General features: G+C 71.2%; 48 protein-coding genes and 2 pseudogenes (1 of these 50 running past the window's edge). 22 read left to right on the top strand and 28 right to left on the bottom strand.

What is annotated here, in order from left to right; genetic code table 11:
- Both BBA86_RS02715 and nrdF read left to right on the top strand, forming a co-directional pair.
- Positions 1–223: pseudogene (locus BBA86_RS02715) on the top strand (ribonucleotide-diphosphate reductase subunit alpha); the annotation flags it as partial.
- Between the two features lie 30 nt (positions 224–253).
- The gene (nrdF, locus tag BBA86_RS02720; protein WP_018188436.1) at positions 254–1,231 is read left to right on the top strand and encodes a class 1b ribonucleoside-diphosphate reductase subunit beta; all 978 of its coding nucleotides are present in this window, start codon (positions 254–256) and stop codon (positions 1,229–1,231) included.
- Between the two features lie 159 nt (positions 1,232–1,390).
- On the opposite strand, the gene BBA86_RS02725 is transcribed toward nrdF, so the two are convergent.
- Both BBA86_RS02725 and BBA86_RS02730 read right to left on the bottom strand, forming a co-directional pair.
- Complete coding sequence (locus tag BBA86_RS02725) at positions 1,391–1,873, bottom strand: hypothetical protein (RefSeq protein WP_065570175.1); 483 nt, start codon at positions 1,871–1,873, stop codon at positions 1,391–1,393.
- On the bottom strand, positions 1,873–3,048 hold the full coding sequence (locus tag BBA86_RS02730) for a hypothetical protein (RefSeq protein ID WP_065570176.1): 1,176 nt from the start codon (positions 3,046–3,048) through the stop codon (positions 1,873–1,875). Before BBA86_RS02730 ends, BBA86_RS02725 begins: the two co-directional genes overlap by 1 nt.
- Positions 3,049–3,131: 83 nt before the next feature.
- Here BBA86_RS02730 and BBA86_RS02735 point away from each other — a divergent pair, with 83 nt between their 5' ends.
- Genes BBA86_RS02735 through BBA86_RS02745 form a run of 3 tightly spaced genes read left to right on the top strand, consistent with a single transcriptional unit; the run spans position 3,132 to position 4,464 of the window.
- A complete protein-coding gene (locus tag BBA86_RS02735) occupies positions 3,132–3,557 on the top strand; it encodes a MarR family winged helix-turn-helix transcriptional regulator (RefSeq protein WP_223247009.1) in 426 nt (141 codons plus the stop codon).
- Entirely contained in the window at positions 3,554–3,967 is a 414-nt protein-coding gene (locus BBA86_RS02740; RefSeq protein ID WP_065570177.1) for a hypothetical protein, read from the top strand. Before BBA86_RS02735 ends, BBA86_RS02740 begins: the two co-directional genes overlap by 4 nt.
- A 44-nt stretch (positions 3,968–4,011) precedes the next feature.
- Positions 4,012–4,464, top strand: coding sequence for a DUF3817 domain-containing protein (locus BBA86_RS02745; RefSeq protein ID WP_065570178.1), 453 nt, complete (start codon positions 4,012–4,014; stop codon positions 4,462–4,464).
- Positions 4,465–4,467: 3 nt separating this feature from the next.
- Here BBA86_RS02745 and BBA86_RS02750 read toward each other — a convergent pair whose 3' ends face one another.
- Positions 4,468–5,598, bottom strand: a complete 1,131-nt coding sequence (locus BBA86_RS02750; protein ID WP_065570179.1) for a class I SAM-dependent methyltransferase — start codon at positions 5,596–5,598, stop codon at positions 4,468–4,470.
- 60 nt (positions 5,599–5,658) lie between these two features.
- Between BBA86_RS02750 and BBA86_RS02755 the strand changes: the two genes are divergently transcribed.
- Positions 5,659–6,039 carry a hypothetical protein gene (locus BBA86_RS02755; protein WP_065570180.1) on the top strand — a complete coding sequence of 127 codons (381 nt, stop codon included), beginning with the start codon at positions 5,659–5,661 and terminating at the stop codon, positions 6,037–6,039.
- A 65-nt stretch (positions 6,040–6,104) separates the two neighbouring features.
- Here the strand turns inward: BBA86_RS02755 and BBA86_RS02760 are convergent, their stop codons facing one another.
- The 8 genes from BBA86_RS02760 to BBA86_RS02795 all read right to left on the bottom strand — a co-directional run bounded on the left by BBA86_RS02760 (position 6,105) and on the right by BBA86_RS02795 (position 14,681).
- Positions 6,105–7,373: a sugar ABC transporter permease gene (locus BBA86_RS02760; protein WP_065570181.1), complete on the bottom strand. Its 1,269-nt coding sequence runs from the start codon at positions 7,371–7,373 to the stop codon at positions 6,105–6,107.
- Positions 7,370–8,158: an ATP-binding cassette domain-containing protein gene (locus BBA86_RS02765; RefSeq protein ID WP_065570182.1), complete on the bottom strand. Its 789-nt coding sequence runs from the start codon at positions 8,156–8,158 to the stop codon at positions 7,370–7,372. Before BBA86_RS02765 ends, BBA86_RS02760 begins: the two co-directional genes overlap by 4 nt.
- Before the next feature lie 87 nt (positions 8,159–8,245).
- The gene (locus BBA86_RS02770; protein ID WP_065570183.1) at positions 8,246–9,334 is read right to left on the bottom strand and encodes a sugar ABC transporter substrate-binding protein; all 1,089 of its coding nucleotides are present in this window, start codon (positions 9,332–9,334) and stop codon (positions 8,246–8,248) included.
- Positions 9,335–9,493: 159 nt separating this feature from the next.
- The gene (locus BBA86_RS02775) at positions 9,494–10,681 is read right to left on the bottom strand and encodes a sugar ABC transporter permease (RefSeq protein WP_065570184.1); all 1,188 of its coding nucleotides are present in this window, start codon (positions 10,679–10,681) and stop codon (positions 9,494–9,496) included.
- Positions 10,678–11,517 carry an ATP-binding cassette domain-containing protein gene (locus BBA86_RS02780; RefSeq protein WP_065570185.1) on the bottom strand — a complete coding sequence of 280 codons (840 nt, stop codon included), beginning with the start codon at positions 11,515–11,517 and terminating at the stop codon, positions 10,678–10,680. The genes BBA86_RS02775 and BBA86_RS02780 overlap by 4 nt, the downstream gene beginning before the upstream one ends.
- 11 nt (positions 11,518–11,528) lie before the next feature.
- Positions 11,529–12,581, bottom strand: coding sequence for a sugar ABC transporter substrate-binding protein (locus BBA86_RS02785; protein ID WP_065570186.1), 1,053 nt, complete (start codon positions 12,579–12,581; stop codon positions 11,529–11,531).
- On the bottom strand, positions 12,578–13,759 hold the full coding sequence (locus BBA86_RS02790; RefSeq protein WP_223247010.1) for an ROK family transcriptional regulator: 1,182 nt from the start codon (positions 13,757–13,759) through the stop codon (positions 12,578–12,580). Before BBA86_RS02790 ends, BBA86_RS02785 begins: the two co-directional genes overlap by 4 nt.
- A gap of 58 nt (positions 13,760–13,817) precedes the next feature.
- Positions 13,818–14,681, bottom strand: coding sequence for an NYN domain-containing protein (locus BBA86_RS02795; RefSeq protein WP_065570188.1), 864 nt, complete (start codon positions 14,679–14,681; stop codon positions 13,818–13,820).
- An 82-nt stretch (positions 14,682–14,763) separates the two neighbouring features.
- Between BBA86_RS02795 and BBA86_RS02800 the strand changes: the two genes are divergently transcribed.
- Positions 14,764–15,126 carry a PLD nuclease N-terminal domain-containing protein gene (locus BBA86_RS02800; protein ID WP_065570189.1) on the top strand — a complete coding sequence of 121 codons (363 nt, stop codon included), beginning with the start codon at positions 14,764–14,766 and terminating at the stop codon, positions 15,124–15,126.
- A 7-nt stretch (positions 15,127–15,133) separates the two neighbouring features.
- On the opposite strand, the gene BBA86_RS02805 is transcribed toward BBA86_RS02800, so the two are convergent.
- Positions 15,134–16,114 carry a Gfo/Idh/MocA family protein gene (locus BBA86_RS02805; protein ID WP_065570190.1) on the bottom strand — a complete coding sequence of 327 codons (981 nt, stop codon included), beginning with the start codon at positions 16,112–16,114 and terminating at the stop codon, positions 15,134–15,136.
- Between the two features lie 48 nt (positions 16,115–16,162).
- Here BBA86_RS02805 and BBA86_RS02810 point away from each other — a divergent pair, with 48 nt between their 5' ends.
- On the top strand, positions 16,163–17,506 hold the full coding sequence (locus BBA86_RS02810; protein WP_065570191.1) for a M20/M25/M40 family metallo-hydrolase: 1,344 nt from the start codon (positions 16,163–16,165) through the stop codon (positions 17,504–17,506).
- 1 nt (position 17,507) lies between these two features.
- On the opposite strand, the gene hrpA is transcribed toward BBA86_RS02810, so the two are convergent.
- From hrpA to BBA86_RS02870, 12 genes are all read right to left on the bottom strand, one after another.
- Complete coding sequence (gene hrpA, locus BBA86_RS02815) at positions 17,508–21,380, bottom strand: ATP-dependent RNA helicase HrpA (protein WP_065570192.1); 3,873 nt, start codon at positions 21,378–21,380, stop codon at positions 17,508–17,510.
- Between the two features lie 61 nt (positions 21,381–21,441).
- Complete coding sequence (locus tag BBA86_RS02820; protein WP_065572150.1) at positions 21,442–22,170, bottom strand: hypothetical protein; 729 nt, start codon at positions 22,168–22,170, stop codon at positions 21,442–21,444.
- Positions 22,171–22,187: 17 nt separating this feature from the next.
- Entirely contained in the window at positions 22,188–22,730 is a 543-nt protein-coding gene (locus BBA86_RS02825) for a hypothetical protein (RefSeq protein ID WP_065570193.1), read from the bottom strand.
- Positions 22,723–23,568, bottom strand: a complete 846-nt coding sequence (locus BBA86_RS02830; protein ID WP_223247011.1) for a PP2C family protein-serine/threonine phosphatase — start codon at positions 23,566–23,568, stop codon at positions 22,723–22,725. Before BBA86_RS02830 ends, BBA86_RS02825 begins: the two co-directional genes overlap by 8 nt.
- Positions 23,569–23,570: 2 nt before the next feature.
- Entirely contained in the window at positions 23,571–24,776 is a 1,206-nt protein-coding gene (locus BBA86_RS02835) for an FHA domain-containing protein (RefSeq protein ID WP_065570195.1), read from the bottom strand.
- Positions 24,777–24,824: 48 nt separating this feature from the next.
- A complete protein-coding gene (locus BBA86_RS02840) occupies positions 24,825–27,302 on the bottom strand; it encodes a transglutaminase domain-containing protein (RefSeq protein ID WP_065570196.1) in 2,478 nt (825 codons plus the stop codon).
- The gene (locus BBA86_RS02845; protein WP_065570197.1) at positions 27,299–28,648 is read right to left on the bottom strand and encodes a DUF58 domain-containing protein; all 1,350 of its coding nucleotides are present in this window, start codon (positions 28,646–28,648) and stop codon (positions 27,299–27,301) included. The genes BBA86_RS02840 and BBA86_RS02845 overlap by 4 nt, the downstream gene beginning before the upstream one ends.
- Entirely contained in the window at positions 28,645–29,637 is a 993-nt protein-coding gene (locus BBA86_RS02850; RefSeq protein WP_065572151.1) for an AAA family ATPase, read from the bottom strand. The genes BBA86_RS02845 and BBA86_RS02850 overlap by 4 nt, the downstream gene beginning before the upstream one ends.
- A 49-nt stretch (positions 29,638–29,686) precedes the next feature.
- Positions 29,687–35,584 carry an Ig-like domain-containing protein gene (locus BBA86_RS02855; RefSeq protein WP_141677830.1) on the bottom strand — a complete coding sequence of 1,966 codons (5,898 nt, stop codon included), beginning with the start codon at positions 35,582–35,584 and terminating at the stop codon, positions 29,687–29,689.
- 30 nt (positions 35,585–35,614) lie between these two features.
- Positions 35,615–36,772, bottom strand: coding sequence for a serine/threonine-protein kinase (locus BBA86_RS02860; RefSeq protein WP_065570199.1), 1,158 nt, complete (start codon positions 36,770–36,772; stop codon positions 35,615–35,617).
- Positions 36,769–37,890 carry an FHA domain-containing protein gene (locus BBA86_RS02865; RefSeq protein WP_065572152.1) on the bottom strand — a complete coding sequence of 374 codons (1,122 nt, stop codon included), beginning with the start codon at positions 37,888–37,890 and terminating at the stop codon, positions 36,769–36,771. Before BBA86_RS02865 ends, BBA86_RS02860 begins: the two co-directional genes overlap by 4 nt.
- A 26-nt stretch (positions 37,891–37,916) precedes the next feature.
- On the bottom strand, positions 37,917–39,509 hold the full coding sequence (locus tag BBA86_RS02870) for a dolichyl-phosphate-mannose--protein mannosyltransferase (protein ID WP_065570200.1): 1,593 nt from the start codon (positions 39,507–39,509) through the stop codon (positions 37,917–37,919).
- Between the two features lie 23 nt (positions 39,510–39,532).
- Between BBA86_RS02870 and rsmI the strand changes: the two genes are divergently transcribed.
- Positions 39,533–40,363, top strand: a complete 831-nt coding sequence (gene rsmI, locus BBA86_RS02875) for a 16S rRNA (cytidine(1402)-2'-O)-methyltransferase (RefSeq protein WP_065570201.1) — start codon at positions 39,533–39,535, stop codon at positions 40,361–40,363.
- Here rsmI and BBA86_RS02880 read toward each other — a convergent pair.
- Positions 40,353–40,865: pseudogene (locus BBA86_RS02880) on the bottom strand (ABC transporter permease subunit); the annotation flags it as partial. The gene rsmI and the pseudogene BBA86_RS02880 sit on opposite strands and share 11 nt — an antisense overlap.
- An 81-nt stretch (positions 40,866–40,946) precedes the next feature.
- On the opposite strand from BBA86_RS02880, the gene BBA86_RS02885 reads away from it, so the two are divergent.
- From BBA86_RS02885 to BBA86_RS02895, 3 genes are read left to right on the top strand one after another with little or no spacing between them, the layout of a single operon-like run.
- Positions 40,947–41,960 (top strand): LacI family DNA-binding transcriptional regulator, encoded by a 1,014-nt coding sequence (locus tag BBA86_RS02885; RefSeq protein WP_065570202.1) that lies wholly within the window; start codon positions 40,947–40,949, stop codon positions 41,958–41,960.
- A gap of 49 nt (positions 41,961–42,009) precedes the next feature.
- Complete coding sequence (metG, locus tag BBA86_RS02890; RefSeq protein WP_065570203.1) at positions 42,010–43,578, top strand: methionine--tRNA ligase; 1,569 nt, start codon at positions 42,010–42,012, stop codon at positions 43,576–43,578.
- The gene (locus tag BBA86_RS02895; RefSeq protein WP_065570204.1) at positions 43,575–44,456 is read left to right on the top strand and encodes a TatD family hydrolase; all 882 of its coding nucleotides are present in this window, start codon (positions 43,575–43,577) and stop codon (positions 44,454–44,456) included. The genes metG and BBA86_RS02895 overlap by 4 nt, the downstream gene beginning before the upstream one ends.
- On the opposite strand, the gene BBA86_RS02900 is transcribed toward BBA86_RS02895, so the two are convergent.
- Positions 44,435–45,463 carry a LacI family DNA-binding transcriptional regulator gene (locus BBA86_RS02900; RefSeq protein ID WP_065570205.1) on the bottom strand — a complete coding sequence of 343 codons (1,029 nt, stop codon included), beginning with the start codon at positions 45,461–45,463 and terminating at the stop codon, positions 44,435–44,437. The two genes, BBA86_RS02895 and BBA86_RS02900, sit on opposite strands and share 22 nt — an antisense overlap.
- A complete protein-coding gene (locus BBA86_RS02905; RefSeq protein WP_065570206.1) occupies positions 45,460–46,731 on the bottom strand; it encodes a glutamyl-tRNA reductase in 1,272 nt (423 codons plus the stop codon). Before BBA86_RS02905 ends, BBA86_RS02900 begins: the two co-directional genes overlap by 4 nt.
- Before the next feature lie 59 nt (positions 46,732–46,790).
- On the opposite strand from BBA86_RS02905, the gene hemE reads away from it, so the two are divergent.
- The 10 genes from hemE to BBA86_RS02955 all read left to right on the top strand — a co-directional run bounded on the left by hemE (position 46,791) and on the right by BBA86_RS02955 (position 57,200).
- Complete coding sequence (gene hemE, locus BBA86_RS02910; RefSeq protein WP_411267694.1) at positions 46,791–47,912, top strand: uroporphyrinogen decarboxylase; 1,122 nt, start codon at positions 46,791–46,793, stop codon at positions 47,910–47,912.
- Positions 47,909–49,258 (top strand): protoporphyrinogen/coproporphyrinogen oxidase, encoded by a 1,350-nt coding sequence (locus BBA86_RS02915; protein WP_223247013.1) that lies wholly within the window; start codon positions 47,909–47,911, stop codon positions 49,256–49,258. Before hemE ends, BBA86_RS02915 begins: the two co-directional genes overlap by 4 nt.
- On the top strand, positions 49,248–49,934 hold the full coding sequence (hemQ, locus tag BBA86_RS02920) for a hydrogen peroxide-dependent heme synthase (RefSeq protein ID WP_065570208.1): 687 nt from the start codon (positions 49,248–49,250) through the stop codon (positions 49,932–49,934). Before BBA86_RS02915 ends, hemQ begins: the two co-directional genes overlap by 11 nt.
- Complete coding sequence (locus tag BBA86_RS02925) at positions 49,931–51,169, top strand: ferrochelatase (protein WP_065570209.1); 1,239 nt, start codon at positions 49,931–49,933, stop codon at positions 51,167–51,169. Before hemQ ends, BBA86_RS02925 begins: the two co-directional genes overlap by 4 nt.
- Complete coding sequence (hemC, locus tag BBA86_RS02930; RefSeq protein ID WP_411267687.1) at positions 51,112–52,080, top strand: hydroxymethylbilane synthase; 969 nt, start codon at positions 51,112–51,114, stop codon at positions 52,078–52,080. Before BBA86_RS02925 ends, hemC begins: the two co-directional genes overlap by 58 nt.
- Complete coding sequence (locus BBA86_RS02935) at positions 52,077–52,847, top strand: uroporphyrinogen-III synthase (RefSeq protein ID WP_065570211.1); 771 nt, start codon at positions 52,077–52,079, stop codon at positions 52,845–52,847. Before hemC ends, BBA86_RS02935 begins: the two co-directional genes overlap by 4 nt.
- Positions 52,844–53,839, top strand: a complete 996-nt coding sequence (hemB, locus tag BBA86_RS02940; RefSeq protein WP_065570212.1) for a porphobilinogen synthase — start codon at positions 52,844–52,846, stop codon at positions 53,837–53,839. Before BBA86_RS02935 ends, hemB begins: the two co-directional genes overlap by 4 nt.
- Positions 53,836–55,140 carry a glutamate-1-semialdehyde 2,1-aminomutase gene (gene hemL, locus BBA86_RS02945; protein WP_065570213.1) on the top strand — a complete coding sequence of 435 codons (1,305 nt, stop codon included), beginning with the start codon at positions 53,836–53,838 and terminating at the stop codon, positions 55,138–55,140. Before hemB ends, hemL begins: the two co-directional genes overlap by 4 nt.
- Before the next feature lie 152 nt (positions 55,141–55,292).
- Entirely contained in the window at positions 55,293–56,132 is an 840-nt protein-coding gene (gene rsmA / locus BBA86_RS02950; protein WP_065570214.1) for a 16S rRNA (adenine(1518)-N(6)/adenine(1519)-N(6))-dimethyltransferase RsmA, read from the top strand.
- A 153-nt stretch (positions 56,133–56,285) separates the two neighbouring features.
- Positions 56,286–57,200, top strand: a complete 915-nt coding sequence (locus BBA86_RS02955; protein ID WP_065570215.1) for a phosphodiesterase — start codon at positions 56,286–56,288, stop codon at positions 57,198–57,200.
- Here BBA86_RS02955 and BBA86_RS02960 read toward each other — a convergent pair.
- Positions 57,160–57,671: the 3' portion of a stealth conserved region 3 domain-containing protein gene (locus BBA86_RS02960; RefSeq protein WP_065570216.1), read on the bottom strand. It continues 1,057 nt past the right edge of the window; 512 of the gene's 1,569 nt are visible here — the last part of the coding sequence; its start codon lies beyond the right edge, outside the window; its stop codon occupies positions 57,160–57,162. The two genes, BBA86_RS02955 and BBA86_RS02960, sit on opposite strands and share 41 nt — an antisense overlap.

Here is a 57,671-nt window from a genome sequence, read left to right on the forward strand (position 1 = left end):
CGGCTACGAGAAGGTCATCGACACGTACGCCGCCGCCACGCAGCACGTCGACCAGGGCCTGTCGCTGACGCTGTTCTTCAAGGACACCGCCACCACCCGCGACATCAACCGGGCGCAGATCTACGCCTGGCGCAAGGGCATCAAGACGATCTACTACATCCGCCTCCGGCAGATGGCACTCGAGGGCACGGACATGGCCGAGTGCGTCTCGTGCATGCTCTGACCCGGTCCGAGATTCGATAGAGGAAAAGACATGACCCCCGAACCCCTGAAGCTCCTCGGCTCGGTCCAGGCGATCAACTGGAACCGCATCCAGGACGACAAGGACCTCGAGGTGTGGAACCGCCTCGTCAACAACTTCTGGCTCCCCGAGAAGGTGCCGCTGTCCAACGACATCCAGTCGTGGGCGACGCTCACCCCCGAAGAGCGTCAGACGACGATGCGGGTGTTCACCGGCCTGACGCTCCTGGACACCATCCAGGGCACCGTCGGCGCCGTATCGCTCATCCCCGATGCGATCACCCCGCACGAGGAGGCCGTCTACACGAACATCGCGTTCATGGAGTCGGTGCACGCGAAGAGCTACTCCTCGATCTTCTCGACGCTCGCGTCGACCCCTGAGATCGACGACGCGTTCCGCTGGTCCACCGAGAACGAGAACCTTCAGAAGAAGGCTCGCATCGTCATGGATTACTACCGCGGCGATGAGCCCCTCAAGCGCAAGGTCGCCTCGACGCTGCTCGAGTCGTTCCTCTTCTACTCGGGGTTCTACCTGCCGTTGTACTGGTCGTCGAAGGCGAAGCTGACCAACACGGCCGACATCATCCGCCTCATCATCCGCGACGAGGCCGTGCACGGCTACTACATCGGCTACAAGTTCCAGCGCGGACTCGAGACCCTCGGTCAGGCTGAGCGGGACGAGCTCAAGGACTACACGTTCTCGCTGCTCTACGAGCTCTACGACAACGAGGTGCACTACACGCAGGACCTCTACGACGGCATCGGTCAGACCGAGGACGTCAAGAAGTTCCTGCACTACAACGCGAACAAGGCGCTCATGAACCTCGGCTACGAGGCCATGTTCCCCGCCAGTGTCACGAACGTGAACCCCGCGATCCTGTCGGCTCTCTCTCCCAACGCGGACGAGAACCACGACTTCTTCAGCGGATCGGGGTCGTCGTACGTCATCGGCAAGGCCGTCGCGACCGAGGACGACGACTGGGACTTCTGAGCTCCTGACGAAGGCCCCCGGCACTGCTCGTACGAGCGGATGCCGGGGGTCTTTGTTCGTGCACGCGCCCGGTGGCGGATGCAAGGGATTCCTCGCGACACGCCGATGCGCGGGCCTGTGAGAAGGCGTGCCACGTCGCATCTATTGCATCGGCGAACGTCAGTCGACGCGGCCGCAGGGCGATACGGCGAGGATGTCGAGTGTGCTCGGTCCGTCCCCGGCCTGCTCGGTCACATCGACGGAGACGCCGGTTTCGGCCCGGTTCACTCGGACCGTGGCGACGTCCGTATCGATACCGACGGGCTCCACAGCCCAGTCCTCGCCCAGAGTCAACGGGAGATCGGTCACGACGGCCGCGGCGTCGGCCGTGCCGGGGAGCACCGCGGACCCATGGAGGGTGGCGAACGCGGTTCCTTCGGGACCGGCGGGCTCCGCCGTGCTGGTGCCGCACGGGGTCGACGTCGGGTCACCACTCGGGGTGTACGCGGCCCCGGCGGGCAGGGCGGCGACGATGTCAGCGATCGCCTCCTGCGTGTCTGCTCGTACCGACGCATACGTCGGTCCCTGCGATGACGCGCACGCCGTGAGGGAGATGAGGAGGAGACCGACGAGCACCGTTGCTGCGGCGGAGCGAGACGTCATCAGCCGGTGGCCTCTCGGGCGAGTGAGGTGAGGAGCAGACGGACGTCTGCCAGCACGGTCCCATTCGCCGACGGATCACCGCTGAACAGGCGGTTGTGAAGAGTCAGTCCGCGAGCGAGCATGCCGCCGAGTGCTGACGACTGCTCGTCGACCAGGCCGGGATCGATGATCGTGATGCCCGGGAACTCTTCTGGTCCGACCCCGTAGCCGATGTCGCCCACCTGGAATCCGGCGTAGAGGCGGTTGATGTCGTCCTCCGCCTGCGCGGCGTAGTACGCCGTGTCCGGGGATGTCGTGTAGCCGTCGGTCGCCCCGACACCGGCGGCGAGGAAGCGGGCGTCGAAATGCGCGCCGTCTTCCTCGGCGGCGCTGCCGACCTGGGATCCGGCGCTGTGCTCGTAGCTCAGAGTCGGCAGGCCGGGGAAAGCGGCGTCGATTCCCTCCACGATGCGAGCGTAGCCCGCCCCCGCCGCCGTCGCGATCGTATTGTTCTGGGGCCCCGAGGCGAGGTCGGTCGAGAGCTGGGGCATCGGAGCAGCGAGCACGGTGAACGCGAGAACCGGTGTCGACGGATCGGCGTGGTCGACCTGCCAGTCGGCGAACGCCGTCACCGGATCGGCCACCATGAAGCTCCGTATCGACGCATTGGTCCCCGGGACGACCAGAAGGATGCCGGTGGCCTTCGTCGGATCTCCTGTCATCTCGACGAGGGCGCCGCGGTCCGGAGCGAAGAGATAGAGCTTCACGGCGCCGCTGACGACCCGCGCCAGGTAGGCGCGTTCCTGCAGAAGAGGTTCGAGATCCGCTGTCGAGGTGGGAGCAGGCTCTCGTCGCGCGACTGCGGTGAGGATGGTGTCGAGCTCTCGAAGTCGCTCTCGAGCCACGAGGCGGTTGGCAGTGACACGCACGTCCGCGGGGAGGCCGTCCAGCGCACCGATCTGCTCAGGATGGAACCGGAGGAGGGTTCCGCGCGTCGCGGCGGACAGGCTCGACCACCACACCGCCGCGGCGAAGGGGCCGACGTGGCCGGCGCGGACAGGTGTCGCGGGTGAATCCGACTCCGGCGAGCCGGGAGCGGATGCGTGGTGGGCGCTCTCCGCCGATCCGACGGGAGCGAGGAACAGGAGAGCGGCAGCGGTCAGCGCGAAGGCGGGGTGGGCGAGCGCGCGCAGCATATCGCTGATGATAGAGCTCCGCGGAGAACTCATCTCCCTCTTGAATGCTGACCGCGGACGCACGTCACTCATAGACTTCTGCCGTGGCAGATACCCCCGCAGAGGACGCACCGCGCTTCAGCCCCGTCATCGCGTTGCTCGCCGTATCGGCTTCGTGGGAGGCGCAGCTGGCTGCGGAGCTCCGCGACCTCGGTATCTCGACCCGGAAATTCGGGCTGCTGGGGCACATCGGGGCGGAGCCGGGGATCTCCTTCTCCGAGCTCGCACGTCGCTCGCGCATCACCGTGCAGTCCGCTCACGCCGCCGTGCACGCTCTGGTGGACGACGGTCTCGTCGCCGACGCGACGGCCCAGGCCGGTGCGGCGAGTGACCTCAGCGTCACTGAGCGCGGGGCGCAGGTGCTGCGCGATGCACAGGACCGCCTCGAGCGCCTCGACGACGCGCTGTCGCAGTCGCATCCGCGCATCGCGGACTCCCTCGGCGGGATCCGCGCGGGTGTGATCGAGTGAGTGTCCGGCGGCGCCCCTTCCTCACGGGTCTCCGGGGTGTCGCGCGCGCCCTGCTCGCCGTCCTCCTGACTGCGGCGGGAGCCGGTCACCTGACCGTTCTGCGGCGCGGATTCCGCGTCGCGGTTCCGGATTGGTCGACGCGCCTGCTGCGGACGGACAAGGACACGATCGTGGTCGGCTCGGGCGTCGTTGAGATCATGCTGGGCATCGCCCTCCTCGCCCTGCCGCGGGAGCGACGCCGGGTCGGGATGGCCGTCGCGGCTCTGTTCGTGGCTGTGTTCCCGGGGAACATCCACCACTGGCGGTCGGGCCGGGACGTTCCCGGACTCGACTCGGACGCGAAGCGGTTCGGCAGGCTGTTCCTCCAGCCGGTGCTCGTCGCGTGGGCCGTGTGGTCGACGCGTCGCTGACGGGGATGCCCGGAGGGCCAGCATCCTTCAGGTAGGCTGAAGGAGTGTTCCGCACCCCTCTCACGATCTTCCGCATCCTCGCCATCGCCGAGGTGTTCTCCTGGACCCTGCTCATCGCGGGCCTCATCGTCCGTGCCGTGGGCGGTCCCGCGGTCGCCGTCACGATCGGCGGCGGCATCCACGGCTTCGTCTTCCTGTCCTATGGGGCGACCGCCCTCCTCGTCGCTCTCAACAATCGGTGGGGGATCGGCACGGCGGTACTGGCCGTGGGATCGGCTGTCGTCCCCTACGCGACGCTTCCGGTGGAGATGTGGTTGCGTCGAAGCGGTCGACTCGAGGGCGCGTGGCGCCTCGAGGAGACGCGCGACCGGCGGCCCGTCGACCGGTTGCTGCGCTGGTTCCTGGGGCATGCCGGCATCCTCGTCGCCCTGATCGTGGTCGCCGTCGTCGCCCTCTACGTCGTCCTGCTGATCGTCGGCCCTCCCGGAGGGCGTTGATCATCAGCGGCGGGTCGACACCGTGACGGTGAACTTCGCATCGCGCGCGACCTGACGGGTGGGCCCGACGAGGCGCTCGAGGTCGCCGCGGTACCGCATCCCGGAGTTCCAGACGCACCAGAGCTCGCCGCCCGGGCGGAGGACCCGGGCCGCATCGGCGAACAGGCGGAACGCGAGCCGCTCGGTCAGCGCCGCCCCGCTGTGGAACGGCGGATTCAGAGCGATGAACGACGCGGATGCCGCGGCCCGGCTCGCGAGCAGATCATCGCGGACCACCTCGACCCGCTCCGCGACCCCGTTCGCCGCCGCCGTCGCTCGCGCTGAGGCGACTGCAGCGGCCGACTGATCCGACGCGTACACCGCCGCGGTGGGATGCCGGAGAGCGAGATGAGCCGCAACGGCGCCGGTCCCGCACGCGAAGTCGATCAGCGGGTCGTCCGCCGTGCCCACGTCGAGGTGGGAAGGCAGATGGGTGAGGAGGAGCCGGGTGCCGTGGTCGAGGCGAGCGCCGGCGAACGCGCCGCCGAAAGCGCGGATCTCCAGCTCGCCTTCTCGTCCCTCGGCAGGCACGGGGTCGTGGCCGTCCCGGGGTTCCCGTGCGAACAGCACGCGCGACTTCTGACGGGCGTGCGACACGTCGACACGACCGAAATGCTCGCGGAGCACGTCGTTCATCGCGAGCGCCATGTGTTTGAGGCGTCCACCCGCGATCACGACGACGTCGCTGGAGGCGTGGGCGGCGACGAGACCCGCGATGTCGCGGAGTGCGTCGAGGGAGCGGGGGAGACGGAGGAGCACGACCCGAGCGTCCCGGACGGCGTCGGCGTCGAGAGCGACGACTCGGATGCGATCGCTCAGCCCGAGCTCCTGGGCGTTGCGGGAGATCGATCGTTCGCCGGCCAGTCCGTCCTGCTGGACGCGGACGCCGTGCGCGCCGTCGTGCGCGGCCGCGAGGGCGAGAGCGCCGTGGGTGTCCCCGATCGCGACGATCGATCCGGTCGGCGCCCCGGCGCGGAGGTCGGCCGATTCGTCCAGGATGAGGCGGTCCGCGGCATCCGATGCCACCAGATCGGGGCCTTCGACGTCCGGGCGACGGGAGAGCCTCTCGAAGGGGAACGCGGTGGGGCTCGTCACCTCACCAGCGTAGGCGAGGGCATCGGCTGGTTCGTAGCCTCGGCGAGGGATACTCGGAGGATGAAGACAATCGCTCGCTGGGTTCTCGCCGGCGCCATGGTGTTCGCCGGTCTCAGCCACCTGTTCTGGGCGCGCAAGGAGTTCCAGGCTCAGGTCCCCGACCTCGTGACGGACACGCTGCCGATCGATAAGGACGGCGTCGTCGTCGCCTCCGGTGCCGTCGAGATGATGCTCGGAGCGGCGCTCGTTGTGCTCCCGAAGGAGCGGCGCCGCATCGGAGTCATCCTCGCCGCCTTCTTCGTCGCGATCTTCCCCGGAAACCTCGATCAAGCCCTGAAGAAGCGCGACGGCTTCCGCCTGGACAGCGACACCGCTCGCTGGCGCCGGCTGCTGTTCCAGCCTGTGCTCGTCGCCTGGGCGTTCTGGTCGACCCGCGACTGACCCGGCCGCGAACGACGATGCCCTCGACCGGTGAACGGTCGAGGGCATCGTTTCGTGCCGAGGGGTCAGGTGCGCATACCACCCGTCCGCAGCCGTGACAGAGCGTCGACCGTGGCCGCGAGGATCAGGACGCCGCCCGTGACGATCAGGTTGAACCCGGCATCCATCTTCAACAGACCGAGGCCGTTGATGATGATCGCGATGACGAGAGCACCGATCGCGGCGTGGATGAGACGACCTCGTCCGCCGAACAGGCTCACGCCGCCGACGACCGCCGCTGCGACACCCGACAGCACGACGTCGCGTCCCACGGCACCGTCGACGGATCCGACGCGGGTCTGCGCGAACAGGAGCGAGACGACGGCGAGGCCGGATGCGGCGACGAAGCACCACCACTTCACCCACCGCACCTTGATGCCCGCGCGACGGGCTGCCTCGGCGTTGCCGCCGATGGCGTAGACGTAGCGGCCGAACCGGGTGCGGTCGAGCACGAACGTGCCGATGAAGAGGATCGTCAGCACCACCGGGACAATGATGGGGACGCCCTCGATCGGGATGATCGACTGCGAGCGGTTGAGGTTGAGCACGAACACCGCGGCACCGCCGAGGAGAGCGATCACGGCGAGCTTCGCCCACACGAGTGCGATCGGGCGGTTCGGGACGCCGGCGCGGGTGCGACGGCGACGATCCCAGAACGACAGGCCCCCCGAGATCAGGAGCATGACGACGAGCATCGCCCAGCCGGCCCAGATCGGCATGCGACCGTTCTGCAGTGCGAGCAGCTCGGGCACCTGGATCGGGTAGAGCCCGCCCGCGCCGATGATGAGGAGAGCGAGGCCCTGGTAGCCGAGGAACAGGCCGAGGGTGACGACGAACGACGGGATGCCGACCCTCGCCACCAGGAAGCCGATCAAGGCTCCCGTCGCCAACCCGATGACGAACCCGATCGCGAGGGCGAGGGGCCACGGGAACTCGAACTTGACGTTGAGCACCGCGAAGGCGGCGACGCCGACACCGCCGGTGACACCGGCCGACAGATCGATCTCGCCGAGCAGGAGGACGAAGACGAGCGCCATGCCGAGGACGACGAGCGACGCGGCCTGACTCATGAGGTTCGCGAAATTGATCGGGGTGAAGAAGTACTCGCTCAGCGAGCTGAAGAGGATGACGAGCAGGATGAGGCCGCCGACGGCGGGAAGGGCGCCCATCTCGCCGCCGCGCACGCGCTGGAGCCACGCCTTGATCTGGTCGCCGACGCCGCCTTCGACGCCGCTGCCGATGAGGTCGCTCACGACGGGATCTGGTGCCGCCGCGGTCCGGGTGCTCGTGCTCATGCGTCGCCTCCGACGGGGATGGTGGACGTGCCCACGAGCTGGACGCCCGGCGGGATCTTGGTTCCGGTGATGTAACCGACGATCTCGTCGCGGGTCGACTCGGCCGTCGGCACCTGAGCGACCATCTGGCCGAGGTACAGGACGGCGATGTCGTCCGCGACCGCGAAGACATCGGCCAGGTTGTGGCTGATGAGGACCACGGCGACGCCCTGATCGGCGAGCCGCCGGACGAGGTTCAGCACCTGCTCCGTCTGCGCGACGCCGAGGGCGGCGGTGGGCTCGTCGAGGATGACGACGCGCGCCTTCTTCAGGACCGCACGCGCGATCGCGACCGTCTGGCGCTGGCCTCCTGAGAGGCTCGACACCTTCTGTCGGACGCTCTTGACGGTGCGCACCGACAGGGAGCGCAGCGTGTCGGAGGCGTCCTTCTCCATGCGGCCTTCGTCGAAGGTGCCCCCGATGACCTCTTCGCGGCCGAGGAACATGTTCTGGACGATGTCGAGGTTGTCGCAGAGGGCGAGGTCTTGGTAGACGACCTCGATGCCCAGAGCGCCCGCTTCGCGGGGGGTTCGGAGCGACTGCTCCTGACCGTCGACGAGGATCTCGCCGGTGTCGTAGGGCTGCACGCCGGCGAGGCCCTTGATGAGTGTGGACTTTCCGGCGCCGTTGTCGCCGACGAGGGCGGTCACCATGCCCGGGTGGACCTTGAGGTCTACGCCTTTGAGGACGCTGACGGGGCCGAAGGACTTGGTGATGTGCCGGAGTTCGATGATGGGTTCGCTCATGCGGGTTCTCCTGAGAGATCGAGGGGGTCAGCGCAGACAGAGGGGAGTGGGGATGCCGCGGGGCGCGGCATCCCCACTCCCGTCAGATCACTCGACGCCGAACTCGGTGCACTTGTCGGCGAGGCTCACGCCGGCGATGTCACCCGAGCAGATGTCGGAGGCCGATGCGTCACCGGCGGCGACGACGTCCTTGACCTTGTCGGGGCCGACGAGCTGCGGCATGACCGAGATGTACGGCGTGCCGTCGTCGAGCTTCTGGTCTGCCGTCGGCTTCGAGCCCTTGAGAAGCTCGGTCGCGACCTTGATCGCGGCCTCGGCCTCGTCCTTGACGGGCTTGTAGACCGTGGCGGTCTGCCATCCGGTCAGGATGTTGCGGAGGCCCTCGACGTTGGCGTCCTGACCCGAGACGGCGACACCCTTGAGGTCGCGGTCCTGGAGCACCTTGATGACACCGTCGGCGTTGGTGTCGTTGGCGGCCCAGACTCCGTCGACCTTGCCGCCGTTGGCGGTCAGGGCCTGCTCGAAGTTGGTCTGGCTCACCGCGCCGTCCCAGGCTCCCGGCGGCTCGGCGACCGGCTTGATGCCCGCCGCCTCCATGACCTCCACGGCGCCCTTGCGGAACATCGCGGCGTTGCCGTCCTTCGGGTCTCCGCCGATATAGAAGACGGCGGCGGTCTTGGGGTCCTTGCCCGCGGCCTTCAGGCCGTCGAGCACGGTCTGGCCCTCGAGCTTGCCGACCTCGACGTTGTCGAAGGAGACGTAGTAGTCCGCGCCCTCGAAGGGGCGATCGTAGGCGATGACGGGGATGCCCTGGGACTTCGCCTTGGTGGCGACACCCGCGGCGGCACCGTTGTAGTCGACGAGCAGCATGACGCCGCAGCCCTGCGTGAGCTGCTGATCGGCGATCGTGGCGTACTTCGACGTGTCGCCACCGGCGTTCTGAATGTCGACCTCGAAGCCGGCGCTCGTGAGCCCCTCTTCCAGGTACTTGCGGTCGAAGTTCTCCCAGCGCGGCGACGATGCGGCGTCGGGGAGGATCACGCAGGCGCGGCCGGCCTCCGCGGGGGCGGCGCCACCGCTCGAACCGCCGGGTGCCGGGGTGCTGGTGCTGGAACAGCCCGCGAGCAGGAGTGCAGCGGCCCCGAGGGCTGCGGCAACGGACAGGGACTTCTTCATCGTTCGCCTTTCGACAGTGAAATCGAGCGAGCGCGACGTCGCGCTTGAGGACGATCTTGATGTGTTCACGAAATGAAGTCAAGATGTGAACATAACGCTTTCGTCACCGTCGACGGTCGTCCCGAACCCTCTCCGGAAGCGCCGGCCGGCGTGCCCCGATCAGGTCCGACCGGTGCCGAGCCGGCTGCGTCGCGTCAGGGCGTCGAGGGCGACGGCGAACACCAGGACCGCGCCGGTGACCATGAACTGGACGGCGGAGCTGAGGTTGATGAGCGTCAGGCCCGATGAGATCGCCTGGATCACGACGACGCCGAGGAGGGCCGCGAAAGCGGAGCCTCGGCCGCCGAACAGTGACGCGCCGCCGATGATCGCCGCAGCGATCGCGTTGAGGTTCGTATCGGCGGCACCGGTGCTCTGATTGGCGGCGGCCAGGCGGGCGGCGGCGAGGATGCCGCCCGTCGCGGCGAGGACCGAGCACAGCACGAAGACCGACACGACGACCCGGTTGACGCGGATGCCGGCGCGCCGAGCGGCCTCGATCGACCCGCCTACCGCGAACACCGACCGCCCCCAGCGGGTACGGGTGAGGGCGAGATGGGCGACGACGACGAGGACGACGAAGAGCACGAACATGACACCGACGCCACGTGACAGGTTGAGGTACCAGGAACCGCCGAGGAGCCCGACCAGGAGGAGTCCGCCTCGGACCAGGATGAACGCGATGCGTTCGCTTTCGAGCTCGGCGGCGGCGCGTCGGCGAGCTCGGCTCACGAGCGTGCCGGTGTAGGCGAGCGCGGTGGCCGCCGACAGCACGTAGGACGACCAGGCGGGCAGGTACATCTGCTGCGCGAACTGGACGATCCACGAATCGAACGGAAGATTGATCGACCCGGCGTCTCCGAGTACCCACAACTGCACGCCCAGCAAGCCCAGCAGCCCCGCGAGCGTCACGACGAAACTGGGGAGCCCCAGGGTGGTGCGGAGCAGCCCGTAGACCGCTCCGACGACGCAACCGGCAGTCAGCGCGGCACCGATCGCGAGTCCCAGTGGCCACTGCAGCTGCACGGCGGCGACAGTCAGGATCGCCGCTCCCACGCCCGACATCGACCCCACCGAGAGGTCGATCTCACCGATGAGCAGGACGAGCACGATGCCGAGCGAGATCGTCCCGAGCGCGGCGCACTGCATGAGCATGTCGCTGAGGTTCCGGCTGGAGAGGAACACGGGGTTGAGGGCTTGGAACACGATCGCGATGACCACCAGGGCGAGGACCACCGGCATCCGGCCGACGTCCCCGGCGCGGACGCGCGCGAGGAAGCGCGCGAGAATCCCGTCGCCGCCTGTCATCGGTCGCCCTCCAGACGGCGCCGGGCGCCGGCGAGCGGGATGACCGGAGCGCGGGGTTCCTCGGGAGGAGGCAGTGGTCGCGCGGTGTCGAGCGCGCCGGTGATGGCGGCGATGAGGACTTCGCTCGTCGCCGTCTCGGCATCGAACTCGCCGTTGTTGCGGCCCAGTCGCAACACCACGATCCGGTCGGCCACGGCGAGGACGTCGGTCAGGTTGTGGCTGATGAGGATCACGCCGTGGCCGCGATCGCGCAGCCGCTCGATGAGGTTCAAGACCTCGGCCGTCTGAGCGACGCCGAGGGCGGCGGTCGGTTCGTCGAGGATCACGATGCGCGGCTCGCCGATCAGCGACCGCGCGATCGCCACGGTCTGGCGCTGCCCGCCCGACAGCGTCGACACCGGGACGCGGACGGAGGGGATCTTCGCTGCGAGCTCGCGCAGCAGCATCCAGGTCCGCTCCTCCATGCCGACCTCGTCGAGCCGGCCGCGGTCGATCAGCTCGCGTCCCAGCCAGAGGTTGGCGACGACGTCGAGGTTCTCGCAGAGGGCGAGGTCCTGGAACACGGTCGCGATACCGAACTCCTGTGCGTCCGCCGGGCTCGAGAGCTGCACGTGCTCGCCGTCGAGCTCGATCGAGCCGGCGTCGGCGGGGTGGACTCCCGCGAGGATCTTCACGAGCGTCGACTTTCCGGCGCCGTTGTCGCCGACCAGGGCGACGACCTCGCCCTCGCGGACGCGGAAGTCGACGCCGCTGAGGGCTCTCACGGCACCGAACCGCTTGTCGATGCCGCGCATCGACAGCACGTGATCGCCGGTGCGACGGGAGGAGACGCTCACTCGGGATGCTCTCATTCCAGGCCTGCGGCAGCGCAGGCCTCGGCGTAGGGGGGCGTGCAGATGTCCTCGACGGTCCAGAACCCGTCGGCGACGACCGTCGAGGCGATGTCGTTCACCGTCACGGCGATCGGGGTCAGCAGGGTCGACGGTATGCCCTCGACGGTGGTGTCGCCTTTCGGGCGCTCCCCGGACGCGAGTTCCGTCGCAACATCGGCGGCGATCGTCGCCTGCTCGCGGATCGCCTTGTAGACGGTCATGTACTGGTCTCCCGAGACGATGCGCTGGAGCGCCGTGAGCTCGGCGTCCTGGCCGGTGACGATGGGGAACGGTGAGACGTCCGCGGCTCGCAGCGCGGCGATCGCGCCGCTCGCCGTGCCGTCGTTCGCGGCGTAGACGGCCGCGACCTCGTCGCCGTACTGGGCGAGCTGGCCGGCGACCCAGGACTGGGCCTTGTCGGGGCTCCAATCGGGGGTGTCGTACTCGGCGAGGACCCTCAGTCCCGCCTTCTCGATCACACGCCGGGCGCCTTCGCGGAACTGGGCCGCGTTGCTGTCGGTGGGGGCTCCGTGAACCATGAGGATGCCGCCGTCCATGCGCCCCTCCGCCTTCAGCCCCGCGACCAGTGCCTCGGCCTGCAGCTCCCCGACGCGTTGGTTGTCGAAGGACACGTAGTACGCCGGCTTCCCGCCGCCGATGATCATCCGGTCGTAGGAGATCACGGGGACTCCCTCCGCGGTCGCGGAAGCGAGGATGGATGCCGCGGCCCGCCCGTCGACCGGGTCGAGGACGAGCACGGATGCACCCGCCGCGAGCGCCGACTCCGCCTGCTGCTGCTGACGCGCGGCATCCTGATCGGCGTTCGTGTACAGCACCTGCGCGTCGCCGAGCTCGGCGATTCGCTTCTCGAACACCGGGCGGTCGAACGTCTCGTAACGCGCGGTCTTCTTGTCGGGCAGGAGCAGCGCGATGGTCGTCTTAGCGGGGGTGTTGTCGGGGAGGGCGCACCCCGACAGTGCGGCAGCAGAAGCCGCCGCGAGCACGACGGCGGTGAGGAGCCGCCTCATGCGGGGAGAGCGACCAGATCGGCGTCGACGGCCACGTGGTCGAGGGCCAGGGCGATCGCGCCGCGGGTCTCGGCCCATTCCGCGAAGGCGGAGGCGACGATCTCGGGGACCCCGCCGCCGAGGATCGCGCGATCCAGGGCGTGGCGCAGCGGCGCGAGGAGGATCTCGCCGGCGCGCGCCAGTTCGCCGCCCACGACGATGCGTTCCGGGTCGATGAGGTTGCACAGGCTCGCCGCCGCGATGCCGATGTGGCGGCCGGCGTCGGCGATGGTCCGCTGCGCGAGGGGGACGCCGTCGCCCGCCGCCGTCACGAGGTCGCGGAGGCGATGGATCCCGTCGGCGTCGCTGAACCCGGCGAGGAGCGCAGGTCCCGCCGCCACCGTCTCGAGGCAGCCGCGGTTGCCGCAGCGGCACAGCGACCCGTTCTCGTCGATCGTCATGTGACCGATCTGCCCCGTGCGGCCGCTCACGCCGCGGAAGAGCTCGCCGTCGACGAGCAGGCCGGCGCTGATGGAATGCCCGACGGTGACGTACACCGACGAGGATGCCCCGCGGGCCGCACCCTCGCGTGCTTCGGCGAGGGCGCCGAGGTTCGCCTCACTGTCGACGTGGACCGGGCGGCCGATACGGGCGGAGAGGCTGCGAGCGATGTCGACCCCGTCCCATCCGGGCAGAAGGCCGGGTGTGGAGATGACGGACGTACGCGGGTCCACCGGTGCCGGGAGCGCCAACCCGACGCCGAGCAGGTCCGACAGCGAACCGCCGAGCCCGTCGACCATGTCGCCCAGCAGCAGGCTGAGCCGGTCGAGTTCGGCGTCGTGTCGGTGGTCGGGTGCGAGCGGGATCGACGTCTCGGCGACGACGGAGCGGGTTGCGTCGGCGATGGCGACGTGGAGCTTGCGCGTCGAGAAATGCGCACCGGCCACCAAGCCCACCTGCCGCGCGAGCGAGACCAGAGTCGCGCGGCGCCCGCTGCGGGACGTGAAGGACGTGTGGAGCACGCCGGAGGCGGTGAGCTCCTTGACGATGTTCGACACCGTGGCGGGGGACAGTCCGGTGGCGCCGGCGAGCTCGATCTGCGTCAAGCGCCCATGCCTCTTGAGCGAATCGAGCAATCGTGCACGATTCGCCTCTCGCAGTGAGGACTGCGAGCCGGGCGGAGTTGACCGGCGAGCCACGGGGCCACCCTACCGCGCCGACGGTCGCCCCCGTCGGGATGCCGCCCGGATCGTCCTGTCAGGAGGCGTCGACGGCGCGCACGCGGACGATGTTGGTCGATTCGTCGAGTTCGGCGACCTTCGGATGCGCCTTCACGAAGTCCGAGAATGAGCGGTGACCGAGCGCCTTCTCGCTGAAGGAGGGATCCATGCGCTTGAGCAGGTTCTTGACCGCGGACAGATGCATCCACTCCTCGTCGGTGCGGACCTGCTCGAGGCGCAGCGCGCGCGAGAGGAGCTGCTCCACCGGATCGACGGCCTTACGGCGGCGGCGTCCCGCCGAGGGCGTGGTCTCCGGAGCGGGCTCGGGGTCGGGGGCCGCGACGCCCGGCAGGGCGTCGTAGGCGTCGAACTGGTCGCAGGCGGCGGCGAGGGATTTCGCCGTGGACCCGGCGACGCCGACGGCGACGACGAATCGCCCGAGGCGCTTGCATCGCTGAGCGAGCGGGACGTAGTCGCTGTCGCCGGCGACGATGACCACGTGCGTCAGATCTTCGAGTCGGAACAGATCCTCGACGGTGTCGACGGCGAGGCGGATGTCGGCGCCGTTCTTCGCATAAGCAGCTGCCGGGAACAGCTGGACCAGGTCGACGGCACGGGCGACCAGCTGCTGACGATAGAGGGAGTTCACCGGCGACGACCAGTCCGCATACGCGCGGGTGAGGACGAGGGTCCCGAAGGATGCCGCGTAGTCCATGATCGCGCCGACGTCGATCGTCGCGGCGGCCAAGCGCTCCGAGATCTCCTTCTCGTCGGGGTCCGCCGCGATCCGCTGCCGATCCCTCGAGTAGCTGTTGCGACCGTGGACCCGGTCGTACCAACTCATGACGATGTTGTCGAAATCGAGGTAGACCGCAACGCGAGGAGTGGAGGAATCCGGCATCCCCCCAGTCTTACAGCTTGTACCGGGAGCGTGGTGAGGACAGGGGTGCTCGAAGACATGGCGCTCTCATAGACTCTGGCCCATGCCGTACCTCATCTCGCTCGTCGTGCTCGCGGGCATGATCTTCGCGCTGATCGACATCATCACGCGGGACCAGAGCCTCGTGAAGCACATGCCGAAGACGGTGTGGCTGTTCGTCGTCATCGTGCTGCCGTTCCTCGGCACGGTCCTGTGGTTCGCGATCGGGCGAGAGTATCCCCAGCGCGAGGTCCGCCGCGCGCCTCAGTTCGCGCCCTGGGCGAGCGAGCCGGCAGCCGCGCCGGTGCGCACGCCGGACGCGAGGTCGACCGAGCAGCAGCTCGCCGACCTCGAGCGCGAGATCGAGGAGGAGCGTCTGCGCGCCGAGCTCGCGCGTCGGCGCCGGGATCTCGGCGACCCCGCCTGAGACGAACTCAGCCGCGCGGGTAGACGACGCCGATCTGGCGCCGGATCTCGTCGAGGGTGCCCATGATGGCGACGCTCTCCTCGATCGACAGGAGGTCGCTGTCGATGCGGCCCTCGGCGATCAGCCGTTCGGCGTAGAGCGCCTGGAACTGCATTCCCCGGCCCTCGATCTCGGTGCGGAACTCCTCGACGAGAGCGCCGTCGAGGTCGAACACGCGGAACGACGTGGGCGCGTAGAACACGCCGTCGATCTCGATGCGGCCCTTCGTGCCGACGATCTGCGCCGCGTTGGCGCCGGCACCCCGCATCGACGTCAGCAGCGAGGACACCCCGCCCGACGCGTGGCGCACGGATATCGCGACGTCGGTGTCGGCGCCGGTCTCACCCAGTTGCGCCGTCGCGAGGATCTCGGCGGGGGCACCCAGGACGTCCCAGGCGAAGGAGACGGGATAGATCCCGAGGTCCAGCAGCGCACCACCGCCGAGCGAGAGGTCGTTGAGGCGGTGGGCGGGATCGGTCGGAAGGTTCTGGGTGTGGTCGGCGCTCAGCACCCTCACCTCGCCGATGACGCCGGCCGCGAGGATCTCGCGCAGGCGCACCATGTGCGGGAGGTACCGCGTCCACATCGCCTCCATCGCCAACAGGCGGTGTCCCGCTGCGAGGTCGCGGATCGCGACCGCCTGATCCGCGTCGAGGGTGAGGGGCTTCTCGATGAGCACGTGCTTGCCGTGCTCGAGGGCGAGCACCGCGCAGGCGAGGTGATGGCTGTGCGGCGTCGCGATGTACACGATGTCGACGTCGGGGTCGGCGACGAGCTCTTCGTACGATCCGTAGGAACGGGGGATGCCGTGTGTCGCGGCGAACTCCTGCGCCGACTCCGCGCGGCGCGAGCCCACGGCCGCGACCGTCAGACCGGCCGTCTTCAGGTCGGCGGTGAAGGCGTGGGCGATGCCACCGGTGGCCAGGATTCCCCATCGAAGTGCGGTCATGTCCCGAGCCTATCGGCGGGCGCGGCTCCGCCGACCTAGAGTCGAACCGTGGCCCCCACCCCCGACTCCGCCCTCGGCCGCTTCCGCGAACTGCTGCAGATCCCGACGGTCTCCCTCGACCCCGGTGACCCCGACGCCGTCGGCACCGAGTTCCTCCGATTCCACGACGCTCTCGTCCGGCTCTACCCTGCCCTGCACGAGATCCTCGAGCGCGAGGTAGTGGCCGACTACTCGCTCCTCTATCGCTGGCGCGGGCGGGGTGCCGTGTCTCCGCTCGTCCTGATGGCGCACATCGACGTCGTGCCCGTCGTCGCGTCGGAGTGGGCGCACGAGCCGTTCGGCGCCGAGCTCGTCGGGTCCGGTGACGCGGCCGAGATCCATGCCCGCGGTGCGGTCGACGACAAGGGGTCGCTCGTCGCGATCCTCGAGGCCGTGGAATCCCTCGTCGCCGAGGGGTTCACGCCCCAGCGCGACGTCTACCTGGCCTTCGGGCACAACGAGGAGGTCGCGGGCGACGGCGCGCAGGCGATCGTCGACGTACTCCGAGGCCGGGGTGTTCGGCCCTCGCTCGTCCTCGACGAGGGCGGCGCCGTCGTCGAAGGGGCGCTGCCGGGTGTGACCGTCCCGACCGCGGTCATCGGCGTCGCCGAGCGTGGTGTGATGACCGTGCACCTGACTGCCCGCGAGCTCGGAGGGCACGCGTCGACGCCGCCGCGCGATCCCGCGACCGCACGACTCGCGCGGGCCGTGCTCCGGGTGCACCGCCGTCCGTTCCCGACGCGGCTCGTGCCGCCGGTCCGTGCGATGTTCGAGACGGTCGCGCCCCACACGCGCGGACCGCTCCGCCGCGTGTTCGCGAGCATCGGGGTGACCGGGAGGCTGCTGGTCAAGGTGTTCCCGCGCCTCGGCCCCGAGCTCAACGCGCTCGTGCGGACCACCGCCGTCGTGACCGAGCTCTCCGGGGCGACCGGGGCGAACGTCCTGGCAACGTCCGCGCGGGCGAGCGTCAACGTGCGCCTCCTTCCCGGCGACACCGCGGCCTCGGCGGCCGCCCGCATCCGCCGCGTCGTCGGCGACCCGCTCGTCGAGGTCGAGGTGGTCTCGGCATCCGATCCGTCGCCGGTGTCGCCGTGGACGGGCCCCGCGTGGGAGCGGCTGGTCGCCGCGACCCGCTCGGCGCTCGGCGACGACGTCCTGCCCACGCCCTACATCCAGCTCGGCGCGAGTGACAGCCGGTGGTTCACGGCCATCAGCGACCACGTGTACCGCTTCACTCCGTTCCACCTGACGCGGGGCGAGCGCGAGGCGCTGCACTCGCACAACGAGCGGATCCGGGTGGGCTCGTGGCTGCGGGGGATCGGTTTCTACCGGGACCTGCTGCGGGGGAGCTGACTCAGCCCGCGAGGGCCTTCGAGATCCGTTGCAGCGAGACGGGCTCGGCGGTGCCGAGGCGCTGCGCGAACAGGCTCACGCGGAACTCCTCGAGCAGCCAGCGGGCGTGCTCGAGTCGTGCCGGCGCTGCGGCCGGCAGCGGGAGGATGCCCCCGGCATCCGCGAACAGGCCTGCGGCCCGCTCGTACTCGGTCATCCGCTGACGGTCGCGACCGGGGTTGTCCCCGAGTCCGTCGACACGCTCCTTCGCGCCCTGCAGGTAGCGGGGGAGGTGCGCGAGGCGCGCGGTGCCGGTGCGGGAGAGGAACCCGGGGTGGATGAGGCCGGCGAGTTGGCCCTTCACATCGCCGAGGGCGGCGAGCAGGGTCATGGAGTTCTGGTTCTTCACCGCGCGCTCGACGTCCCGCTGGAGAGTGAGGATGCGGGCGGCGAGCGACACGGTCTGGAACAGCTCGTCGACGACCCGGGCGGAGAACGCATCGCGAGCTGCGGTGAAAGCGGCCTCGGTCCGGATGACCGTCTCGTCCATGACGGCGTCGGCGACCGCGACGCGCGCGTCCTCGATGAGCGCTTTGGCGGACGGGTACGGCGAGGCGGCCAGGGCCAGCTTCTCCGGAGCCGTCAGGTGGTCCATGACGTACGCCGTCGGGGAGGGGACGGCGAGCAGCAGCAGGCGCCGGGCGCCCGCGCGGGTCAGTTCTGCGGCGCGTTCGGCGGTCGACTCGATACGCAGCGACACGCCGTCCTTCGCGTCGACGAGGGCCGGGTACCCGCGGACGACACCGCCCGCGACCTTCGTGTCGACGACCTCGGGAAGATCCCCGACGTCCCACGTCGTGATCCCGGTGCGTTCGATCGGCGCGCTCGCCGCGGCGACGGCGGCGGCGGGGGATGCCGCCGGTTGGGGCCCGCGCTTCGGCGCGAGCGAGCGGGCGACGGACTCGCGGGCACGGCCGGCGAGTCGGTCCTGCAGCTCGCGCAGGTCGCGCGACGATGCGACGGTGCGCCCGCGCTGGTCGACGGCGCGGAACGAGACGCCCAGGTGAGCGGGAACGCGCTCGAGGTCGAAGTCGCGCTCGGTGACCGGGTGGTGCGCGACGCGCTGGATGCGCGCGGCCAGGGCTGCACGGAGGGTGGATGCCGGGAGCCCGTCGGTGTCCTCGGGCCCCGACCCGCGCAGCTCGTCGCCGAGGGTGGTCGCCCAGTCCGCGGCGGGGACGACGTGCCGGCGGATGGCCTTGGGAAGTGCCTTGATGAGACCGGTGACGAGCTCGTCCCGCATCCCCGGCACCTGCCAGTCGAACCCGTCGGGGCGCAGCTGGGCGAGGAGGGCGAGCGGCACGACGACGCTCACACCGTCGTCGGGAGCACCGGGCTCGAAGCGGTACGCGAGGGAGAGCACCTGATCGCCCTGTCGCCAGCGCGTCGGGAAGTCGCGCTCGTCGGTGCGGGCGGACTCGCCGAGCAGGTCGGCCTCGGTCATGTCGAGGAGCTTCGGCGTCCGGGGCTGCGTCTCGCGCCACCACGTCTCGAACGACCGCACGTCGAACACGTCGTGCGGTACGCGCGCGTCGTAGAAGGCGTACACGGCTTCGTCGCCGACGAGGATGTCGCGGCGGCGTTCGCGCTCCTCGATGCGCTCGAGCTGGCGTCGCAGCTCGCCGTTGCGCCGTTCGAAGGCGGTGAGCCGCTTGTCGAGGTGCTGACTGTTCCACTCGCCCTCGACGAGCGCGTGGCGCAGGAACAGCTCGCGCGCGAGATCCCGGTCGCGGCGAGCGAGCTGCACGCGACGGCGCGGGATGATCTCGACCCCGAAGAGCGTCACCTTCTCGGCCGCGACGGCGGCGCCGGCATCCTTCGACCAGTGCGGGTCGCTGAGGCTGCGGTGCGCGAGGTCGCCGGCGAGATCCTCGGCCCACGCCGGGTCGATCGCGGCGACGGTGCGGCCGAACAGGCGCGAGGTCTCGACGAGCTCGGCGGCCATGACGGCATCGGGGGAGGCCTTGCGAAGGCCTGAGCCGGGGAACACCGCGAACGAGGCGCCGCGCGCGCCACGGTACTGCGGCAGGGGCTTGCGGGCGTTCTTCTTCGCGGGATCGGTCGTGACCGAGCGTGTGTCGAGGATGCCGATGTGGGAGAGGAGCCCCGACAGGATCGCGCGGTGCAGCGCATCGGGGTCGGCGGCTCCCGCCGTCTGACGCGGGGCATCCTTGGACGAACCGGACCGGGAGAGCGTCGAGAGCTGACGGTGCACGTCGAACCACTCGCGGACCCGCACGTAGTTGAGGTGCTCGCTGCGGCAGAGGCGCCGGAACGCGCTCGAGCCGAGTTCGCGCTGCTGCTCGCGCAGGTGGTTCCAGAGATTCAGCAGCGTGAGGAAGTCGCTCGTCGGGTCGACGAAGCGCGCGTGCAGGCGGTCGGCCTCCTCGCGGCGCTCCTCGGGACGCTCTCGGACGTCCTGGATGGACAGCCCCGACACGATGGCCAGGACATCGCGCGAGACGCCGAGCTTCTCGGCCTCGAGCAGCATCCGCGCGAACCGCGGGTCGATCGGCAGGCGGGCGATGCGGCGGCCGAGGCTCGTGAGGCGCAGGGCGCCGGTACGGCCCCCCACAGCGCGGAGCTCGGTCAGGAGCTCGACGGCGGCCTTCACGCCGCGGCTGTCGGGCTTGGTGAGGAACGGGAACTCGGTGACGTCGCCGAAACCGAGCGACAGCATCTGCAGGATGACCGAGGCGAGCGAGGTGCGGAGGATCTCGGGCTCGGTGAACTCGGGGCGCGCCGCGAAGTCGTCCTCGCCGTACAGGCGGATGGCGATGCCCGCCGACGTGCGCCCGGCACGCCCGGAGCGCTGCTGCGCCGAGGCCTGCGAGATCGCCTCGATCGGCAGGCGCTGGATCTTCGAGCGCACGCTGTAACGCGAGATGCGCGCCGTGCCGGTGTCGACGACGTAGCGGATGCCGGGGACCGTGAGGCTCGTCTCGGCGACGTTCGTGGCGAGGATGATCCGCCGACGGACGCCGGCGACCGCTGACGGCTCGAAGACGCGGTGCTGCTCGGCGGAGGAGAGTCGGCCGTACAGCGGCAGCACCTCGGTGGGGCGGGCGTCCTTCGCGTACAGGCCGCGGACGGCGTCCATCGCGTCGCGGATCTCCGCTTCGCCGGGGAGGAAGACGAGCACGTCGCCGTCCGGCTCGCGGTCAAGTTCGCGGAGCGCCGCGAGGAGGCCGTCGACGTCGTCCTCGGACTCCTCGTCGTGCGCGCGGTAGCGGATCTCGACGGGGTACGTGCGGCCGGAGACCTCGATGATCGGGGCGGGGACGCGCTCACCGTCGGATCCCGTCGCCGCGAAGTGGGCGGCGAAGCTCTCGGGGTCGATCGTCGCCGAGGTGATGATCACCTTGAGGTCGGGGCGCTCCGGCAGGATGCGGGCGAGGTAGCCGAGGAGGAAGTCGACGTTCAACGACCGCTCGTGGGCCTCGTCGACGATGATCGTGTCGTAGCGGCGGAGGAGCCGGTCGCGGTGGATCTCGTTGAGCAGGATGCCGTCGGTCATCAGCGTGACCTGCGTGGCGTCGGTCACCTCGTCGGTGAAGCGGACCTTGTAACCGATCGCACCGCCGAGCGGCACCTGCACCTCGTGCGCGAGGCGCTCGGCGATCGAGCGGGCCGCGATGCGGCGGGGCTGCGTGTGCGCGATGCGCGTGCGGCCGAGTTCGAGGCACATCTTCGGCAGCTGGGTCGTCTTGCCGGATCCGGTGGCGCCGGCGACGATGACGACCTGGTTCTCCGCGATGGCGCGCGAGATCTCGTCCCGAGCGGCGCTGACGGGCAGCTCCGGGGGATACGAGATGACGGGGGCGGGTGCGGACACAGCCTTCGATGCTATCGCGCGGACCGGTGACGGCGGCTGCCCTGCGCGTCGGCGATGCGGCTCAGCGTTCGGACTTCTGCGATTCGTCGAGCAGCGGCAGATCGGCCGCCGTCACGAGGCGTGACAGGATCGCGTGCTCGACGAGGCGTGCGCGCCGGTTGGTGGCCAGCTTCCCGGCGCCGCCGCGGAGACCCTGCACGCCTTCGCGGTCGAACTTGTCGCACACGTTGTCGAGCTTGCGGTTGAAGGTCGTCAACGGCCACCCGAGCCGTTCGGCCGCCTTCGCCGATGTCGGGATCTGGCTCGAGCCCATCATCCCGCCGCGCAGGATCGGCTCGCACAGCGCGATCAGGAGGATGCGCTGGCTGGCGGTCAACGGCACCGCGCCGATGGTCGTGCCCCCGTCGGTGCTGTCGCCGTCGAGGCCGGTGACCCGGCCGGTGAATCGAGCCGCTCCGTTGCGGATCGTGAACTCGTACGTGTACGCCCCGGCGGAGAACATGACGACGAGCTCCGGGAACACGAGTGGCACACGAGTCCCGGGACCGAGCATGGCCTGGTACGCGCCGTCCGACGTCGCCAGGGCGACCGAGATCGACCGTCCCGTGTTGGTGAGCCACCACATGCCCTGGGAGGACTCGATCTCGAGCAGCCGTCGGTGCAGGTACGGGTTCGTGTCGATCACGAGATCGGCGTCCCGCCCGATCGAATACGTCTGGCCCGGCGTCGGGTGGAACCACTCGCCGCAGAACTCGATGCCGAGCTCCGCGGCATCCGTCTCGGCCGTCATCTCGATGTCTTCCGTCATCACATGCCCCCTTGAAAGATCTGGACGATGCCCCACACGGCGCCGGCGACCAGTGCCGCTCCCGCGATCGCAACGGCGACGATGCCCCCGCGGCGCGGGCGCCCGGAGGGTGCTGCGACGGGCGAGGTGGGTGGTGCGACGGGCGTGCGCGTAATCGCCGGGACGGTCTCGCCTCCGCGCGGCGAATAGACCGCCCGGGAAGCCAGGGTTCCCGACGCCGACGCGGAGCGCGGTGTGTCGGCGCGTCCGTGGACGATCGGGCGGCCGCCGGCATCCGGTGTCGAGCGAGGCTCGGCCACCCGCGTGGCGTCCTCTGTGCGTCGCTCGGCGAGCAGGGTCTCGTCGTCGGGTGTGCGTCGCTCGGCGAGCAGGGTCTCGTCGTCGGGTGTGCGTCGCTCGGCGAGCAGGGTCTCGTCGTCGGGTGTGCGTCGTGCGGCGAGGAGGGTCTCGTCGTCGGGTGTGCGTCGTGCGGCGAGGAGGGTCTCGTCGTCGGGCTCCTCGGACGTCACGCGGTGGGTGCGGTCGTCGACCGGATCAGTCATGACGTCTCCGGCGCGAGGGCACCGTCTCGACCTCGATGGTGCCGGAGGCGGGTTCGCTCGTGACGAGGCCGCCCGTCGTGTCCTCGAGGCGGGGGTGGATGCCGCCGCCCACCACGTCGACGACGATCGCTGTGACGTTGTCGCGGCCGCCGTGGGCCAGGGCCTGCGAGATCAGTGCGCCCGTGGTCTGGGCGGGCGATGCTCCGGAGAGGAGCCCGGCGCGGATCGCCTCGTCGGTGATCTCACCGGACAGGCCGTCTGAGCAGACGAGCAGGCGCTCGCCGGTGACGACCGGCAGAAGCCAGAAGTCCGCAGGGCTCTGCTCGCCGCCGACGGCTCGCGTGATGACGTTGCGTCCCTCGAACGTCGCCATGTCCTCACGGGCGAGACGCCCGGCATCCACCATCTCCTGAGCGATGGAGTGGTCGACGGTGAGTTGCTCCAGACGCTCCGACAACAGCCGGTAGACGCGCGAATCGCCGACGTTCACGACGAGCCACCGGTTCTCGCCGTTCTGCTGCACGGCGACGATGCCGGTGAGGGTCGACCCCGCGCCGCGCGTGGTCCGACGCGAGATCGCACCGACCGCGGCGTGGGCAGCGTGGACCGCATCCGCGACCTCTTCGGGCGTCACGTCCCCGCGGCCCACGAAACCGCGGAACGCGTCGATCACGGCGGCGGAGGCGAGATCGCCCGCCTCGTGACCGCCCATTCCGTCGGCGACGACGAAGACGGGGAAGCTCGCGAGGTAGGAGTCCTCGTTGACGCGACGGCGGAGCCCCGTGTCGGTGAGGGCGCCGCTGATGACCTCGAACGGGAGGGGTGAGGGCTCGCGCATCGTCATCGCGTGCCCGAGTCCAGGGTGAGCTCGGCATCGCCGAGGAGGAACCGGCCGGTGACCGGAGTCGGCGTTCCGACCGGGATTTCGGCGTCTCCGTCGCCGACGAGGACGCCGTTCGTGGACGACAGGTCGGTGATCGTCCAGCCGTCGTCCGTGCGCTGCAGGAGAGCATGGGTTTTCGAGACGGTGCGTGTCGCGTCTTCGATCGCGACGGTCTGCGCCCCGGGCTGGTCCGTCGGGGGCGTGGGATTGCGGCCGAGGACGACGACGGCGGCCGTGAGCGCGATCGTCTCTCCGGTCGGCAGACGAAGGGTGACGTTCGGTCGACGATGCGCGGCGAGAACGGTGTGCTCTTCGACCTCCGCCTCCGTGGCGGGAGCGGGGTCGAACCTCGGCGCGGCGGAGGGCGCGACCGGAGCGGACGCCGGCGTTGTCGGTGCCAGCGGCGGCGGCGACCAGGGATTCGTGGACGCGGGGGTCCCCGGCTGCAGGGGGACCGCGACGGGGGAGGGCGACGAGGGCGACGACGCGGGGACCGCAAGCGGGGGCGGCGGTGCGAAGGCGGTGGTGTCGGTGGGGAGGGCTGCGGCTGCGGGAGCGTCGGCCGCGGCGAACGGCGTCGGGGGGATGCCGCCGCGGGGGATTCCCTGCCAGGTCGCCGAACCCCACCCGATGATCGACGCCCAGACGGGCAGCAGAAGGGCGCCGAGGACGACGTACCCGCCGCTCCGGCCGAAGCCGCGATTGAGGGGACGCATCATCCGGAGCATGACGACGATCGCGGCTGCGGCGAAGACGAGGAAGAAGAGCATCGGGACGACGGTCGCAGCGAGGAGAGCGCCCGAAGCGTCTCCGCCCCCGCCGAACACCGCGTCCTGCGCCGACTGAGCGATCAGCGCCGCGGTAACCGACGCCAGGATCACGGTCAGGATGCCGCCGCCCACCAGGGCGGCAGCCCACCAGCCCGGCACGCCCGCCAGCTCGAACAGCAGCCAGAGATTCCAGACCGGGACCCATGCCCGACCCGGCGGCCGGTTCGCCTTGCGGAAGACGGCAGCGAGAGCCATCGACCCCCAGACGTACACGCCGATCGCGGCTATGAGCTGGACCACGACGGCGACGATCGATATCGCGGCGGCACCCGCCGATGCACCGACGGCGACCTCGGCGATCGGGAGCACGCTCTCCGTCGTCACGCTCTGCATGTGTCCTCGTCCTTCGTCATGGGTTCCCTCCGTCCCGCACCGCACACCCTATCGGCGCCGAGGCCGTGTGCGCGGGAGGAGCGATCGGAGCGACAGGCGCGCCCGCAGCCGGGCCCAGAAGCCCTTGTCGGCGGCGAAGCGGGAACGCTCCGCCGCGACGATCCGCCAGAACTCGTCGTTCTCCTCGGCCGTCGGCGGCGCCGCATCGAACACCGAACGGTCCGCCCACGTCGCCAGCCGTGTACCGGCGGTGCCGTCGGAGCCCTGCGCGAAGAGCTGCGCGAGCTCCTGCCGGGTCAGATGCGCCGGTGCGGTGTACCCGTGGTCGACTGCCGTGTCGACGTACTCCTCCCAGCCGCCGGTGAATCGTCCGGCCAGGTCGGGGCGCTGCCGCCGTCCCCGACGCCGGAGCGCCTTGACCGCGAGGACGGTGACGAGCGGGCCGACGAGGACGATGACGGCGAGCAGCGAGACACCGCCGACGCGGACGGTCGTCCACAGCGCCGAGAGGTCGGCCTGCTCGTCCGGTGCATCCTGCGCAGGACGCTCGCCGTCGGCGGGAGACGCATCCGCGGGCAGGACCGGCTCGGCCTCGTCCCGGCGGACGTCGGTCGGATTCTCGGGATCCCGTCGCTGCTCGAGGTCGGGGGAGGGGAAGCTCTCGTGCTGCGGCGTCACGTCGATCGGGGTCCACCGACCTGCGGCATCCCGCACCTCGATCCACGCGGCGAGATCACCGCCGCGGCACGCGCCGTCATCGCACACCGGAAGGTCGTCGGAGGATGCGAGTCGGGTGCCGACCACGACCCGGGCGTCGAAGCCGAGCTGGTCGGCGATGAGCATGCCGGCGACGGCGAACTGCTCGTCATCGCCCACGGCGGCGACGAGATCCGCATCCGAACCGCCGGGCACCTCCGCTTCGCGGTCGAGGAGCTGGGTGAAGAGGACGCCGATGCGGTCCGCCGAGTGGCCCGCACGGGAGGATTGGAAGCCTCCCTCGCCGAGGTCCTCCAGCCATGCGGGCGGCTGACCCGGGGTGAGCTCCAGCGCATGGCTCAGGTAGCCGCGTGAGCGCAGCCGATCGAGCAGGGTGTCGAGACCTGTCCCTCCCGATCCCGCCTGCTGAGCCTCGATCCAGTCCGTCAGCGACGCCGGGACCACCTCCGGCGGCAGCGACGGACCGGTCCGCGACGGGGTGAGTGACGAGATCGGCTTCGCGGCCGGTTCGGGCTCCACCTCGAGGCGGTACGCGTCCCCCGCCCTGAGTGCGGGGTCGGCGATCTCGATGGCGCTTCCGGTCGCCGCGTTGTGGAAGAAGCCGTCGGCGAGGTCGGCCGAACGTGGGCCTTCGAACCCGATCGCGCGGAGGATGCCGATGGTCGGCACCCAGATGCCGGTGCCGGTTCCCATCCGCACGGTGACGACCGCCGTACCGGGGGCGCTGTCATCGAGGCTCGAGGGCACGCGGGTGAACGAGGTCGACGGATCCGCCGGACCCGCGGCAGGATCGATCGCCCGGACGGTGCGACCGTCGTAGAACGGCAGCGTCGCCAGTCGCACCCGGTCGATCCCCGCCGACGCCGCCACAGTGAACAGCGTCTGGTCGTACCGCTCGTCGGTGAACGACCCGCGGTAGGAGGCGAGCGGGCTGGGTGCGCGCTCGAGTTCGAGGATAGGGTCGACGACGCTTCGCGCGACGGCCCGGGGGTGGTCGGCGAGAGCCCACGGGCCCCAGACCGCTGCGAACGCGACCGCGACGACCACCATCCCGGCCGCCGTCGCCGCGCGCGCCGCACCGCCTCGGCGACGGTCCCCGGAAGCTCGCACCACACCGGTCGCGGCACTCGCGGTCGCCAACGCGCGCCGGCGCTCGTCGCTCGTGCGCCAGATGACCGCGACGAGGGACATCACGAGCGCGGCGAGACCGACCAGGGTCTCGGGCTGAACCGACACCGGACCGAGGCGCAGGGGCGTCGCCAGCGAGCGCGCACCGAAGGTCACCCCGAAGACGGTCGGAAGGAGCGCGACGGCGACCGCGGGCATCCACCATCTCGTTCCCCGCCAGGCGATGGACAGCGCTGCGGCGGCGCTGCCGAGGAAGACCAGCAGGGTGGGAGCGAGCGTCGCCTGGTAGTTGCCGAGGGGCAGTTCGAGGGTCAGGAGGTCCTTCCAGCCGGTCACCGGGGCGGTCGCGACGTCCGCCAATGCCCGGAGCGCGGCGTCGGCTCCGGAGAGGGATCCCGTCGCTGCGACGGGCACGCCGAGGGCGAGATAGGCGCCGAGGGCCGCGAGGGCGACCCACCAGCCCGACCAGCGCCACCGGGTGCCCATCGCGGCCACGACGTGTCCGGCGGCGATGCCGATTGCGACGACCACGATGAACGCGACGCTGCGGTAGATGGGCCAGGCCGCGACCGCGCCCACAGTGAGGAGCAGGTCGATGACGACGGCCTGTCCGACGTAGAACCCGGCCCGCGAGGGACCCGGACGGCGGCGGGCGCCGCGACGGGTGGTTGGTGAGGTCACGACTGCCCGCCTCGGGCCAGGAGCTGCCGGAGGTCTTCGAGGAGTCCGATCGAGATGACGGTCATGCTCCCGAGGCGACGGATGCCGGGGGCAGCCGTCGGCGCGCACACGAGGGCGACGACGGCGACCTCGGAGCCGAACGCGAGGGCCGCGCTCTGCAGCTGGCTGGGGGTGGGCGCAGAGCCGCACACGAGGAAGGCGATGGAGGCATCCGGGTGACGTCCTGACGCGAGCGTCGCGACGTCGCGCAGCCGACTAGGGTTCTCGCCCCGCTCGATGCCGGCGAGCTCGTCGAGGAGCGTGCGGCTGGAGACGGTCGCGAGGGTGCGGAAGGTCCGCATGCGGCTGCGGGCGAACTCGGGGATCTCGGCGCCCGCGACGACGTCGACGTCGCGTCCGTCGCGGATGCCTCGTACGCCGATGGATGCGGTGGCGCTGACGGCGAGCTCGAACTCGTCCTCGTCGGCGTACTCGTCGGCGCCGAGGGCGAGGACGAGGATCATGCGGGAGCGGCGGGTCTCCTCGTACTGGCGCACCATCATGGCGCCGGTCTTCGCCGTCGACTTCCAGTGCACCTGCCGGGGGGAGTCTCCGGGGACGTAGGGTCGCAGCGCGTGGAACGAGAAGTCGGCGTCGACGATGGTCCGGGACGGGCTGCCCTCGAGGTCACGGATCAGGCCGGTCGCGGAACTGCGCAGCGCGGTGGTCACGGGGTGGACGAAGAGCGTGTGCGTGTCCTGCCAGGTGGCTTCGCGGGTCAGGATGCCGAGGGGGTCGCCCCGGACGGTGCGTGCGGGGCCGACCGTGATGACACCGCGGTGCTGCGTCGGGATGGCGACCGTCTCGGTGAGCTCGTGGCCCGGGCGCAGGAGCGGGACGTGCACGTCGACGAGGCCGTTCCCGACCGGCAGGTCGACCCGGCCCGGAAGGGCCGTTCGCCTGCCGATGTTGGTGACCACCAGAGCACCCTCCACCGGGGTTCCTGCCACGACGCGGTCGTGGGCCAGGCGGAGGGTGACCTGGTACGCCCTCGCCCCGAACAGGAAGGGGATGGACAGGGCGAGGAGCAGGAGGCCCGCCCCGCCGGCGACGGTGAACTCGAGCAGACCGAAGCCGAACCCGACGCCGAGCCCCAGGGTCGTCAGGGTGACGACCACCCACCCCGCGGGCGCGACGGTGTCGGCGATGTTCCGCGCGCCTCGAAAAGCGGCGCGGCGGAGTCGTCGCCAACCCTGCACGCCGCGGACGGCGAGGACGGTCGTCGAGCCGGCCGTGCCGTAGCTCGTGCGGGTGTATCCCGTCGCCGCCGAGGTGCGGGTGAGTCGGGACTCGGTGGACGAGCTCACACGTTCTCTCGCTGACGACGTTCGTCCGCGCGCTCCTGCTGCGTCGGCGGTACGACGTAGAGCAGGACCTGACCGATGACGGCCTCGGCGGTGACGCCGTCGAACTCCGCTTCGGGATCGAGGATGAGGCGATGGGCGAGGACCGGGACGGCGAGCGCTTTCACGTCGTCGGGAGTCACGTAGGTGCGTCCGTGCGCCAGAGCCCAGGTCCGCGACGCCTTCGTCAGGGCCAACGCACCGCGGACGCTCACTCCGAGACGCACCTCCCGTGCGAGACGCGTCGCGTCGACCAGGCGGGCGATGTAGTCCAGGACGAGAGGGGCGAGGTACCCGCCGCGCGCGATGTCGGCCATGCTGACGATGCCCTGCGGAGTGACGACGGGCGCCACCTCACGGGAGGCCTCGCCGGACGCCTCGAGGATCCGCAGGGTCGCGGCGTGGTCGGGGTAGCCGAGCGAGGTCTTCATGAGGAAGCGGTCGAGCTGGGCCTCGGGTAGCCGGTAGGTGCCGGCCTGTTCCACCGGGTTCTGCGTCGCGACGACGAGGAATGGAACCCCCACGTCCCGGGTGATGCCGTCGACCGTGACGTGGCCTTCCTCCATCACCTCGAGGAGAGCGGACTGGGTCTTGGGGGACGCGCGGTTGATCTCGTCGGCGAGAACGACGTTGGCGAAGATCGGGCCCTGGTGGAACTCGAACTCGCCGCGCCGCTGGTCGTAGACGGTGATGCCGGTGACATCGCCCGGGAGCAGGTCCGGGGTGAACTGGATGCGGGAGCTGGTTCCCTGGACCGAACGACCCATTGCGCGCGCCAGCGATGTCTTCCCTGTACCGGGGTAGTCCTCGAGGAGCAGGTGGCCCTCGGACACCATCGCCGTGAAAGCCAGCTCGATGACGTGGCGCTTACCGAGCACGACCTGCTCGACGTTGTCGACGAGCGTCGTGAAGGTCTCGGCGAACCAGGCGCTCTGCTCCTGGGTGATCGTCATCGTGTTCCTCTCGAAGAACGGGTGATCCGGGCGGTGATGCAGCAGTCCCTCACGGGGCACCGTCGGTCGGGGTCGGGGTCGGGGTCGGAGTGGGGGTCGGCTGCTCGATCTGCTGGCAGTCGACGGTGATGCTGACGGCCCTGAGCTCTCTCAAAGCGCCGGTCCAGTCGATCGTGTACGTGACGCGCCGAGGGCCCGCGGCGCGCTCGTCGACGTCCTTCGCGACCGTCGCCACGTCGCTGCCGATGTCGCGGGGGAACCAGTCCCTCACCGCCTCGTCGGAGCGGCAGGAGGGGATGTCGTCGGTGGCGACGTAGACGGGCCAGTCGGCGCTGCGAGCTTCGGGCTCGATCGGGGTCGGGTCTGAGCATTCCGCGTCGAACCCGAGGAACGTGTCGCACCACACGGCACCCCAGCGGTCGCCGGGCTGATTGAGTCGCGGCGCGAACGCGTCCACGGCTCGACCGTTGAGCCGGTAGCGCAGCTGTGCTCCCTCGAACGGGGGCCTTCCGGCGTCGCTGTGCCCGCTCGCCGCGTACGTGAAGCCGGAACGCTGGTCGCCGGTGGGCGTCCTCGACACCGAGTAGGTCAGGGCTCCCGGGGCGGACACGCTGCCGGTCGGCCGGGCGGTGATCTGGTCGTTCGTGACGCCGAACCCCGCGATGCCGTTGAAGGTGCTCGTCACGCAGACGTAGATCGTCTTGCGTTGGAAGGCGACGGCGGGGAAGGTCCGACTCGACGAACGGGTGTCGGGCGTGCAGGCGGGAGACTCGCTGAACCCGAACAGCGGCTCGGTCCCGGCGCTCTGGCCGGTGACGCGGACCGACACCGTCATCGAGCTCGACGTCGTCGTTTCGGACAGCTCGATGGTGGGTGCCCCCACGCCGTGGGCGGACAGCTGAAGAGAACGTCCCTCGCTGGAGCCGCCGGCGATGGGCGGCAGCTCGAACTCGGTCAGCGGAGTGGCGGTGAGCTCGGTCGGGTCGTTGGAGCCGACGCGGTACTTCGCGAACGTCGCCGTCCCCCCGCTCACCGGCTGCGTCGCGCTCCCCGCGACCCCGCCCGACAGGCGCACGGTGCCCGTCGTGTCGTCGAGTCCCGTCACGGTGACCGTCGCGAGGCCTCCCTCGCCGCCGTTCGGATCCGGTTGGAAGGATGCCGCGGTCGGCCGGGCCGGCGGACGGTAGGACCACGCCGTGGTCCGGACGGCACCGCGCGAGGCGCCGACGTCGTTCGTGGCCCGCGCCTCGTACACCCGCTGCTCGCCGACAGGCGCGGAGATGGGGGAGCACACGCCGGAGGCGGGACAGGTCGCCACCTCGCGGCCTCCCGTCGTGATGCGGTAACCCTGGACGGCGGGGTAGGAACCGGCATCCGATGTCACCCGGAGGCTCACCGTATCCTCGCTGAACGCGGTCCACTCGACGCGCGTGGGGTTGGCCGGAAGACCTCGCAGGTCCAGCACGATCGAGCCGTTGCGGTCGCCGCTGGATTGTCGCCCCTGGGCGTCCTCGACGACGAAGGTCCCCGCGCAGCGCGCCGCCCCTTCGGCATCCGAGCTCCAGCTGGCCCGGACGGCGCGGTCTCCTGCGGGCGCGAATCGCACGCCGTCGCAGTTGCCCGAGCTGGCCGCGCCGACCACGCGCAGGGGCGTCCCGGGCAGCGGGTTGACCTCGCCGTCGGCGCCGACGACGTCGATCGTGCAAGACGTGGTCCCGTCGGCCTGCGAGCAGGTCTTCACTGCAGAACCGCCGCGGGGCAGCGTGGAGGGCGAGGGGCCGACCGTCAGGATGAGGTTCGAGGCGGCGGCATCGGGATGGCTCGGCAGCGAAACCGTCACCTGCTCCTCGCGGCCGGGGCGCGCCTCGTCCCGCCCGGTCACCGTCACGACGGCGTCCTTCCGCGTGACCTCGAACTGGTCGCCGCTGTAGGAGATGTCGAAGTCGAGCGCACCGTCGTCGGCAGCGCCAGCCCACCGCACCATGCGGGTGAGGTCGAACGTCTGCGTCTGCCCCGGGCGCACCCCGATCGACGCGCTGCGCAGCGACGGCTGCGGGATCTCCGCCTCGATCTGCACGGGCACCGAGAGGACGGTCGACGTGTCTGCGCCGGCCAGTCGCGCCGTCACGATGCACGAATCGGTCCACGGCGCCCCTCGTCCCGCGCTGTAGCGGATGACCGTGCCCGACACGAGGCGGCAGGTCGCCTCCGACCGGCCGCCGCCGGCCTTCGTCCGCGCATCGTCGACCAGGAGCGTCGCGTCCTCGGGGAGGGCGACCAGGTCGGCGAGATCCGCGTCGATGCTCTCGCCTTCGCGCACCCTGAGCGGCTCGGCGCCCGCGCGCAGCGTGAGACGGACCTCGTCCGTCCCCGGCACGCGGAGGAACCCGTAGGTGGTGACCTCGGTGCCGTCGAACGCCGTCCCCGTCACCTCGAACGGGATGAGGCGGCTCCGGGCCGGCAGCTCTCCCGAGATCTCCCAGCCGGACACGCGCAGATCACCCGGGGCGCCCCACAGGCGCAGGGCCAGCGACGACGGGTCTCCACCGGTCCAGGCGACCTTGCCGCTCAGGACGTCGACACCGGTCGGGAACTGGTCCCGGTCCTCGATGGTCAGGACGGTGTCCGACACGACGGGGTGATCGGGCACCGGGTCGCGCACCACCTTGATGACCAGCAGGCCGATGGCGGTGTCGCCGTCGGCGTTGGCGACCTCGTAGGAGTACGAGAACGTGCCGAGGGCGGTTCCGGCCCTCACCGTGACCGCCGGACCGTCGACGGTGACACGCTCGGCGAGGGCCGCGTACTCGGGGCTGTCCGCCGGCGCGTTCGGGACGACGTCGGTGAGCTCGAGAGCGCTGCCGAACGGGTCGACGTCGTTGTCGGCAGGCCGGACGACGACGGTGCTGTCGGCTCCCGCCTGCACCTGGACGTAGTCGCTGAACGTCACGGGACTCGGGTCGCTCTGCCGACCGATGACGCCGACGCGGACCTCCCCGACGCCGGTGGCACCGCGGGCATCCTTCACCTGGTACTCGAACCGCACCTGCCCGGACGTGCCTTCGCTGCTCGTGTAGACGATCGACCGCCCGTCGGCGGAGATCGTCGCGGAACCCTGCTCCGGCTGAGTCGTGATGGCGTCCAACGCGACGTCGTCGCCATCCGGGTCGACGGCGTACGGATCGAAGCGGATCGTGACCGACTGGCCGGCTACCACGCGGCCGACGAGGGCGCGGGGCACGGGTGCGCGGTTCTCATCGCCGCCGGTCACCGTCACCGTGACGCGTGCCGTGTCGACGACCTCGGGGAAGCCCAGGCGGTAGATCGTGTAGGTGAGGGCGTAGGTACCGGCCTCGCGGGGTGCGAGATAGCGGAGCACGCGCCCCGAGGCGAAGGCGAGGCCGCCCCCGGTCTCGTTGACGATCGACGAGGGGTCGATGCCGACGAGGGATCCCGCGGGTGCGCGGTCGTTGTCGAGGACGGGGATGTCCACCTGCGTCCCGCCCCGCACCGTGACGGCGTCATCGACCGCGATCGGCTGCTCCGCCGAGCCCGAGGGGAGCAGGATGACGGTGACCTCGCCCTCCGCGGTCGTCGCCTCGCCACCGCCGTCGGTGAGCGTGTAGCGGACGACCCCGAGGCGGCCGGGTCGGCCGTCGTCGGTCGTCCCGCTCACGCGGAGGAGGCTCTGCCCCACGAGGTCGACACCGAGCGACGCCGTCGGGTCGCTGTCGGGCCGGACGTCCTCGAGCAGGAGGACGAGTCCGGCCGGGTTCGCCGCGGCCGAGGCGACGTCGATCGTCGCATCCTCGCCGGGGCGGACGAAGGCGGTGAGGGGCGGCGTCGTCACGACGGTGTCGGCGGGTTCGCGGACGGTGACGCGCGCGAGGGCCGATGCTTCGGTGACGCCGTCCCGCACGGAGTAGTGGACGACGTACGATCCCGCCTCACGCGCTGTGAAGGTCATGCGCAGAGCCGACGGAGTGGGGGTCACGGTGGCGCGCTCGGAGTCGAGGGCGACGAGCGATCCGATCGTCAGCGGACCCGACGCGCCGGTGATGTAGGGGGTGAGGTCGACGTCCAGCGGTTCGCCGACGACGCCGGTCACCGCGAACGACTCGGCCTGCAGGTCGGGGGCGGGGGTCACCTGGACCGTGACAGCCTGCGTGGTCGTGGCGCCGCGGGAGTCCGACACCACGATCGGAACCGGGATGCTGGCGGCCTCCGTCGCGCTCGGATCGGGATGCTGGTAGGTGAACTCGCCCTCGGGGGAGGTCGTGGCCGTCCCCACGGAGGGGGCGCCGTCGATACCGGCGAGGTACACCGGGTCGCCGTCGGGGTCGACCCAGCCGCGGAGGAGGTCGGCGGAGACGGTACCCCCGGGCGCGACGGGCAGGACCGGCCAGGTGGCCAGGCAGTCGGGCACGCCGCACCAGACGGGGGGCGAGTTCTCCTCCTCGGGCACGACGCGGACGGTCACCGTCGCGTCCTCCGACAGGCGCCCTCCCGACGAGGTGCCGTCGGTCACGCGGTACCGGAAGGTCGTCGTCCCGGTCGCGTCGGGGGCGACGTCGAGGGCGATCTGCTGTTCGGCGCCGGTGATGCTCGCACGGCCGAACGCGGCATCCACCCCGTCGAATCCGCCGACGTCGATGCTGAGGACGTCCTCATTCGGATCGTGGTCGTTCAGCAGCACCGGGAGCAGGGCGACGGACCCGGCGCGCACTCCGAACTCGTCGTCCACGGCGACGGGCGGTTTGGGTTCGAGGACCCGCTCCACATCGTCGTCGGTATCGGGCGCGGCTTCGCTCGTGTCCTCGGGGCGCCACTGCTGCGACGACGGGACGAGCGCCCCGTCGGGGACCCGCCACACCCAGCCGGACCCGCGGTCGTTGACGGCCAGCCGCGATCCGTTGCCGACGAACACCGGGTCGACGCCGTCGCCGATGTCCGCACCGGCGTAGTCGAGGGGGACCGTCGCGTTCGGTCGTGCGCTGGACCAGAGGCTCCCGCCGCCGGTTCCGTCGCCGAGCCAGGCCGCGTTGACGGCGTCTCCGGACGGCGTAGGGACGGCAGGGGAGCCGAGGCCCGGCGACTCCAGCGGCCGGTCTGCGGTCCCCGCCTCGAGGGGCACGCGCGTGATTCCGGTCGGGTCGGCGATGTAGGCGGCGTCGCCGCTCGTCGCCGCGCGCTGCAGCAGCGCGCCGGAGAGCGGGGTCGTCCGCACCAGGTCGTCCCGACCGCGCACGGCGACGTCGCCCGTCGTGACGTCGTAGAGGACCCAGCGTCCCCCGACGGCGCTCAGTTGAGCGTCGGCCGGGGCGATGGGCGTCTCGTCCTGTCCGAGGATGCGTCCTGTGGCGGCGTCGGCGCGGACGACGAGCTCCTCGCCGGGTGAGTACGCGTACACGACGCCGTCGGCGTCGACGGCGACGGCGGATGCCGAGAAGCGCGGCCCCTGCTCGTCGGCACCGCGCTCGACCTCGGCGTACGGGTCGATGGGGGCGGCCGCGCCCCCGCCGGACAGGGTCGCCCCGAAGACGCCGCCGCCCTCGGTCCGGTACACGATCGCGTCGCCGGCGGTGACGATCTCGACCGTGCCGGCGGGCGTCGGCGCCGTGGTGTCCTCGTCCTCGCCGGTCAGATCGGCGGGCTGGGCGAGGTCGACGTCGGAGAAGGCGGAGCCGCCCTCGCTGAACACGAACAGGCGGTCGGAGGTCTGCGCGACCTGGGTGCCGTTGACGACCTGCTTGACCGTATCGATCTCGCGGAGGTCGAGGTTGACGCGCGCGTACCCGCTGCCGGCGCCGGTCTGCAGCGCCCACACGGTGGGATCCTCGACGGGAGTCTGCTGCGCGTCGTACCCGGGCCAGACGACGGCGAGCGTGCCGACGACGGCGACGATCGCCGTGACCGCGCCCGCGCCGATCCAGGTCGACCTGCGCACGCGTGGCCGTTCGCTGTTCGCCGGCGCCATTCAGCCCGCCCCGCCGAGAACGATGACGGTGGTCGCCGCGGCTGCTGCCGCGACGACGACGCCGGCGCCGACGACGAGCGCGACGAGGGTGCCGCGTCCCATCCGCCGTGCCGGCTCCGCGCCGGCGAGGATCGTGCCCTCGTCGGGCCGTCGCGCCGGTGTGCTGCGGCGACGCTCGGGGCGCGACGAGGCGTAGTCGACAGCGGGGCGGACGGGGCCGCGAGGGCGATCGTCGGCGAAGTCGACGGTCGCTCCCGCCGCTGCCCACTCGTCGACGGCGACCTCGAGCGGCGTGTGAGGCACGCCCAGACCGTGCTGGATGACCTGCAGGTCGTGCGCGAAGGCCGCAGCGGACGGATGCCGGGCGGAGGGATCCCGGCTCAGGGCTCTCGCGAGCACGGCATCCAGCTCGGGAGGGACGTCGGGGCGCCCGATCGGCGTGTAGACGGCCTTGCGGATCCGCGCCTTCAGCTGGTCTCGGGTGTTCTGTCCCCGGCCGGGACGTTCGAAGGGGCTGCGACCGGCGAGGAGGGAGTAGACGGTGGCGCCGAGGCTCCAGACCTCCGCGGCGATCGAGCCGGAGACGCGCTCATCGACCACCTCGGGTGCGGACCACGGAACGGACATCGCGAAGACCTCCTCCGTGTCGGGGCGCGCCTCGACGGCGGCGGCGATCCCGAAGTCGGACAGGACGGGCGAGCCGAACGCGGTGACGAGGATGTTCGACGGCTTGATGTCGCGGTGCAGCAGGCCGGCGCGATGGGCCGTCTCGAGTGCGGAGCCGATCTTGACCCCCAGCTGCAGCACCTCCGCCACGGGGATCTCCTCGCGGCGGTAACGGTGGGTGAGCGAGGTCGGGCAGTACTCCATGACGAGGTACGGCCGACCGTCCGCCGACACGGACGCCTCGTGGATCGTCAGGATCGACGGATGAGCGCTCAGGCGCGCCATGACGTCGGCCTCGGCGTTGAACATGCGCAGCACGTTCTCGTCGACCACGTCCTCCAGCAGAACCTTCACGGCGACGGGGCGCCGGGGGAGGTTCTGTTCGAAGAGGAACACGTCGGCGAAGCCGCCGGCGCCCAGCGGGCGGACGTACGTGAACCCGGAGAGCCCGGGTGGCGAGGAGGGGAGCCTGCTGGACACGCGGTCGATCATCCCCCCGTCGAAGGCTCGAGCGTGTCGAAGACGGCGGTCACACCGTCGCCGAGGTCCAGTTCCGTCCCGACCGGCACGCGGGAGGCCGCGCCTCCGCGCAGCAGCGCCGCCGCGCCGGTGGGCGGGCGCACGATGGTGCCGTTCGTGGAGCCCAGGTCGCGGACCACCAGGGTGGCGCCGTCGAGGACCGCCTCGAGGTGCGTTCCCGAGATCTCCTTGTGCGGCGAGGGCACCCGCTCGATACGGGCTTCGGGGTGGTCGGCCGAACGCGGCCCGCGGCCCAGGACGACGGGCCTGTCGAGGGGAACGGTCCGGCCGCCGGGCAGCCGCAGGGCGTACGACGTCGCCGGTGCGGCAGAGCGAGAGCCGCGTCGCGAGCCGAACCGCGTGTGCTCGTCCGGGAGGTCCCCGGCGCGGGTGTCCTCGCGGAGGAAATCGGGCAGTTCGAGGTCGTCCTCATCCTCGAAGAGGCGCGCGAACAGGCTGCGGTCGACCGAGATCGTCTGGAGGACGTCGATCTCCTCGTCGCGGGCCGCGGGAGCAGGGGCGGCAGGAGCCGACATCGTCGGGGTGATCGTCGGGACGGCTACCGTCACCGGGGCGAGGGTCCCTGGGGGCACCTCGCCCGCGGCGGCGGGCGTGACATCGGCATCCGGTTCGCGACCGGCGGGGAAGGGACGTCCCCACGACAGTTCGTGGGCGCGCGTGACCCCGAGACCGAGAGGCAGCAGGTCGCCGCCGGCTGGCCCGGTCCCGAGGGCGAGACGGATGCCGACGGCCCCCGCGAGCGCCGTCTCGATCCACGTCCGCGCCTCGGCACCCGACACGCGCGTGCGATCCGAGGTCTCGACGATCGCCGCGCCCCGTACGGCGACGCGGACCGGCTGCGCCTCGTCGTCGGGGAACTCGGCGACGGCGAAGTCCGGGAGATCGTGGATCCCGCCGGCGACGAGCACGCTGAGGACATCCTCCAGGACGGCGGTCTCGGCCACCGCGGCGTTCCACAACCGAGCGATCACGCCCTCCGCGACGGCCGCGCCGAGCAGGATGGCGAAGCGATCACCGGCGATGGCGTACCCCGCCTCGGCGGCGAGCGTCGGGGTGGGGTAACGGAACACGGTCACAGCCTACTGATCGGTCGCACTCACACCCATCCGCGCAGCCAGTTGTGCATCCAGTAGAACTCCATGGGCACGCTGATCGCGGCCCACAGCGGGTACCAGAACACCGACACAGCGACGACGACCGCCGCCGTCGTCAGCACGATCCGCCGTCCCGCCAGCCGCGCTCCCGCCGCTGCGCGGCCGGAGCCCCAGAGTGCGCGGAGTGCGGAGGTCGCCGCCAGGAGCAGGAAGGGGAGGATCAGCACCGTATAGAACTGGAAGATCGTCCGCTCGGGGTAGAAGAGCCACGGCACGTAGGTGGCCCCGACACCGACGAGTACGATCCCCGTACGCCAATCGCGGGTCCGGATGCCGTGCACCGCGAGCCAGAGGACGGCCAGAACCCCGAGCCACCACAGGATCGGGTTCGGCATCGAGTACAGGATCTCGATGCAGCCCCGCGCGCTCACGCAGCCGTCGACGCCGTTCGCCGTATTGCCCACGTACATCGAGGTCGGGCGCAGCAGCAGCGGCCACTGCCAGGCGGGGCTCGCGTAGGGGTGCGAGGAAGTGATCTGAGCCGTCGCCGTGTAGATCGTCTCGTGGTAGTGCCAGAGGTTCTGCAACGGCAGGGGCACCCAGGACCAGAATCCCTGCGCGGGGGTGCCGTCGACCGCATGCCGTCCGTACCCGCCGTCGGTGCTCAGCCAGCCGATCCAGCTCGTCACGTAGACCACGACGGCGACGGGCACGAACGCGATGAACGCGACGGCGCCCTGGCGGACGGCATCCGCCGGCCAGAAGAAGACGCCGAGCCGCCGCCGCGCGAGGGCATCGCTGACCACGGCGTAGAGGCCGAGCGCCCCCAGCACCCACGCGCCCGACCACTTCACACCGCACGCCGCGCCGCCGGCGATGCCCGCCGCGAAGAGCCACGGGCGCCACCACAGCACCGGCCCCCACCACAGTGCACGACCTGCGGCATCCCGTCTCTGCATCGCCTGCGCGAGACGATCGAGATGGCGCCGCCGATCGACGAGGACGAACCAGACCATGAGCAGGACGAAGAGCGTGAGCAGGATGTCCAGGATCGCAACGCGGCTCATGACGATCGCGAGACCGTCGATCGCCATGAGTCCCGACGCGACCGTGCTGAAGACGATCGACCGGCTCAGCTGCCAGGCGATGGCGTAGAGCACGAGGACGGCGAGCGTGCCCGCGAGGGCGACGGCGAACCGCCAACCGAACGACGACGTCGGTCCGAACAGGGCCATGCCCGCGCCGATCAGGTACTTCCCGAGTGGCGGGTGGACCGCGAAGCTCGGTTCCGTGTTGTAGATGCCGGTCTCGCCGCCGGCGAACCGCTGGTCGGCGTCGTCGGGCCAGGTGGCGGCGTAGCCGAGGTTCCACTGGCTCCAGGCATCCTTCACGTAGTACGTCTCGTCGAAGACGATCGCGTGCGGGTGGCCGAGGTTCCACAACCGCAGGATGCCGGCGAGGACCGTCACGACCAACGGCGCCAGCCAGGACGCGGCGGGAAGCGTGTTCACTCGACGCAGCACAGCGTCCACGCGGGCATCGAGGCGGGGACGCGCCGGGAGCGGCGGCAGCAGCGGTTCCGCGGTCGAGCTCACGGCGACCAGCCTATGCTGGGGCGGTGCTGATCCTCGCCGCGACCCCGATCGGAAATCTGGGCGACGCGACCGGGCGTCTGCGCACCGCCCTCGAGGACGCGACCATCGTCGCCGCCGAGGACACCCGGACCACCCAGCGCCTCCTGCAGGCGCTCGGGATCGCGAACCGGCCGCGGCTCATCGCCCTGCACGACCACAACGAGAAGCAGCGCGCCGCCGAGCTCGTCGCACTGGCGGTGACCGAGGACGTCCTGCTGCTCAGCGACGCCGGGATGCCGACGGTCAGCGACCCCGGTTATGCGGTCGTCGCGGCCGCTGTCGAGCGGGGCGTGGACGTGACGGCGCTCCCGGGTCCGAGCGCCGTGATCACCGCGCTCGCGCTCGCGGGCCTGCCGACGGACCGCTTCACGTTCGAGGGCTTCGCGCCCCGCAAGGCGGGCGAGCGGCGGACGATCTTCGGTTCGCTCGCCTCCGAGGCGCGCACCATGGTCTTCTTCGAGGCGCCGTCCCGCCTCGCCGACACGCTCGCCGCGATGGCTGAGGCGTTCGGCACGGACCGTCGCGCGGCGGTCTGCCGCGAGCTGACGAAGCTGCACGAGGAGGTCGTCCGCGGCCCGCTCGGTGAGCTGGCGGAGTGGGCCGCCCAGGGTGTCCGTGGCGAGATCGTCGTCGTCGTCGAGGGAGCCAGCGTCCGCGCCGTCAGCGAGGACGACGCCGTCGCCCAGGTGCAGGCGCTCGTGGCCTCCGGCATCCGGTTGAAGGATGCCGCCGGCGAGGTCTCGCGGGAGACGGGGCTCCCCTCGCGAGACCTCTACCGTGCCGCCGTCGCGGCGAAGAAGCCGCTCAGCCCTTGACCGAGCCGGCCGTCAATCCGCCGACGATGTAGCGCTGCAGCGACAGGAACAGTGCGAGCACGGGAGCTGCCGCGAGGATCGCCCCGGCGGCGAAGAGTCCCCAGTTGCTCGCCAGCTGGTTCGAGACCCACTGGAACATGCCGACGGCGAGGGTCCAGTTGTCCTCGGAGACGAGGACGATTTTCGCGATGATGTAGTCGCCGAACGCCGCGATGGAGGCCAGGAGGCCGACGACGGCGAGGATCGGGGTCACCAGCGGCATGCTGAGGCGCCAGAAGATCTGGGCGTGCGTGGCGCCGTCGATCTTCGCCGACTCGTCGATCTCCATCGGGATCGTGTTGAAGAACCCGTACATGAGGAACGTGTTCACGCCCAGCGCACCGCCGAGGTAGACGCAGATGAGGGCGATCTTCAAGTTGAGCCCGAGGACCGGGAACACCTCGCCGAGGGTCAGCAGCATGAGGAAGATCGCGACGAACGCGAGTGCCTGCGGGAACATCTCGGGGTACTGCGCGAAGGCTCTGTCCGGTGCGGCGGCGATGCGGCTGGGACCGGTAACAGGTGCGGGGTATAGAGTCAGCGCGTGGTCCTCGCTTCCGAACGCAGACGTCCCACCATCCGCGACGTCGCGGAGGTCGCGGGAGTGTCGCACGGAACGGTCTCGCGCGTCATCAACGGCGGTCGCTGGGTGTCGGAGGAAGCTCGCATCGCGGTCGAAGAGGCGATTCAGGCGACGGGGTACACCGTCAGCCACGCGGCGCGCTCTCTGGCGACCGGGAGGGCGAACTCCGTCGCGTTCCTCCTGACCGAGCCGCAGCACCTGCTCTTCGCCGACCCCACCTTCGCCCTCCTGCTGCGCGGGGCCACGGAGGCCCTCGCCGCCCGCGACATGACGCTCGTCCTGCTCATCGCGGAGTACCCCTCCCAGTACGCGAACATCGAGCGCTACGTCCGTGCGGGGCACGTCGACGGCGTCCTGCTCATCTCGTCGCACGAATCGAACCCGCTGCTTGCCGCACTGACCGACGCCGGCGTCCCGACGGTGTGCACCGGCGTTCCGCTCGGCGACCGTGCGAACGTACCCACCGTCTCCGTCGATGAGGAGGCATCCGCTCGCGAGATGACGCGTCACCTCGTCGGCCGCGGGTACGAGCGCATCGCCATCATCACCGGCCCCGACGACACCCCCGGCGGACGCTACCGCTTGGTGGGCTTCCGGGACGAGATGGGCGAGCGCTTCGACCCGGCGCTCGTCGAACAGGACGTCTACTCGAGCGACGCCGGCGAGGCCGCCATGACCCGACTCCTCCGGCGGGCGCCCGACATCGATGCGGTGTTCGCGGCATCCGACATCATGGCCGTCGGGGCGATCGCGGCGCTCCGCAAGGCCGGACGGCGCGTTCCCGAGGACGTCGCCGTCGCCGGCTTCGACGACTCGGGTCTGGCGGCGACCACCGATCCACCCCTCACCACCATGCGTCAGCCGTGGACCGAGATCTCGCGCCGCATGGTGGAAGTCCTGCTCGAGGTCGTTGACGGCGGGCCGGGGCAGTCCATCGTCTTGCCGACGACCCTGGTGCCGCGCGCGAGCGCCTGACCCCGTCATGAACGACGGCGGCGCGCCGCGTCGCCCGTAGAATCTCCAGGTGACTTCCGGCGGCTCCTTCTACATCACCACCCCCATCTACTACCCGAGCGATCTGCCCCACATCGGGCACGGGTACACGTCGGTGGCGGTGGACACGCTCGCGCGCTGGCACCGACAGTCCGGCGATGACACCTGGATGCTCACCGGCACCGACGAGCACGGTCAGAAGATGCTCCGCGCCGCGACCGCGAACGGCGTCACGCCGCAGGAATGGGTCGACAAGCTGGTCGAAGAGTCGTGGTTCCCGCTTCTGAAGACCCTCGACGTCGCCAACGACGACTTCATCCGCACGACGCAGCCCCGCCACGAGGAGCGCGTCAAGCGGTTCGTGCAGGCGCTGTACGACAGCGGCTACATCTACGCGGGTGAGTACGAGGCGCTGTACTGCGTCGGCTGCGAGGAATTCAAGCCCGAGGCCGAGATCGTCGACGGCACGGGTCCGTTCGAGGGTCTGAAGGTCTGCGCCATCCACTCCAAACCCCTCGAACTGCTGCAGGAGAAGAACTACTTCTTCAAGCTCAGCGAGTTCCAGGACCGCCTGCTGGAGCTGTACAAGACGCAGCCCGACTTCGTCCGCCCCGATTCCGCGCGCAACGAGGTCGTCTCGTTCGTTCGCTCGGGCCTCAAGGACCTGTCGATCTCCCGCTCCGCGTTCGACTGGGGCATCCGCGTGCCGTGGGACGACTCGCATGTCATCTACGTGTGGGTCGACGCGCTCCTCAACTACGCGACGGCCGTAGGCTACGGCGACGACCCCGAGCAGTTCGAGCGGCGCTGGCCCGCGTACCACGTCGTCGGCAAGGACATCCTCCGCTTCCACGCCGTCATCTGGCCCGCCATGCTCATGGCTGCCGGCCTCGAGGTCCCCAAGGGCATCTTCGCCCACGGCTGGCTGCTCGTGGGCGGCGAGAAGATGTCGAAGTCGAAGCTCACCGGCATCGCGCCGACCGAGATCACCGACGTGTTCGGATCGGACGCCTACCGGTTCTACTTCCTGTCCGCGATCGCGTTCGGCCAGGACGGCTCGTTCTCCTGGGAGGACCTCTCCGCGCGCTACCAGGCCGAGCTCGCGAACGGCTTCGGCAACCTCGCCTCGCGCACCGTCGCCATGATCGGCCGGTACTTCGACGGCGTCGTGCCCACGGCCGGCGAGGCGGCCGAGATCGACCTGCGGGTGCAGCGGACGGTGGCGGACGCCGCGACCGCCGCGGACGCGGCGATGACGGCGTTCCGCCCCGACGAGGCGATCGCCGCCATCTGGCGGATCGTCGACGAGCTCAACGGCTACATCACCGAGAACGAGCCGTGGGCGCTCGCGAAGGAGGAGGCGAAGCGGGAACGGCTCTCGACCGTGTTGTATACGGCGGCGGAGGGACTCCGCGCCCTCGCGGTCCTGCTGTCGCCGGTGATGCCGCAGTCCACCGCGACACTCTGGGATGCCCTGGGCGCCCTTGGCGATCTGACCGCTCAGCCGCTCCGTGACGCGGGGACCTGGGGCCAGCTCCCCGCGGGCAGCCGAGTGAAGACCCTGGCGCCGCTGTTCCCCCGCGTCGAGCAGACCGCATGACCGACCCGAGCGGGTACGTCCGACAGCGCGAGCAGTCCGCGCGCGACGTGCGGTGGCCGGACCCACCCGAGCCGCTCCCGGTGGCGGTGTACGACAACCACACGCACCTCGAGATCGAAGACGGCGACGAGCCGCGCGGACTGGAGGAGCAGCTCGCCCTGGCGGCGGGCGTCGGTGTGGCGGGTGTCGTGCAGGCCGGTGGCGACATCGACTCCTCGCGATGGTCGGCGTGGGCCGCGGCATCCCACCCCGCTGTGCTCGCCGCCGTCGCCATCCATCCGAACGAGGCACCTGCATACAAGGCGGCCGGACGTCTCGACGAGGCGATCGCCGTCATCGACGAACTCGCCGGGCAGCCCCGCGTGCGAGCGGTGGGCGAGACAGGGCTCGACTTCTTCCGGACGGATGCCGCCGGCATCCCCGCTCAGGTGGAGAGCTTCGAGGCGCACATCGACATAGCGAAGCGGCACGGCATCGCGATGCAGATCCACGACCGCGACGCGCACGACGCGGTCCTCCAGACCCTGGAGCGCAGCGGCGCGCCCGAGCGCACGGTGTTCCACTGCTTCTCTGGTGATGCCGACATGGCGCGGTACAGCGCCGACCGCGGCTACTGGCTGAGCTTCGCGGGCAACGTCACGTTCAAGAACGCGCAGAACCTGCGCGACGCCCTCGCGGTAACCCCCCTCGAGCGGATCCTCGTCGAGACGGACGCACCGTTCCTCACCCCGACGCCGCACCGAGGGCGTCCGAACGCGCCCTACCTCGTTCCCGTCACCGTGAGATTCCTGGCGGCCGAACTGGGCGTCCCTCTCGACGAGCTGTGCGCTCAGATCGCGCAGAACACTCTCGAGGTCTACGGGGCCTTCACGGACTGAGTGGTCTGCGCGGCGACGAGATTCGCCGTCAGCGGCGGCCGCGTGGTCGCGCCGGCGACGAGTTCCCACGGCAGATCGACGACGCGCGGACCCTCGTCGAGGAGCGCCGCGGGCAGCGTCTCGAACATCGTCTCGGCGGCGAGGTCCGGTCGGATGCAGACGTGTGTCACGCCGAGCCGGCGGTTCACGGCGCAATCGGTCGTGCACAGCGCGACGAGCTGCACGTCGCGGGGGATCACGAGACGCATCTCCTCGAGCTGCAGGTAGACGTCGGGGCCGTCCTCGGCGCCCGCGAAGATCGCGTCGGCACCCTCGGCCAGAGCATCGGTCAGCAACCGGGGAAGCGTTCGCCGCGACGGGTCGACGGCGCGCACGATCGGCTCGCGTCCGCGCACCGAGCTCCAGATCTCGTAGGCGGCGCGCCCGATCTCGTCGCGGGGCTGCCGGCCGTCCTCGGTCAGGAAGACGATCCGCTGAGCCCCGGCGCGCTCGAGCTCGTCGAGCCCCGCCCGCACCGCGGCGTCGTACCCGGTGCGGATGCTGAGCCCGCGCGACCCGTCGACGAACTGGTCGTCGGCGACGATCGGGATGCCGCGGGCGATGGCCGCCTGCAGGAGCGGCTGGTTCCCGCGGGCGTCGGGGACGTACAGGGCATCGAGGGTCGTGCCCGAGATGAGGTCCGGGTTCGAATCGGGCAGGACGGTCACGGTGAAGCCGTGAGCGGCTGAGGCGCGGACCAGGGAGATGAGCTTGCGTGCGCGCTGCAGTTCGCCGCGCCGGTCCGCCTCGGGGTCGTCGACCATGACGAACCCGACGGTCATGGTCCGGCCGCTGCGCAGGGCCGCGGCGTGACGATTGGGCACGTACCCGAGTTCGGCGGCGATCGCCTTGATGCGCTCGCGCGTCTCGGGACGCATGCTGCCGCGGTCGTTGAGCGCCTGGCTGATGGCCGCCGTCGACACGCCTGCGGCGCGCGCGATGTCCTTCAGCGTGACGCTCGGGCTCACGGCTGTTCGCCCTCGTCCGGTGAGACGGTCTCCCGACTGCCCGGCAGGACCGTGCGGATGGCCTCCGCCCACTCCGTGCCGGCGCCCGAGGAGGCGAGCGTGTGGCCGCGGGCGATGAGCTGGTGGAGGAGGACGCCCGAGAAGTGACGCATGGCGGTCTCGACCTCGGGGGAGTCCCCGCGGCGCCGGGCGCGCGTGAGTTCCTCGTCGAGGACGCCATGGACGAACCCGCGGAGGTCAACGACCGACGGGGAGACCTCGTGCACGCGCCGGGCGGCGGCGTGACGCTGGGCGGCGGCCTGCACGATCTCGCGCGCCTGGCCGACGGTCTCGGCCTCGTCGACGGGGGCGTGGAGGCGGATCGTCTCGAGGTCGAGGAGTTCGACTCCGGGGAGGAGGGCGACTTCGGGGTCGACGTTGCGGGGCAGGCCGAGGTCGATGACGACCTGCGCCTTCGTGCTGCCGGCACGTGCCGTCGCGTGCGAGAACGCCTCGAGGGCGAACGTGTCGGTCGTCGCGGTACAGGTGACGACGACATCGGCCGCAGCGGCCTCGGCCGCGTAGTCCTCGACGCTCACATGGACCAGATGCTCGCGGTTGGCGAACCGCTGACGACCCGAACGGGAGTGCACGCGGATGTCGGTGGCCCCGACTGCCCGGAGGGCGGCGAGTGCCGCCGCGGCGTAGCGCCCGGTGCCGACCAGCAGGACGCGGGCGGTGCCCCAGTCGACGCGGGAACTCACGAGGTCGACCGCGAGACGGACGAGCGAGCGCCCGGACTCGCCGAGGCGCGTGGTGTTCTTGACGGCGCGCGAGGTCTCGGTCGCCCGCTGGAAGAGGTGCTCGAGGGGAGCGGTCGTGAGACCGCGCCCGCGAGCGGCCTCGAGAGCGCGGCGCACCTGGCCGGCGATCTCGTCTTCGCCGACGGCGACGGAGTCGAGCCCCGAGGCGACGGTGAACAGGTGGTGGGCCACCTGGTTGCCGTGGGCGAAGTCGACATTCTCCCGCAGCGACCGGTAGTCCATCTCAGCTGCACCCGCGATGGCCTCCATCGCGGCATCCATCGCGGGGACGGGCGAGGCGAGGTCGGGTTCCTCGGCGAGGTCGAAGTACGCCTCGAACCGGTTGCAGGTGGCGAGGACGACGGCGCCGCGCACCGAGTCGTGGACCGCGGACAGGCGCTCAGCGAGGTCGTCGCCGACCGTCGAGAGCCGCTCGAGCGAATCGAACGGTGTGGAGCGCTGATGCGCGGTCAGGCAGACGAGCACGGTGCGGAGAACCCCCTTGGATCGCGACTAGTATATCGATTAACCGATTCGAGGAGTTCATCATTCCCGGCCTCAGCCACCCTCTCGTCGCCGCACGCACCCGCGAGTCGCGACTCGTCCGCGCACTCCTGGGCGATCGCCCCGACATCACCCCCGTCTGGTTCATGCGCCAGGCGGGTCGTTCGTTGCCGGAGTACCGGGCGCTGCGTTCGCAGGGGACGATGCTCGAGGCCTGCCTCGACCCTGCGCTGGCGAGCGAGATCACGATGCAGCCCGTCCGTCGACACGGCGTCGACGCTGCCATCTTCTTCAGCGACATCATCGTTCCGCTCGCGCTCCTGGGTATCGACGTCGAGATCGCGGCGGGCCGCGGTCCCGTGTTCTCCGAGCCCCTCCGCACGTCCGCCGACATCGCCCGCGCGACGGCGATCGACCCGGCGCTCGTGACCGAGCGCGGGGAGGCGATCGCGGATGCCGTCGGTCGCACGACGGCGATGCTCGCCGATCTCTCCGAGGAGCGCGGCGAGCCGTTGCCGCTCATCGGGTTCGCCGGCGCTCCTTTCACCCTCGCGGCGTACCTCGTCGAGGGCGGCCCGTCGAAGGATCACCTCGCCGCGCGGCGTCTCATCCACGAGGACCCGGCGGCGTGGCGGGATCTGACGATGTGGCTCGCCGAGGTCACCGGCCGCTTCCTCGCGCTGCAGATCGAGGCGGGAGCCAGCGCCGGACAGCTGTTCGACTCGTGGGCGGGCGGCCTGAACCCCGACGACTACCGCTCATCGGTGCTCCCGGCATCCGTCGCCGCCCTGCAGCACGCCCGGACGCTTCCGCTTCCCGAAGGCATCGACCGTCTCCCGCTCGTGCACTTCGGGGTCGGTACGGGCGAGATCCTCGCCGACATGGCGACGCCCGACATCGACGCGCTCGGGGTCGACTACCGCGTGCGCCTGAGCGACGCGCGTCAGCGCATCGGTCGCGACCTCACGCTGCAGGGCAACTTCGACCCTGCTCTGCTGTTCGCGCCCGAAAAGGTCCGGACCGCAGAGGTGCACCGCGTCCTCGCGGACGGCCTCGGTGCGCGTGCGCACGTCTTCAACCTCGGTCACGGCGTCCCCATGGAGGCCGACCCCGATGCGATCTCGGCGGTGGTGCGCACCGTCCACGACTGGCGCGCGCCGTGACCCACGACGTCGTCATCGTGGGCGGCGGCATCGCCGGCCTGACGATCGCGTGGGAGCTCGCCCGTTCCGGACGCGACGTCGTCCTCGTCGAGGCGTCGGAGGACGCCGGCGGGATGCTGCGCCGCGGAACGGCGGCCGGTCTCGACGCCGACCTCGGCGCCGAGTCGTTCGCGACCCGGACGTCGGGCGTCGCCGACCTCGTTGCCGACGCGCGGCTTCCCGTCCAGCTCGTCGAGCCTGCTCCGGCAGGTGCGCACGTCGCCTTTCGGCGGCGATCCGGTCGGGTCGACCGGGCGCCCCTTCCCCGACGCGCTCTCGTCGGGATGCCCGCCGACCCGACCGCGGCTGACGTCGTCCGCATCATCGGCCGTGCCGGCGCGCGTCGGGCGGCGCAGGAGCACTCGATGCCCTGGTCGACGGGCCCCGAGCCGACGCTCGCCGATCTCGCCACGAGCCGGTTCGGAGTCCGGGTCACCGCCCGCCTCGTCGAGCCCCTCTGCCGCAGCGTGTACTCGCAGAGCGCCGACAGCGTGCGGCTGTCCTCCCTCCACCCCGTCCTCTGGGAGAAGGCGCAGGCGCTCGGCTCGCTGACGGCCGCCGTCGACGCGCTCGCGCCCGCCGTCCGCGCCGGGTCCGCCGTCCGCGGCGTCGAGGGCGGGCTCTGGCGACTCGCCGCCGAGCTCGAGGCGGCTGCGCTGCGCGCGGGCGCCGTCATCCGCACCGGCGCGCCCGCCCGTTCCGTCACAGCGACGACGGCCGTGCTCGACGGCGAGACCCTCGCAGCTCGCGCCGTGGTCGTCGCGACCGGGCCGAACGCCGCCGCCGGACTCCTGCAGGTCGAGGTCGCGCCGGCTCCGCCCGTGGGGCTCGTGGTCGCCGAGGTCGTCTCCGACGCGTTCGACGCCTTCCCCGTCGGGTCGGGCGTCATCGCCGCTCCCGATGTCGACAGTGCCGCGAAGGCGCTGACCCACGTCGACGCGAAGTGGGAGTGGGCCGCTGCAGCCCTTCCTGCCGGCACACACCTGCTCCGGCTCTCCGCCCGTGACGGCCGCCACCAGGAACTGACGGATGCCGCCGGTGCCGCCGCCGCGATCCGCACCCTCACCGGGGTCCGCCTCGCGCCGACCGATGTTCGGCGCGTCGTCCCCGTCGCCTGGCCCGACGCCGTGGCGACGCCGTCCGCCCGCGCGGCGGTCTCCGAGGCCGCGGCGACGCGCGGCATCCGACTCGCGGGAGCCGTCGCGGCCGGGACCGGGCTCGCCTCGGTGATCCCGCACGCCCGCGCACTCGCCACCCACCTGCTGTCCGCTCCGACCCTCACCGAAGGAGAACGTCATGTCCGCTGACGAGACGACCGATCCCGGCCTCGGCTACACCCTGTTCGCGATCCTCGCCGGGCCGCGGCCCCGCGCCAGCGCTCCGGCGCCGGGCGACCTCGACGACCTGCGTCGCGTCGCCGACGGGTTCGTCGCGGACGGCGTCACGCTCCGCGGGTTCTACGACGTCACCGGCATGCGGGCCGAGGCCGACCTCATGGTGTGGCTGCACGGCGAGGACCCTGCCGCCCTGCAGAAGGCCCTCCGGCAGCTGCGCCGGACCGCGGTGCTCGCCTCCTTCACCAACGTGTGGAGCGCGATGGGCGTGCACCGCGAGGCCGAGTTCAACAAGCGTCACGTCCCCGGGTACCTCCGCGGCGAGCACGCCCGCGGGTGGCTGTGCCTGTACCCGTTCGTCCGCAGCTACGAGTGGTACCTGCTCCCGGAGGAGGACCGCTCCCGCATGCTCGCCGAGCACGGCCGCAAGGGCGCCGTCTTCCGCGACGTCGTCGCGAATACGGTGTCGACCTTCGGGCTCAGCGACTACGAATGGCTGCTGCCGCTGGAGAGCGACGACCCCATCAGTCTGGTCGACATGATGCGGGAGCTGCGGGCCACGGACGCTCGTCGCCACGTCCGCGAAGAGGTGCCGTTCTACACCGGTCGGCGCGTGGAGATCGACGAACTGGCGGAGGTGCTCTCGTGAGTGCGCAGAACATCGGATCGGTGAACCCGGAGTTCCGTCCCAAGCCGCCGCGGGCGACCGGGGTGGTCGTCGCCGAGGGCGCTGTCATCCCGAACGCCACCGAGGGGGCGCGCGCGGGCGATCCGCACGCGACGACTCCCGTCGACTACGACGGCATCCTGCTGCTCGGCTTCGGCGGACCCGAGGGACAGGACGACGTCATCCCGTTCCTCCGGAACGTCACGGCGGGTCGCGGCATCCCGGATGAGCGCCTCGAGGAGGTCGCGCACCACTACCGCCACTTCGGCGGCGTGTCCCCCATCAACGAGCACAACCGCGAGCTGAAGGCGGCGCTCGACGCCGAGCTCGCCGCGCGCGGCCTGGACCTGCCGGTGTACTGGGGCAACCGCAACTGGATGCCCTACGTCACCGACGCGATCGACTCCGCCTACGCGGACGGTCGGCGGAAGCTCCTCGCCATCGCGACCAGTGCCTACAGCTCGTACTCGTCGTGCCGCCAGTACCGCGAAGACCTCGCGGACGCCGTCGAGGCGACCGGTCACCAGACCGATGTGCAGATCGACAAGGTTCGGCAGTTCTTCGATCACCCCGGCTTCGTCGCGCCCTTCGTCGACGGCATCCGGTCCGGCATCGCCGAGCTCGCCGAGCGCGGCATCACCGACCTCGCGAACGAGGTCGAGATCCTCTTCTCGACCCACTCGATCCCGACCTCCGACGCCGACCGTTCCGGCCCTCCCGAGCGCGGGTTCGGCCCCGGCGGCGCCTACGTCGCACAGCACCTGGCCGTCGGCGAGGAGATCATCTCGCGCCTCGGATTCCCGGGCGCCTGGCAGCTCGTCTTCCAAAGCCGGTCCGGCCCGCCGCAGGTGCCGTGGCTCGAGCCCGACATCAACGACGCGATGCAGGAGCTCCCGGGGCGTGGCCGCAAGGCCGTCCTCATCGTGCCGCTCGGGTTCGTGAGCGACCACATGGAGGTCATGTGGGATCTCGACACGGAGGCGATGGAAACCGCGGAGGAGCTCGGCCTCGTCGCCGTCCGCACCGCGACCCCCAGCACGCACCGGACCTACGTCGCCGGTCTCGTCGACCTCGTCGAGGAGCGGCTGAAGGGCACTCCGGCCGCAGAGCGCCCCGCGGTGACGGACCTCGGCCCCTGGTACGACGTCTGCCGTCCCGGATGCTGCGAGAACAAGCGGCTCGGCTTCCAGCCGGCGCTCTCGGGGGTCGCGCCGTGACCTCGCTCCGCTTGGGGACGAGGGCGAGCCTCCTGGCGACGACCCAGTCGCAACACGTGGCGGATGCCGTAGCCGCGGCATCCGGTCGCGACGTCGAACTCGTGCCGATCACCAGCGAGGGCGACGTCCTGACGGGTCCGCTCGCGCAGATGGGCGGAACGGGAGTGTTCGCGACCGCGCTCCGCGATGCGCTGCTGCGGCACGAGTGCGACTTCCTCGTGCACTCGATGAAGGACCTGCCGACGGCGCCGTACCCCGGCATCGTCGTGGGCGCCGTCCCGGTGCGCGCCTCCCAGCGCGACGTGCTGCACTCCCGCGACGGGCTGTCGCTCGACGAGCTGCCCGCCGGGTCGCGTGTCGGCACCGGATCGCCGCGACGCGTGGCGCAGGTGCTCGCGCGCCGGCCCGACCTCGTCGTCGAGGGCATCCGCGGCAACGTGGACAGCCGCCTCCGCAAGGTCGCCGACGGTCAGTACGACGCGATCGTCCTCGCCGAGGCGGGCCTGCGACGCATCGGTCGCGACGCCGCGATCACGCAGGTGCTCGACTGGCCGACGTCCGCCGCGCAGGGTGCGCTGGCGGTCGAGATCCGCGACGGGGATGCCGCCGTGGCCGACGCCGTCCGCTTGATCGAGGACGCCGACACGGCCCTCGCGGCGAATCTCGAGCGCGCCGTGCTGCGCCGGCTCGAGGCGGGCTGCGCCGCCCCCGTCGCGATCGACGCGGAGCACCACGGCGACGCCGTCACCCTCGTGGCCCACGTGTACGCCGAGGATGGGCGCCGGTCCGTGGTCGCTTCGCGCCGCCTCGACCCTCACATCGACCCGGATGCCGCCGCTGCCGACGTCGTCGCGGAGCTGCTCGAGGGCGGTGCCGCCGACCTCGCCGATCTCGCGGGGTCCTCGCGATGACGGGCGGCTTGCAGGGCGCTCGCGTCCTCGTGCCCCGCGCGGGGGCGTGGGGGGAACGCGTCCGCGCGGACCTGCACGCGAGGGGCGCGGAGGCCGTCGTCGCCCCCCTCATCTCGTCGGCGCCGCCGCGCGACACGGCCGCGCGCGATCGCGCGTTCACCGCCCTCGCCGACGGTGCGTACGCCTGGCTGTTCGTCACGAGCGCCGCCAGCGTGGAGCAGCTCCGCCAGCACGGCATCGTGATCCCCGCGACGACCCGGATCGCCGCCGTCGGTCGGGCGACCGCCCGTGCGGTCGCGGACGCCGGGTGGGAGGTCGACTTCGTCCCCGCCGGCGCCTCGTCGGCTGTGGCCCTGGTGACCCAGTGGTGCGCGGCCCGCACGCCCGCCATGACCGGTCGCGCCCTCGTCGTCCGGAGCGACCTCGCCCAGGCCGTCGTGAGCGACGAACTCGAGGTACGGGGCTTCGCCGTCGACGTCTGCATCGCCTACCGCACGATCGGCGTCGACCTCGAGCCCGCCGTTGCCGCGGGGCTCCGCTCCGGTGAGATCGACGTCGTCCTCCTCACGTCGTTGAGCGTCGGCCGTGAGCTTCGCCGGCAGGTCGGGGTCCTCCCGGCAACCACCCTCGTCGCCTCGATCGGTCCCGGTACGACCCGCGACGCCACGGCCCTCGGTTTCACCGTCGGTCACACCGCCCAGAGCCAGAGCATCGACGCGCTGATCGCCGAGCTCGACGCCCGCGTCCTTTCGGAGAAGTCCTCATGACCTCGTTCCCCACCCGCCGCCTCCGCCGCCTGCGCGGCACCCCGGCGCTCCGCCGTCTTGCGGCCGAGCACCACCTCGTTCCCTCGCAGCTGGTGCTGCCGGTGTTCGTGAAGGAGGGCATCGACTCCTCGCAGCCCATCGCGAGCATGCCCGGGGTGTCGCAGCATCCGCTCGACGCGATCGCCGATGTCGTCGATGAGGCCGCCGCGGCCGGCATCGGCGGGATCATGCTGTTCGGCGTGCCCGCCGTCCGCGATGCGGTCGGCAGCGGGGCCACCGACCCCGACGGCATCCTGAACCGGGCGATCGCGGTGGCGGCGCGCGCCGCCGCAGGGCGTCTCACGGTGCAGGCCGACCTGTGCCTCGACGAGTTCACCGATCACGGTCACTGCGGCCTGCTCGCCGCCGACGGCTCGGTCGACAACGATGCGACCCTCGAGGTCTACGCCGAGATGGGCGTCGCGCAGGCCCGCGCCGGAGCCGACGTGCTCGGCCTCTCGGGAATGATGGACGGCCAGGTCGCCGCGGTCCGCGCAGGACTGGATGCCGCGGGCTTCGCGCACGTGGCGATCCTCGCCTACTCCGCGAAGTACGCCTCCGCCTTCTACGGCCCGTTCCGCGACGCCGTCGAGTCGACCCTCCAGGGCGACCGCCGCACATACCAGATGGATCCCGCGAACGCCCGCGAGGGTGTTGAAGAGGCCCTCGTGGACATCGCCGAGGGTGCCGACGTCGTCATGGTCAAGCCTGCGATGCCCTACCTCGACGTGCTCGCGCGCGTCTCGGACCGTTCGAACGTGCCGGTGTGGGCATACCAGGTGTCGGGGGAGTACGCGATGATCGAGCATGCGTCCGCCGCCGGCCTCATCGATCGCGAGCGCGCCATCGGCGAGAGCCTCCTGGGCATCCGCCGCGCCGGCGCCGACGTCATCCTCACCTACTGGGCCGTCGAGGTCGCGCACTGGCTGCGCGCCGGGAAGGAACTCGCATGAGCCGCAACCAGGAGCTGTTCGATCGGGCCCGCGGAGTGATCCCCGGCGGCGTCGACTCACCCGTCCGCGCCTACGGATCCGTCGGGGGCACCCCGCGGTTCATGGTGTCGGCGCAGGGCGCCTACGTGACGGATGCCGACGGCCGCGACTACGTCGACCTCGTCGCCAGCTGGGGTCCCGCCCTCCTCGGTCACTCGCACCCCGCCGTGATCGAGGCGGTCGTCGAGGCCGCCCGTCGCGGACTGTCGTTCGGCGCGCCGACGGCGGCCGAGACCGAGCTCGCCGAGGAGATCCGCTCGCGCGTGCCCGCCGCGGAGAAGATCCGCCTCGTCTCGACCGGCACCGAGGCGACGATGACGGCGATCCGTCTCGCCCGCGCCGCCACCGGACGCGACCTGCTCATCAAGTTCGCGGGACACTACCACGGGCACTCCGACGGCCTGCTCGCCCAGGCGGGCTCGGGCCTCGCGACCCTCGCCCTGCCCGGCTCGGCGGGCGTCCCGGCGCCCATCGCGGCGCAGACCCTCGTCATCGGCTACAACGACCGCGCCGCCGTCGAGGAGGTGTTCCGCGCCCACGAGGGCCGGATCGCCGCGATCATCACCGAGGCCGCCGGCGCCAACATGGGCGTCGTGCCCCCGGCATCCGGTTTCACGGCGTTCCTGTCCGAGATCGCTCACCGGAACGGCGCGCTCCTCATCAGCGACGAGGTGCTGACCGGCTTCCGGTCCTCGCGCTCGGGCTATGGCGGAGTGCTCGAGGCGGCGGGGGAGCACGTCGTCCCAGATCTCATCGCGTTCGGGAAGGTCATCGGCGGCGGGCTCCCCGTCGCCGCCGTCGCCGGTCGCCAGGACATCATGGACCTCCTTGCTCCGACCGGTCCCGTCTACCAGGCCGGCACGCTGTCGGGGAACCCCGTCGCCGTCGCCGCGGGGCTTGCGACCCTCTCGCACGCCGACGACGCGGTCTACCGCACGCTCGATTCCGTCGCGCACACCGTCGCAGACGCGGCATCCGCCGCCTTGACGGATGCCGGGGTGCCGCACGTCGTGCAGTGGGCGGGGACGCTGTTCAGCATCTTCTTCGGCGAGTCCGTCGTGAACGGCGTGCCCGACTACGCGACGGCGACGTCGCAGGACGCCGACGCCTACGGCCGGTTCTTCCACGCGATGCTCGAGGGCGGCGTCTCCATGCCGCCCTCGGCCTTCGAGGCCTGGTTCGTCACAGCGGCGCACGACGACACCGCGACCGCGCGCATCGTCGACGCGCTGCCGTCCGCCGCGAAGGCCGCGCGCGGCTGAACGGGGTGCCGGGCGGCGAGGTCCGCGCGACGGATGCACGACGCGTCGCCCGGACCTCGTCCCGCCCGTCCCTCAGGCTCACTCCCGCACCGGCGGTCGTGCGTCCGTCACCGTGATCGGCGGCGCGAGGCCCGGCAACTAGGCTGGAACCCATGCCCGTCACCCTCCTCGGAGCCGCCGAGATCCGCGCCCTCGCCGCCGACCTCGACGTCACCCCGACCAAGAAGCTCGGGCAGAACTTCGTCGTCGACGCCAACACCGTCCGCAAGATCGTCACCGCCGCGCGCGTGAGCGCCGCCGATCGGGTCGTCGAGGTGGGGCCCGGCCTCGGGTCGCTGACCCTCGCCATCCTCGAGACCGGCGCCCCCGTCACCGCGGTCGAGATCGACCGCCGTCTCGCCGAGCGCCTGCCCGCGACCGCGGCCGCGCACGGCGTGCCCGACGGCGCGCTCACCGTCGTGGCCGAGGACGCCCTGCGCGTGAGCGAGCTCCCCGGCGAACCCGACGTCCTCGTCGCGAATCTCCCGTACAACGTCAGTGTGCCGGTGCTCCTGCACTTCATGGAGCACTTCCCGTCCATCCAGCGCGGCGTCGTCATGGTGCAGGCCGAGGTCGGCGAACGCCTCGCCGCGCCCTCCGGTTCGAAGGTGTACGGCGCGCCGAGCGTCAAGGCGGCCTGGTACGGCGCCTGGCGTCTCGCCGGCACGGTCTCGCGTCAGGTGTTCTGGCCCGTCCCCAACGTCGACAGCGTCCTCGTCGGCTTCGAACGGGATGCCGCGGCCCGCGGCACCGAGGAGGAGCGTCTCCGCACCTTCGCGATCGTCGACGCGGCGTTCCAGCAGCGGCGCAAGATGCTCCGCCAGGCGCTCTCCACCGTCCTCGGCGGTTCGTCCGGCGCAGCCAGCGAGGTGCTCGATCGCGCCGGCGTGGCACCCACGGCGCGCGGCGAGGAACTCACGATCGAGGACTTCGTCCGCATCGCCCGCGCCTGAGCGCCCGGCATCCGTCATCTGCTCCCGGGGTGACGCGCGTCTCCGTTCTCAGCGAGTTCGCGCGTCGTTCATCACGGGTTCCCGAAACACCCCGGTAACATTTCGGAGCAAGGCGGGGGCACCCGAGCCCTTGCACCGACGGAAGAAGTGACCATGCGCCGCGCCGAGCATCCGGCCGCCGAACGGATCCTGCTCCACCTGAGTGACACGCATCTGCGCGGCCCGGGACCCCGTCTGTTCGACCGCGTCGACGGTGAAGCCTCGCTCACCGCGGCCCTCGACGCCATCGAGTCCAGCGGCGTCGCCCCGGACGCCGTCGTCTTCACGGGAGATCTCGTCGACCTGGGCGAAGCCGCCGCGTACGACGCGATCCGTGCGCTGGTCGAACCCTTCGCCGAGCGCCTGGGCGCGCGGCTGCTGTGGGTCATGGGCAACCACGACGACCGCGGTGCGTTCCGCGAGCACCTCCTGGATGAAACCGCCGCCGACCCGACGGCGCCCTACGACCGGGTCGACGAGCTCGACGGACTCCGCATCGTCACCCTCGACACGAGCGTCCCGGGCCACCACCACGGCGAGCTCTCCGATGCGCAACTCGAATGGCTCGGCGGCGTCCTCGCGACCCCCGCTCCGCTGGGGACTGTGCTCGCGATGCACCACCCGCCGGTCCCGAGCGTCCTGCCGCTCGCCGCGAGCGTCGAGCTGCGCGATCAGCGTCGCCTCGCCGACGTGGTCAGAGGTACGGACGTGCGCGCCGTCATCGCCGGCCACCTGCACTACTCGACCTTCGCGACGTTCGCGGGCATTCCCGTGTCCGTTGCGTCCTCGACGTGCTACGCGCAGGACCTGACCGTCCCCGTCGGCGGCACCCGGCCGCAGGACGGCGCTCAGGCGTACAACCTCGTGCACGTCTACGACGACACGGTCGTCCATTCGGTGGTCCCGGTCGACGTGCCCCGTCCGCTCGAGTACATCGATCCCGATGAGGCTCAGCGACGCCTGCGCGAGGCGGGCGTCACCGGCTCCGTCACGCGTGCAGCTCGACCGGGCGTGCCGGCGCTGCGCTGACCGCGGGGTCCTCCCACGGCGCGCGGACGGGGAAGAGACGCTCGAGCAGACCCGTCACGGCCCGCACCCGCACCGGCTCCGGGACCTCGAGGTCGCCGCCGTCGTTGAGGCAGAACATGTCGACGTCACTGCGCTCGGCGAGCCGCTCCATGCGGCGGAGCGACGCGGCCTGCGTCGTCTGGAAGTACCGCACCCGCGGCGCGGTGGAGGCGATGGCGCGCCCCGTGAACTGCGCGTAGTAGTGATACAGGCAGTTGGTCACGGACACGTCGGTGGCCGAACGGAACCGGGATGCCGCCGTGCGGCGGATCTCCTCGGGGAACTCCCGCTCGAGCTCGAACATCACCGAGCGTCGCAGCGGCGCCGCGCAGTGCTCGAGGTCGCGGACGATCGTGCGTCCGAACCGCTCCTGCAGCAGCTCGCGGTTCAGACGCAGCGCATTGTCGTGGCCGCTGCGGGCCACACGGCGGG

Source organism: Microbacterium oleivorans, from assembly GCF_001691565.1.
Classification (GTDB): Bacteria; Actinomycetota; Actinomycetes; order Actinomycetales; family Microbacteriaceae; genus Microbacterium; species Microbacterium oleivorans_B.

Excerpts from the sequence above, each read along its gene's own strand:
- hemB (WP_065570212.1), top strand. The coding sequence starts at position 52,844 with ATGACCTCGTTCCCCACCCGCCGCCTCCGCCGCCTGCGCGGCACCCCG.
- BBA86_RS02955 (WP_065570215.1), top strand. The coding sequence starts at position 56,286 with ATGCGCCGCGCCGAGCATCCGGCCGCCGAACGGATCCTGCTCCACCTG.
- BBA86_RS02835 (WP_065570195.1), bottom strand. The coding sequence starts at position 24,776 with ATGCAGAGCGTGACGACGGAGAGCGTGCTCCCGATCGCCGAGGTCGCC.
- BBA86_RS02785 (WP_065570186.1), bottom strand. The coding sequence starts at position 12,581 with ATGAGGCGGCTCCTCACCGCCGTCGTGCTCGCGGCGGCTTCTGCTGCC.
- BBA86_RS02795 (WP_065570188.1), bottom strand. The coding sequence starts at position 14,681 with ATGCCGGATTCCTCCACTCCTCGCGTTGCGGTCTACCTCGATTTCGAC.
- BBA86_RS02825 (WP_065570193.1), bottom strand. The coding sequence starts at position 22,730 with ATGACTGATCCGGTCGACGACCGCACCCACCGCGTGACGTCCGAGGAG.
- hemL (WP_065570213.1), top strand. The coding sequence starts at position 53,836 with ATGAGCCGCAACCAGGAGCTGTTCGATCGGGCCCGCGGAGTGATCCCC.
- BBA86_RS02935 (WP_065570211.1), top strand. The coding sequence starts at position 52,077 with ATGACGGGCGGCTTGCAGGGCGCTCGCGTCCTCGTGCCCCGCGCGGGG.
- rsmA (WP_065570214.1), top strand. The coding sequence starts at position 55,293 with ATGCCCGTCACCCTCCTCGGAGCCGCCGAGATCCGCGCCCTCGCCGCC.
- BBA86_RS02765 (WP_065570182.1), bottom strand. The coding sequence starts at position 8,158 with ATGAGCGAACCCATCATCGAACTCCGGCACATCACCAAGTCCTTCGGC.
- nrdF (WP_018188436.1), top strand. The coding sequence starts at position 254 with ATGACCCCCGAACCCCTGAAGCTCCTCGGCTCGGTCCAGGCGATCAAC.
- BBA86_RS02775 (WP_065570184.1), bottom strand. The coding sequence starts at position 10,681 with ATGACAGGCGGCGACGGGATTCTCGCGCGCTTCCTCGCGCGCGTCCGC.
- BBA86_RS02770 (WP_065570183.1), bottom strand. The coding sequence starts at position 9,334 with ATGAAGAAGTCCCTGTCCGTTGCCGCAGCCCTCGGGGCCGCTGCACTC.
- BBA86_RS02850 (WP_065572151.1), bottom strand. The coding sequence starts at position 29,637 with ATGACGATCACCCAGGAGCAGAGCGCCTGGTTCGCCGAGACCTTCACG.
- BBA86_RS02725 (WP_065570175.1), bottom strand. The coding sequence starts at position 1,873 with ATGACGTCTCGCTCCGCCGCAGCAACGGTGCTCGTCGGTCTCCTCCTC.
- BBA86_RS02800 (WP_065570189.1), top strand. The coding sequence starts at position 14,764 with ATGCCGTACCTCATCTCGCTCGTCGTGCTCGCGGGCATGATCTTCGCG.
- BBA86_RS02760 (WP_065570181.1), bottom strand. The coding sequence starts at position 7,373 with ATGAGCACGAGCACCCGGACCGCGGCGGCACCAGATCCCGTCGTGAGC.
- BBA86_RS02860 (WP_065570199.1), bottom strand. The coding sequence starts at position 36,772 with ATGATCGACCGCGTGTCCAGCAGGCTCCCCTCCTCGCCACCCGGGCTC.
- hemC (WP_411267687.1), top strand. The coding sequence starts at position 51,112 with ATGCTGCGAGAACAAGCGGCTCGGCTTCCAGCCGGCGCTCTCGGGGGT.
- BBA86_RS02755 (WP_065570180.1), top strand. The coding sequence starts at position 5,659 with ATGAAGACAATCGCTCGCTGGGTTCTCGCCGGCGCCATGGTGTTCGCC.
- BBA86_RS02895 (WP_065570204.1), top strand. The coding sequence starts at position 43,575 with ATGACCGACCCGAGCGGGTACGTCCGACAGCGCGAGCAGTCCGCGCGC.
- BBA86_RS02830 (WP_223247011.1), bottom strand. The coding sequence starts at position 23,568 with ATGCGCGAGCCCTCACCCCTCCCGTTCGAGGTCATCAGCGGCGCCCTC.
- BBA86_RS02805 (WP_065570190.1), bottom strand. The coding sequence starts at position 16,114 with ATGACCGCACTTCGATGGGGAATCCTGGCCACCGGTGGCATCGCCCAC.
- BBA86_RS02820 (WP_065572150.1), bottom strand. The coding sequence starts at position 22,170 with ATGACGGCCGAGACGGATGCCGCGGAGCTCGGCATCGAGTTCTGCGGC.
- hemQ (WP_065570208.1), top strand. The coding sequence starts at position 49,248 with ATGTCCGCTGACGAGACGACCGATCCCGGCCTCGGCTACACCCTGTTC.
- BBA86_RS02730 (WP_065570176.1), bottom strand. The coding sequence starts at position 3,048 with ATGCTGCGCGCGCTCGCCCACCCCGCCTTCGCGCTGACCGCTGCCGCT.